The 55901-nt window shown below is 64.3% G+C and carries 52 protein-coding genes (1 of these 52 cut by a window edge); 25 read left to right on the forward strand and 27 right to left on the reverse strand.

Annotated features, from left to right (window positions below; genetic code table 11):
* Window positions 1-119: 119 nt before the first annotated feature.
* Window positions 120-296, reverse strand: coding sequence for a hypothetical protein (locus AB5Y53_RS01145; protein ID WP_080769963.1), 177 nt, complete (start codon window positions 294-296; stop codon window positions 120-122).
* Window positions 297-396: 100 nt separating this feature from the next.
* Here AB5Y53_RS01145 and sgrR point away from each other — a divergent pair, with 100 nt between their 5' ends.
* Genes sgrR through AB5Y53_RS01160 form a run of 3 tightly spaced genes read left to right on the forward strand, consistent with a single transcriptional unit; the run spans window position 397 to window position 3326 of the window.
* A complete protein-coding gene (sgrR, locus tag AB5Y53_RS01150; RefSeq protein WP_368180989.1) occupies window positions 397-2151 on the forward strand; it encodes an HTH-type transcriptional regulator SgrR in 1755 nt (584 codons plus the stop codon).
* 35 nt (window positions 2152-2186) lie between these two features.
* A complete protein-coding gene (locus AB5Y53_RS01155; protein ID WP_010672731.1) occupies window positions 2187-2582 on the forward strand; it encodes a thioesterase family protein in 396 nt (131 codons plus the stop codon).
* Window positions 2583-2612: 30 nt separating this feature from the next.
* On the forward strand, window positions 2613-3326 hold the full coding sequence (locus tag AB5Y53_RS01160; RefSeq protein WP_010672732.1) for a hypothetical protein: 714 nt from the start codon (window positions 2613-2615) through the stop codon (window positions 3324-3326).
* Between the two features lie 54 nt (window positions 3327-3380).
* On the opposite strand, the gene AB5Y53_RS01165 is transcribed toward AB5Y53_RS01160, so the two are convergent.
* Both AB5Y53_RS01165 and AB5Y53_RS01170 read right to left on the reverse strand, forming a co-directional pair.
* A complete protein-coding gene (locus AB5Y53_RS01165) occupies window positions 3381-4121 on the reverse strand; it encodes a lipase secretion chaperone (protein WP_368180990.1) in 741 nt (246 codons plus the stop codon).
* Window positions 4118-5029, reverse strand: coding sequence for a triacylglycerol lipase (locus AB5Y53_RS01170; protein ID WP_216987716.1), 912 nt, complete (start codon window positions 5027-5029; stop codon window positions 4118-4120). The genes AB5Y53_RS01165 and AB5Y53_RS01170 overlap by 4 nt, the downstream gene beginning before the upstream one ends.
* Window positions 5030-5334: 305 nt before the next feature.
* On the opposite strand from AB5Y53_RS01170, the gene AB5Y53_RS01175 reads away from it, so the two are divergent.
* Both AB5Y53_RS01175 and AB5Y53_RS01180 read left to right on the forward strand, forming a co-directional pair.
* Window positions 5335-5760 (forward strand): hypothetical protein, encoded by a 426-nt coding sequence (locus AB5Y53_RS01175; RefSeq protein ID WP_214005110.1) that lies wholly within the window; start codon window positions 5335-5337, stop codon window positions 5758-5760.
* Window positions 5761-5783: 23 nt separating this feature from the next.
* Window positions 5784-6398: a superoxide dismutase gene (locus tag AB5Y53_RS01180; protein ID WP_368181062.1), complete on the forward strand. Its 615-nt coding sequence runs from the start codon at window positions 5784-5786 to the stop codon at window positions 6396-6398.
* 64 nt (window positions 6399-6462) lie between these two features.
* On the opposite strand, the gene AB5Y53_RS01185 is transcribed toward AB5Y53_RS01180, so the two are convergent.
* The 8 genes from AB5Y53_RS01185 to AB5Y53_RS01220 all read right to left on the reverse strand — a co-directional run bounded on the left by AB5Y53_RS01185 (window position 6463) and on the right by AB5Y53_RS01220 (window position 17511).
* Complete coding sequence (locus AB5Y53_RS01185; RefSeq protein WP_368180991.1) at window positions 6463-7380, reverse strand: vancomycin high temperature exclusion protein; 918 nt, start codon at window positions 7378-7380, stop codon at window positions 6463-6465.
* Window positions 7381-7536: 156 nt separating this feature from the next.
* A complete protein-coding gene (locus AB5Y53_RS01190; protein ID WP_368180992.1) occupies window positions 7537-10284 on the reverse strand; it encodes a collagenase in 2748 nt (915 codons plus the stop codon).
* Between the two features lie 176 nt (window positions 10285-10460).
* Entirely contained in the window at window positions 10461-11861 is a 1401-nt protein-coding gene (menE, locus tag AB5Y53_RS01195; protein WP_368180993.1) for an o-succinylbenzoate--CoA ligase, read from the reverse strand.
* Window positions 11862-11864: 3 nt separating this feature from the next.
* A complete protein-coding gene (gene menC / locus AB5Y53_RS01200) occupies window positions 11865-12794 on the reverse strand; it encodes an o-succinylbenzoate synthase (protein WP_368180994.1) in 930 nt (309 codons plus the stop codon).
* Window positions 12794-13642, reverse strand: coding sequence for a 1,4-dihydroxy-2-naphthoyl-CoA synthase (gene menB, locus AB5Y53_RS01205; RefSeq protein WP_010672740.1), 849 nt, complete (start codon window positions 13640-13642; stop codon window positions 12794-12796). Before menB ends, menC begins: the two co-directional genes overlap by 1 nt.
* 4 nt (window positions 13643-13646) lie before the next feature.
* Window positions 13647-14411 (reverse strand): 2-succinyl-6-hydroxy-2,4-cyclohexadiene-1-carboxylate synthase, encoded by a 765-nt coding sequence (menH, locus tag AB5Y53_RS01210; protein WP_368180995.1) that lies wholly within the window; start codon window positions 14409-14411, stop codon window positions 13647-13649.
* Window positions 14401-16146 carry a 2-succinyl-5-enolpyruvyl-6-hydroxy-3-cyclohexene-1-carboxylic-acid synthase gene (gene menD, locus AB5Y53_RS01215; protein ID WP_368180996.1) on the reverse strand — a complete coding sequence of 582 codons (1746 nt, stop codon included), beginning with the start codon at window positions 16144-16146 and terminating at the stop codon, window positions 14401-14403. The genes menH and menD overlap by 11 nt, the downstream gene beginning before the upstream one ends.
* A gap of 33 nt (window positions 16147-16179) precedes the next feature.
* Window positions 16180-17511 (reverse strand): isochorismate synthase MenF, encoded by a 1332-nt coding sequence (locus AB5Y53_RS01220; protein ID WP_368180997.1) that lies wholly within the window; start codon window positions 17509-17511, stop codon window positions 16180-16182.
* Between the two features lie 210 nt (window positions 17512-17721).
* Between AB5Y53_RS01220 and AB5Y53_RS01225 the strand changes: the two genes are divergently transcribed.
* The gene (locus tag AB5Y53_RS01225; protein ID WP_029313608.1) at window positions 17722-18627 is read left to right on the forward strand and encodes a 1,4-dihydroxy-2-naphthoate polyprenyltransferase; all 906 of its coding nucleotides are present in this window, start codon (window positions 17722-17724) and stop codon (window positions 18625-18627) included.
* 203 nt (window positions 18628-18830) lie between these two features.
* Here AB5Y53_RS01225 and AB5Y53_RS01230 read toward each other — a convergent pair whose 3' ends face one another.
* Entirely contained in the window at window positions 18831-20225 is a 1395-nt protein-coding gene (locus tag AB5Y53_RS01230) for a PepSY domain-containing protein (protein ID WP_010672746.1), read from the reverse strand.
* A 255-nt stretch (window positions 20226-20480) separates the two neighbouring features.
* Here AB5Y53_RS01230 and AB5Y53_RS01235 point away from each other — a divergent pair, with 255 nt between their 5' ends.
* The gene (locus tag AB5Y53_RS01235; RefSeq protein WP_128345657.1) at window positions 20481-20903 is read left to right on the forward strand and encodes a hypothetical protein; all 423 of its coding nucleotides are present in this window, start codon (window positions 20481-20483) and stop codon (window positions 20901-20903) included.
* Window positions 20904-20912: 9 nt separating this feature from the next.
* Here the strand turns inward: AB5Y53_RS01235 and AB5Y53_RS01240 are convergent, their stop codons facing one another.
* Window positions 20913-21203, reverse strand: a complete 291-nt coding sequence (locus tag AB5Y53_RS01240) for a YkgJ family cysteine cluster protein (RefSeq protein ID WP_039039772.1) — start codon at window positions 21201-21203, stop codon at window positions 20913-20915.
* A gap of 85 nt (window positions 21204-21288) precedes the next feature.
* Window positions 21289-22668, reverse strand: coding sequence for an ATP-dependent RNA helicase DbpA (gene dbpA, locus AB5Y53_RS01245; RefSeq protein ID WP_039039771.1), 1380 nt, complete (start codon window positions 22666-22668; stop codon window positions 21289-21291).
* 527 nt (window positions 22669-23195) lie between these two features.
* On the opposite strand from dbpA, the gene AB5Y53_RS01250 reads away from it, so the two are divergent.
* Window positions 23196-24401 (forward strand): NupC/NupG family nucleoside CNT transporter, encoded by a 1206-nt coding sequence (locus AB5Y53_RS01250; protein WP_041214374.1) that lies wholly within the window; start codon window positions 23196-23198, stop codon window positions 24399-24401.
* A 106-nt stretch (window positions 24402-24507) separates the two neighbouring features.
* Here AB5Y53_RS01250 and AB5Y53_RS01255 read toward each other — a convergent pair whose 3' ends face one another.
* The 3 genes from AB5Y53_RS01255 to AB5Y53_RS01265 all read right to left on the reverse strand — a co-directional run bounded on the left by AB5Y53_RS01255 (window position 24508) and on the right by AB5Y53_RS01265 (window position 25957).
* On the reverse strand, window positions 24508-25065 hold the full coding sequence (locus tag AB5Y53_RS01255) for a cytochrome b/b6 domain-containing protein (protein WP_041214375.1): 558 nt from the start codon (window positions 25063-25065) through the stop codon (window positions 24508-24510).
* Between the two features lie 48 nt (window positions 25066-25113).
* Window positions 25114-25383 (reverse strand): PepSY domain-containing protein, encoded by a 270-nt coding sequence (locus AB5Y53_RS01260; RefSeq protein WP_010672753.1) that lies wholly within the window; start codon window positions 25381-25383, stop codon window positions 25114-25116.
* A gap of 121 nt (window positions 25384-25504) precedes the next feature.
* Window positions 25505-25957 (reverse strand): YaiI/YqxD family protein, encoded by a 453-nt coding sequence (locus AB5Y53_RS01265; protein WP_039039769.1) that lies wholly within the window; start codon window positions 25955-25957, stop codon window positions 25505-25507.
* Between the two features lie 131 nt (window positions 25958-26088).
* On the opposite strand from AB5Y53_RS01265, the gene zntB reads away from it, so the two are divergent.
* Window positions 26089-27054 carry a zinc transporter ZntB gene (gene zntB / locus AB5Y53_RS01270; protein ID WP_174213885.1) on the forward strand — a complete coding sequence of 322 codons (966 nt, stop codon included), beginning with the start codon at window positions 26089-26091 and terminating at the stop codon, window positions 27052-27054.
* A gap of 9 nt (window positions 27055-27063) precedes the next feature.
* Entirely contained in the window at window positions 27064-27582 is a 519-nt protein-coding gene (locus AB5Y53_RS01275; RefSeq protein ID WP_039039767.1) for a mechanosensitive ion channel domain-containing protein, read from the forward strand.
* A gap of 36 nt (window positions 27583-27618) precedes the next feature.
* On the opposite strand, the gene AB5Y53_RS01280 is transcribed toward AB5Y53_RS01275, so the two are convergent.
* The 8 genes from AB5Y53_RS01280 to AB5Y53_RS01315 all read right to left on the reverse strand — a co-directional run bounded on the left by AB5Y53_RS01280 (window position 27619) and on the right by AB5Y53_RS01315 (window position 38067).
* On the reverse strand, window positions 27619-27867 hold the full coding sequence (locus AB5Y53_RS01280) for a hypothetical protein (protein ID WP_010672757.1): 249 nt from the start codon (window positions 27865-27867) through the stop codon (window positions 27619-27621).
* A 69-nt stretch (window positions 27868-27936) separates the two neighbouring features.
* Complete coding sequence (locus AB5Y53_RS01285) at window positions 27937-29727, reverse strand: sodium:proton antiporter (protein ID WP_041214376.1); 1791 nt, start codon at window positions 29725-29727, stop codon at window positions 27937-27939.
* A 94-nt stretch (window positions 29728-29821) separates the two neighbouring features.
* Window positions 29822-30343 carry an MltR family transcriptional regulator gene (locus AB5Y53_RS01290; protein WP_010672759.1) on the reverse strand — a complete coding sequence of 174 codons (522 nt, stop codon included), beginning with the start codon at window positions 30341-30343 and terminating at the stop codon, window positions 29822-29824.
* A 97-nt stretch (window positions 30344-30440) separates the two neighbouring features.
* Entirely contained in the window at window positions 30441-31586 is a 1146-nt protein-coding gene (locus tag AB5Y53_RS01295; RefSeq protein ID WP_042015428.1) for a mannitol-1-phosphate 5-dehydrogenase, read from the reverse strand.
* Between the two features lie 37 nt (window positions 31587-31623).
* On the reverse strand, window positions 31624-33552 hold the full coding sequence (locus tag AB5Y53_RS01300) for a PTS mannitol transporter subunit IICBA (protein WP_102983736.1): 1929 nt from the start codon (window positions 33550-33552) through the stop codon (window positions 31624-31626).
* Between the two features lie 644 nt (window positions 33553-34196).
* The gene (locus AB5Y53_RS01305) at window positions 34197-36218 is read right to left on the reverse strand and encodes an exoribonuclease II (protein WP_010672763.1); all 2022 of its coding nucleotides are present in this window, start codon (window positions 36216-36218) and stop codon (window positions 34197-34199) included.
* A gap of 86 nt (window positions 36219-36304) precedes the next feature.
* Entirely contained in the window at window positions 36305-37204 is a 900-nt protein-coding gene (locus AB5Y53_RS01310) for a LysR family transcriptional regulator ArgP (RefSeq protein ID WP_368180998.1), read from the reverse strand.
* A gap of 233 nt (window positions 37205-37437) precedes the next feature.
* The gene (locus AB5Y53_RS01315; protein WP_029313613.1) at window positions 37438-38067 is read right to left on the reverse strand and encodes an acyl-homoserine-lactone synthase; all 630 of its coding nucleotides are present in this window, start codon (window positions 38065-38067) and stop codon (window positions 37438-37440) included.
* A 64-nt stretch (window positions 38068-38131) separates the two neighbouring features.
* Here AB5Y53_RS01315 and AB5Y53_RS01320 point away from each other — a divergent pair, with 64 nt between their 5' ends.
* The 3 genes from AB5Y53_RS01320 (at window position 38132) to AB5Y53_RS01330 (ending at window position 41905) form a co-directional block, all read left to right on the forward strand.
* The gene (locus AB5Y53_RS01320) at window positions 38132-38914 is read left to right on the forward strand and encodes a LuxR family transcriptional regulator (protein ID WP_010672766.1); all 783 of its coding nucleotides are present in this window, start codon (window positions 38132-38134) and stop codon (window positions 38912-38914) included.
* A gap of 263 nt (window positions 38915-39177) precedes the next feature.
* The gene (lysE, locus tag AB5Y53_RS01325; protein ID WP_103243798.1) at window positions 39178-39798 is read left to right on the forward strand and encodes an L-lysine exporter; all 621 of its coding nucleotides are present in this window, start codon (window positions 39178-39180) and stop codon (window positions 39796-39798) included.
* 127 nt (window positions 39799-39925) lie between these two features.
* Window positions 39926-41905: a bifunctional 2',3'-cyclic-nucleotide 2'-phosphodiesterase/3'-nucleotidase gene (locus tag AB5Y53_RS01330; protein ID WP_346199420.1), complete on the forward strand. Its 1980-nt coding sequence runs from the start codon at window positions 39926-39928 to the stop codon at window positions 41903-41905.
* A gap of 114 nt (window positions 41906-42019) precedes the next feature.
* Here AB5Y53_RS01330 and lpxL read toward each other — a convergent pair whose 3' ends face one another.
* Window positions 42020-42943: an LpxL/LpxP family Kdo(2)-lipid IV(A) lauroyl/palmitoleoyl acyltransferase gene (gene lpxL / locus AB5Y53_RS01335; RefSeq protein WP_103243797.1), complete on the reverse strand. Its 924-nt coding sequence runs from the start codon at window positions 42941-42943 to the stop codon at window positions 42020-42022.
* Window positions 42944-43191: 248 nt separating this feature from the next.
* Here lpxL and hldE point away from each other — a divergent pair, with 248 nt between their 5' ends.
* Window positions 43192-44619 carry a bifunctional D-glycero-beta-D-manno-heptose-7-phosphate kinase/D-glycero-beta-D-manno-heptose 1-phosphate adenylyltransferase HldE gene (gene hldE / locus AB5Y53_RS01340; RefSeq protein ID WP_039039759.1) on the forward strand — a complete coding sequence of 476 codons (1428 nt, stop codon included), beginning with the start codon at window positions 43192-43194 and terminating at the stop codon, window positions 44617-44619.
* 154 nt (window positions 44620-44773) lie between these two features.
* Here hldE and tolC read toward each other — a convergent pair whose 3' ends face one another.
* A complete protein-coding gene (gene tolC / locus AB5Y53_RS01345) occupies window positions 44774-46099 on the reverse strand; it encodes an outer membrane channel protein TolC (RefSeq protein WP_029313618.1) in 1326 nt (441 codons plus the stop codon).
* A gap of 306 nt (window positions 46100-46405) precedes the next feature.
* Between tolC and nudF the strand changes: the two genes are divergently transcribed.
* The 11 genes from nudF to parC form a co-directional block, all read left to right on the forward strand.
* Complete coding sequence (gene nudF, locus AB5Y53_RS01350) at window positions 46406-47047, forward strand: ADP-ribose diphosphatase (RefSeq protein WP_010672772.1); 642 nt, start codon at window positions 46406-46408, stop codon at window positions 47045-47047.
* Window positions 47048-47146: 99 nt separating this feature from the next.
* Entirely contained in the window at window positions 47147-47593 is a 447-nt protein-coding gene (locus AB5Y53_RS01355; protein ID WP_039039758.1) for a DUF1249 domain-containing protein, read from the forward strand.
* Between the two features lie 27 nt (window positions 47594-47620).
* Complete coding sequence (gene cpdA, locus AB5Y53_RS01360) at window positions 47621-48439, forward strand: 3',5'-cyclic-AMP phosphodiesterase (RefSeq protein WP_041214382.1); 819 nt, start codon at window positions 47621-47623, stop codon at window positions 48437-48439.
* 9 nt (window positions 48440-48448) lie between these two features.
* The gene (locus tag AB5Y53_RS01365; RefSeq protein WP_069651986.1) at window positions 48449-49036 is read left to right on the forward strand and encodes a YqiA/YcfP family alpha/beta fold hydrolase; all 588 of its coding nucleotides are present in this window, start codon (window positions 48449-48451) and stop codon (window positions 49034-49036) included.
* Between the two features lie 2 nt (window positions 49037-49038).
* Window positions 49039-49662 (forward strand): NUDIX hydrolase, encoded by a 624-nt coding sequence (locus AB5Y53_RS01370; RefSeq protein ID WP_368180999.1) that lies wholly within the window; start codon window positions 49039-49041, stop codon window positions 49660-49662.
* Window positions 49663-49698: 36 nt separating this feature from the next.
* Entirely contained in the window at window positions 49699-50103 is a 405-nt protein-coding gene (locus AB5Y53_RS01375; protein WP_039039754.1) for a GFA family protein, read from the forward strand.
* A gap of 171 nt (window positions 50104-50274) precedes the next feature.
* Window positions 50275-50517, forward strand: a complete 243-nt coding sequence (locus AB5Y53_RS01380) for a DUF1656 domain-containing protein (protein WP_042865381.1) — start codon at window positions 50275-50277, stop codon at window positions 50515-50517.
* Window positions 50510-51376, forward strand: a complete 867-nt coding sequence (locus AB5Y53_RS01385; RefSeq protein WP_368181000.1) for an efflux RND transporter periplasmic adaptor subunit — start codon at window positions 50510-50512, stop codon at window positions 51374-51376. The genes AB5Y53_RS01380 and AB5Y53_RS01385 overlap by 8 nt, the downstream gene beginning before the upstream one ends.
* A gap of 1 nt (window position 51377) precedes the next feature.
* Window positions 51378-53381: an FUSC family protein gene (locus tag AB5Y53_RS01390; RefSeq protein WP_368181001.1), complete on the forward strand. Its 2004-nt coding sequence runs from the start codon at window positions 51378-51380 to the stop codon at window positions 53379-53381.
* A 113-nt stretch (window positions 53382-53494) separates the two neighbouring features.
* Window positions 53495-55405, forward strand: coding sequence for a DNA topoisomerase IV subunit B (parE, locus tag AB5Y53_RS01395; protein WP_042015440.1), 1911 nt, complete (start codon window positions 53495-53497; stop codon window positions 55403-55405).
* Window positions 55406-55659: 254 nt separating this feature from the next.
* On the forward strand, window positions 55660-55901 hold the start of the coding sequence (parC, locus tag AB5Y53_RS01400; protein ID WP_368181002.1) for a DNA topoisomerase IV subunit A. The gene runs 2050 nt beyond the window's last position; the window shows 242 of its 2292 coding nt (coding positions 1-242); it begins with the start codon at window positions 55660-55662; the stop codon falls past the right edge of the window.

The following is a 55901-nucleotide window of genomic DNA, read 5'->3' on the forward strand; positions in this document are numbered from 1 at the left end:
TCACCATTATGGATGGATAGACGTCCAATCTATCAGGCCCAGCGCCGATGTAAACCACCCATTCCGGCAAAGCAATGCCGGGGGATGGCGGTGACCGGATGGCGTTTGTGACGGCGACCTCAGAGACGGCGGCGATACTCCCTGTCGTCTATCTGGTGCATATCCCACTGCATCAGGCGGTTGAGCTGCGCCATGGGATCTTCGACCAGCGTCAGAGGGCGGGGCAGGATCCTCAGGAAGTAGCGACGGAGGGTTTGCTGGATCCGGTTCGGTTTGAGGGGGTTGGCGTGGCTCATGATGGTGCTCCTGTGCAGTGGTTCTCACGTTCGCCAGCAGTATTGAGCTAAAATGCGGAAGTAAAAACTGATGACTTTCAGCCAATGGATTTCCTCTTTTATGCCTACTAGCCGCCTTTATCAGCAATTTCAACGGCTCGCCCAGCAGCTTGGCTGCGACGAGCGGGAAATCAGCCTCGCCGAGGTGGCGGACCTGCTCTGCTGCACCACGCGCAATGCACGCCTGCTGCTGCGCCGCATGGAAGGGCAGGGCTGGCTTTGCTGGACGGCAGAGGCAGGGCGGGGGCGGCGCTCCCGCCTCACCCTGCTCGACAACCAGGAGAGCCTGACCCGGCGCCGATTGCGGGATCTGCTGAGTCAGGGCCAGCTGGCGCAGGCGGTGCGGCTGGCCGAAGATCGCCTGGATCTGCTCACCCCGCTGCTTATCGAGCAGCTCGGCCAGGCCACCCGGGAGGGGCGCCAGATCCTGCGGGTGCCCTACTACCGGCCCCTGCCCGGTCTGTTGCCCACCGCGCCCTTGCGCCGCTCCGAAATTCACCTGAGCCGCCAGATCTTCAACGGTCTGACCCGGCGAAACGAGGAAAATGGGGAAATCGAGGGGGATCTCGCCCATCACTGGGAGTGTCTGGCCCCCTGTCACTGGCGCTTCTATCTGCGCCCCGTGGTGCGCTTTCACCATGGCCGCGAACTGGTGGTGGAGGATGTGATGGAGAGCCTGCAGGCCTTGCGGGATCGCCCGCTGTTCGCTCATCTGGCACGGCTGGAGAGCCGCTGGCCGCGTACCCTGGACATCCATCTCGACAGCCCGGACCCTCTGCTGCCGCACCTGCTGGCCGAGCCGGTGGCGGCCATCCTGCCGCGGGAGCTCAAGGGGGAGGCGAATTTCGCCCTGGAGCCGGTGGGCACCGGCCCCTATCGGGTGAGTGCCAACGATCCCCTGCACCTGTGCCTCGAAGCATTCGACGACTACTTCGGGCTGCGGGCCCTGCTCGACGAGATCGACATCTGGATGCTGCCGGAGCTGGCGGAACGGCTGGAGAGCCACGTCAGGCTGGGCAGCGACACCCCGGAGCTTGGCTCCATGCGCGGGGAGTCAGAACTGGAATCCGGCTGCTACTTCCTGCTGCAGGACGACAGATCGGCCCCCCTGCAGGACCCGGCCCTGCGCCAGTGGCTGACCCGGCTGCTCAACCCCATCGCCCTGATGGCCCGGGTGGCCCCCGAGCTGCAGCGGGGCTGGACCAGCGCACTGGGCCTCCTGCCCCACTGGCGCGAGAGCCTGCCTCTTCCCGAGCCCGGCCCGGTCAGCCTGCCAGCGCGGCTGGTACTGGCCTGCTTCAACCAGCATCTGGAGTTCAACGAGTGTGCCAGCGCCATGAGCAGCCTGCTGGCAGAGCAGGGGATCCAGCTCGAGGTGCGTACCCTGGACTACGGGCGCTGGGTGAGCGGGGAGGATGAAGATGTGGATCTCTGGTTCGGCACCCTCAACCTGGAGCATGAGCACGCCTTCGCCCCTTACGCCTGGCTTCAGGGCACCCCCTTGCTGCGCCGGGTGTGGGGCGGCCAGCAGGCCCTGTGGCAGGGATTGACGCAGTGGCGCGCCCATGGTGAAGAGCCCGGCCCCCGCGCCCTGCTGGCCGAGGTGCAGCGCCAGAGCTGGTTCGTGCCGCTGTTTCACCACTGGCTGGAGCTGGAGAGCCGGGTCGGCGTGCACGGTGTGCGCATGACGGCCCTTGGCTGGTTCGATTTTCGCAGCGCCTGGTTAAAGCCCGAGCAGGTGGCGCAGGAGCCGGAAACCGGCGGTGGCTCTCACCCCCAGGCAGGGACGCTTGAGTCGGACGGGTTGGCGCGCTAGCCTGTGCGCGGTCCTACGACAAGGAGTCGACATCCATGCTGGAAATGCAGATCCAACCCCGTTTTCAAGAGACGGACGCCCTCGGCCACATCAACAACACGGTGCCGGCGGTCTGGTTTGAATCGGCCCGTGATCCCCTGTTTCGCCTCTTCTCGCCCGAGCTGGATGTGCATGACTGGCATCTGATCATCGCGGGCTACACGGTGCAATTCAAACGGGAGCTGTTCTATGGCCAGATGGTGTCGATCAAGACCGGCGTGCGGCGTATCGGTACCAGCTCCTTCACGCTCTGGCAGGAAGCCTGGCAGGGCGGCGAGCTGGCGGTGACCGCCGAGACGACCCTGATCCATTTTGACTACCGGACCCGGCAGTCCATCCCTTTGAGCGAGGCTCACCGGGAGGGACTGAGGGTCTGGCTGGTAGAGAGTTAATCCGGCCTTCGGGCCCACCACAGGACACTTATGCGCACAACCGCGATCGCCCTGAGCCTCGGCTTGGGACTGGGACTCTGCTCCCTGCCTTCATTTGCCGCCTCCCTGGCCGAGCAGTTCACCCTGATGGAGAAGGGGGCCGACAGCGCCCTCGATACCCGCTTGTTCAGCCACGATGGCGTTGACATCAAGGCCTGGGTCGACGGCACGCCTGTCATCATCGCCGTGCCCATCCTGAACGAGCAGGGCAAACAGGAAGGGGAGAGCCGTTACTACTTCAAGGGCGGCAAGCTGTTCGGGGTGAAGGAGCCCGCCGCCCAGTTCGCCTTCGATGACAGTGGCAAGCTGACCCAATGGCTGGACGACAAGGGGCAGCCTGCGGAGTTTGTCAGCAAGATGAGCATGCAGCAGCGGGAAGCCTGGCTGACCAGACGGGCGGCCGAGCTGGGCGGGTTGTTTGCACCGAGCACCGCCGAGGAGAAGGCTGACAAGGGGGGCGTCAAGCTCAAGGGGGCGGAGCTCGCCCAGTGGCTCTGCAATGGCAAGCTGATGGCGCTCGCCGGAGGTGACAAGGTGACCTTCGAGCCGGCCAAACTCAAGAGGAGTGCAGAGGGCATCAAGGGAGAGGTCTCCCTGCGCCAGGAGAAGGGGTGGCAGGATCTCTGCCTCACCTGCGAGGTGCAGGGCAACCGGGTGACTCGCCTCACCTGGCAGCCGCTGCCGGGTGCCAACAAGCCGCAGTAAGGGCGGCAGCGTCAAAGAATGGGGGCCCACTTGCGGGCCCCTTTTTCATGCCGGTTACTGCTCGCCCAGGGTGAGCCGGGTGAGGGCCTCCACCCGTCGCCACTGACCGGGCTCGAACCAGCGTGCCAGGATCTCCGGCTGCTGGCTGGCACGGGCCTCGGCAGGCAGGGGCCTGATCTCGGCCAGATAGCCGGCCAGCTGCTGCGCGAACCCCTGCTGGCTCTCTGCCAGCTGGTGCAATCGGTCTGCCGCCTCCGGTCCCAACTGTTCGCGCAGTGCGGCGTCACGCCCGGCTGCGGGGAGTTGTTCCAGATCCTGCAGATCGCCGAGCAGGCGGCTGTTGGCCTCCGCCTCCCGAAACCACTGGGGCTGCTCCGCCAGCCAGAGTTCCAGCTCGCTCGCCAGCAGCGGCTTGTCGGCATCGCTGGCCTCCGCCAGCGCCTTGCGGCGCAGGGTCCACTGCTCCATCAGCCTGTCCTCGGCAAACAGCTGCTCCTGCTCGGCCGGGGTGAAGCGCTGCCTGCGCAACTGCTCGCGCTCGTCGAACAGCTTCTGCAAGCTGGCGAGGCCCGGATCCGCCGGCACAGTCAGGCTGCCCTCAGCCGCGAGAAAGGCTTCATGGCGGGCCTGCAGCGAGGACTTATCCGACGGCGGTGCGGCCTGCCTGACCAGAGGGGAAGCGGGCCCGGCATGTTGCGGCGAAGGGGCGGTTGCGTCAGCGGAGGGCCAATACTGCCAGCCCCCCAGCAGCAGGGCCGCCGCCAGCGGAGCAGCCATCAGCCATGCCCTGTTCATAGTCCCAGCCTCTGCAGGCGGTTGGCGTGCTGGCGATAGAGGTTGACCGGGTCGGTCTCGAACAGGTGGCGAATGCCGAACGACTGGTTCACCTCGTCCAGATGGTTCATGCGGTAGTGGGTGCCGATCACCTTGCCGAGGTGGCTGCTGCACACCCCGACCAGGCCGTCACTGGGCTCCTTGAAGAAGCTGCCGGTCAGCGCCAGTGCCGGATCCACCGGATCCAGGATGTTGGTCATGGTGCCGCGTCCGCTCCAGGAGAAGTAGTAGACCCCGTTGGCGGCCTGCATGGGCCCTTCACCGCAATGCTGGCTAGGCAGCCCTTCCGGATAGCGCTGGTTGAAGCGCTGGGCGCCGGTGCTGGTGAGGGCGTCGAGGGCGGCGAGGGGATCCTGCGGCAGCTGGCTGCCCCCGGAGAGCAGCGAGATGACCCCGGACAGGGCCGAGGCGGCGGCCACCGCCAGACCTTCGGCCGCCGAGCCCGGCGTCACCTTGGCCCGCACCAGGTCGGCAATCTCAGAGCCATGGTTGACCCCGCCCACGCTGGTGGCGGAGGCGACCAGCTCGGGGGCGACCGAAGCGACGTAGCGAATGGTGGGGCCACCGTGAGAGTGGCCGATGAGGTTCACCTTCTCCGCCCCCGTGATGGCGAGCACCTGCTGCACCTGCTTGAGCAGCTGTTCACCGCGCAGCTCCGAGCTCTGGGTGGCGGAGACCTGGGCCACGTAAACCTTGGCGCCATCCCGGGTCAGGGCCTGGGGGATGCCGTAGAAGTAATCGACTCCGAGCAGCTTGTCGAAACCGAACAGACCGTGCACCAGCACTATGGGGTAGCGGGTCTGGGCATAACCGGCCCCCTGACCCAGCATGGGCAGGGCGCACAACAGCATCAATAGCCATCTTTTCATCTTCACCGTCCTTGTGAAAAAACCGGCTGCACTCTGGTCGTCACCGGGGGTCGTCACCGGGCAGCCACCGGCCTCATGCCAGTACCGGCAGCATGGTGGCTGAACTCAAATGTATCTGTGGGTGGGATCACTAAACCGGGGATTGCAGAAAAACCCTACCCATATGGGCAAAAAAGGCTGCACCAACTATTCCTTGTGTCTGCCCATCAAATAAGTTAAATAATAACTATTATCATTTGAGTGGTCGAGTCATGACGGGAACCTGGGTGAAAGGGTGGATCGGTACCACCGGAGCGGACAGCAGCATGGCGCACTGGAAGGCGCAGACCCTGAGTGGCAACCGCCATTTCGATGCGGGGGAGTACGCCAGGGCGCTCGACTGCTATCAGCAGGCGCTGTGGCTTGCCCGCCAGCAGTTTGCCGACTGGCACGATGCCGACGAAGCGGTGGCGGCCCTGGTGGTGGCCCATCACAACCTGGCGGATCTGCTGGTGGCCATGACCCTGCCGGATCGGGCCGCCGACCTGCTGTGTCACATCCATGATTGCCTGCTGGCCACCAGCCAGTCCCCCACCAGTTCCGCTGCCCTGCGGGAGGCGGCTGTTCGCCACGTCCGCAGCACCCGTACCGAGCTGCTCGCCTTTCTGGGCAAACACGGTCATCACGACGGCATCCAGCGCAGCCTGGGTCAATGTCTGTGTCAGACCGGCTCTGCCCATCAACTGCATTGAGCCCAACAGGAGAGACAATGAACATGAGCCATACCCTGCCAGCCCTTCCTTACGCCTATGACGCGCTGGAACCCCATATCGATGCAAAGACCATGGAGATCCATCACAGCCGTCACCATCAGACCTATGTCACCAACCTCAATGCCGCCCTGGCCGATCTGCCGGAGCTGGCTGCCCTGCCGCTGGAGGCATTGCTTGCCCGTATCGACAGCCTGCCGGCCCAGGTTCAGGGGGCGGTGCGCAATCACGGCGGCGGTCACGCCAACCACAGCCTGTTCTGGCAGGTGATGAGCCCAGCAGGGGGTGGTGAGCCGGGCGGCGAGCTGGCCGCAGCGATGGAGCGGGATCTGGGTGGGCTGGAATCCTTCAGACAGGCCTTTACCCAGGCGGCGCTGAGCCGTTTTGGCAGCGGCTGGGCCTGGCTGGTGGTCGATGGGCGCGGCAAGTTGCAGGTGGTGAGCAGCGCGAACCAGGACAGCCCCCTGATGGAGGGGCTCACCCCCATACTCGGGCTGGATGTGTGGGAGCACGCCTACTACCTCAAGTACCAGAACAAGCGTCCCGACTACATAGCCGCGTTTTACAACGTGATCGACTGGGATGAGGTGGCACGGCGTTACGTGGCGGCAAGGGCCTGATCGCCGGAAATACCGAGCCCAATAAAAGAGACCCGCCTGTTGGCGGGTCTCTTTTATTGAGGAGTCAGTGTGCTGCCGCTGCGCTGGTGATGGCTGGTTTGTCCGAAGCGGCAACCTCGTTCGGCACGGCTGCGCTGGTGGCCAAGGCACTGCTGGTTGCAGCCGCTGCACTGGTGGCGATTGCCGCGCTCACGGCCGCTGCCTGCTTGGCTTTCGGCTGATGAGGGGGCGGTGCAATGGGCAGGCAGGGCTGGCTCGCCCCTATGGTGCTCAACGCCTGGCAGGGGACCGGGCCGCCGATGACGATGGGCTCGCCGAGGAACTTGGGCCCCTTGTCCAGCACGTAGAGGTCCAGCAGCCCCATCAGGCGGGCGAACACCTCGCGCACCCGGGTCTTGATGCCCTGATAGGCGCTGGGATCCACGGCGTTGAAGCCGACCGCCTCGATGCCGAAATGGCGGGCGATGAAGATGGCGCGCTCGTTGTGAAAGGCCTGGGAGACCACGGTGAAGTGGGCCTGACCGAACACCTCCTTGGCACGCACGATGGAATCCAGGGTCCGAAACCCTGCGTAGTCGCTGTAGATGGCGCTGGCCGGAATGCCGGCCTGGATCAGGGCCCGCCGCATCTGGCGCGGTTCGTTGTACTGCACGGTGGCGTTGTCGCCGGAGACCAGGATGTAGTCCACCTTGCCGTTGTTGTAGAGCTCGGCGGCGGCCTTTATCCGGTATTTGAAGTAGTGGTTCGGGCTGCCGCCAATCAGGTATTTGGAGGTGCCGAGCACCAGGGCGACCCGGTTGTAGGGCACCGCGTTGACGTCGTCATAGGTGTAGTGACGGGCGTCCGAGACGGTCCACTCGCTGTAGCCAAGCAGGGCGGCGATGGAGGCCAGCAACAGGCAGAGGCAGGCGAGCAGGATCTTGGCAAACTTCTTCATGCGCGGTGCGGTTCGGGTCTGAAGTAAGAGAAGACAGGGGGCCATTCTATTACAAGTTGTTGTGGCGCGTCAGGTTTGATGGCGGCGCAGGGGCTCACTCGGGCAGAGGTTGTCGCAGCGCGCGCCAGGATCCCGGGCTTATCAAACGGCGCCATAAACAAGGGGCGGCCATGGCCGCCCCTTGTCATAGCCGTCTCGTTCTCAGTGGGAAGAGTCGTTGGCCTTGCACTCGTCGGAGTCCTTGTTGGCTTCCCACCAGGGCAGCAGCTCGCGGCCGAGCCACTGCTGGTAGGCCTCGCTGTCATTGGCAATCAGCTGGTCCAGCTCTGCTTCGAAGGCGCTCATGGCCTGCTCTCGATCCGGGCCTCGCAGGGCCCGGGCCATGGCCAGCCAGCTGGCGCTGCGACCGGTCTCGTTCAGGAAGCGGTGCACGGTGTAGGACCAGGAGTAGACCATCTCGCCGCCCTTGTCGTAATCCAGATGCAGGATGTCGGCCAGGGCCGGACGATCGCTGGCCGGGCGGCCGGCGACGTTGTCCAGACCACGGGTGAAGCACTGGCCGTGGGCGATGAATTCCGCCAGCCCTTCCGACCACCAGGTGGTGCGGTTGAGCGGGTAGTGGCCGAAGCTGCCGTACTGGTTGAAGCGGCCGTCCAGGTAGTGCACGTACTCGTGGCGCAGGTTCCACACCTGGAACGCTGGGCGCTTCCACTCCGCCTCGTAGGCGAAGAAGCGGGCCTGGTTGCCGGGGCGCGCCGGATCCCCTTCGAGGTAGATGCCGCCGTTGTCGGTGGAGACGCCGCCGAACAGAGCACTGCCGTAGCGTTTCCAGTCGGCAGAGGAGTTGAAGAGCACCAGTTCCAGCGCCTCGTTGTGATCATCCGCCACCGGCTGCCAGCCGGTCTCCATCTGCTGGTGGAACTGCTGCTCTTTGGCACCCAGCTCACGACAGATGCCCTCGGCCTGGCTCATGGTCAGGTCCTGGGCCCGCAGGCGCAGGGTCGGCGAGCAGGTGTGCTCGAAGGGCAGCACGTCCTCCACCAGGACAGGGGTGCAGAGCCCGGCGAAGTCACCGCTGATGCAGGCTTCGCTGGTGCGGTCCGTGTAGGTCAGGTAGTAGGTGGAGAGGGTCAGCGACATGTCTTCCAGCAGGTCCTGGCTCTGCTGGCCACCGGGGATCAGGTCGTGGTGGCGAACCAGTGCGATGACGGAGTCATCCAGCAGGGTGCGATAGCCGTCGAGCTCGTCCTGTCGGGTGTAGCGGGCGACCCGGTAGAGGCGGGTGTAGGCATCCAGCACGTTGTTGAGCAGGAACAGATCGGCGCCATCCCTTCCTTGCCACAACGCGAGCTCGCTCATGGCGAGGGCGTGCAGCTGCTTGCGCAGCTCGCCATCCTGCTGGCGGAAGTCGTTGGCGAAGGGGTCGCTGTAGTCGCTGGCGAAGTCGAGGAAGTTGAGCAGATCGAACAGACCGGTCGCCCAGGCGTGCTGGCCGTTGATCTCGCTGGCATGGCGGGTGCTGTAGGCCAGCATCTGGTTGAATTCGCCGAGCAGGGTGCCAAAGCGGCTCTGCACTGCCGGGCTCTTGAACTGACCGTGCAGGGCGATGCTCCAGGCACCCATGACGGCACCTACCTCGTCGCTGGCCTGCTCCGGGAAGAGCAGCGGATGGGCGCCCAGCGCGGTCAATGCCTCGGCCAGCGCCTCGGCGGCAGCCGGGCCGTCTTCCTTGTGCTTGCCGTAGTTGTGGTAGTTGTGGGCTCGCACGTATTCCAGCAGCAGCTTCATGGCCGGATGGGCCGGCTGATTGGCCGCCAGCAGGCTCTGGATGCCGCGCGACACGGCCAGCAGCTTGGTGTCATCGTGACCATAGTTCTCCTGCCAGACCGGCGCAGGCTGGCCACTGGCATCCTTTACTATCTTGGCCGCTTCGGCGTCCAGCAGCTCGGTGCCCGGCAGATCCGGCTCGGAACAGGCGCGGCCGTCGGTACGGCGACAGTCGAGCTGCTCCTCCTTGCTGGCCAGCACGATGGGGCGGTTGAGCACCCGGCTCTCCTGCCACTCGGTTGTTTCCGGCAGGGTCTGCCATTCGCTGCCCCCCACCGGGTATTGATAGCCGGTGTCCTTCAAGACCACCTGCACTTCGCTGCCGGCGGGCAGGGTTTGACGGCACACCCGGTAGCTGATGGTCTTGTCCCCTTCCTGACGGGTCTGGGGTTCATCGCACTCCTGCTGGGCCTTGATCTCGTCCAGTTGCCAGCTGTACTGGCGCCAGACGTGCAGCTCGCTCACCTGACGGGCGGCCTGGCTGCCCGCGATGGGCTGCAGGCGGAAGAAGATCTGCTCGAGGCGACCATCCCGTTCGTTGGGGGTCTCTTCCAGCACCTTCAATTGCTGCCAGTTTTGCGGCTGGTACTGCCATGCCTGCTCGGCGCAGCGACCTTCGGCGTTGAGCTCACAGCGATCCAGCTCCTGCTCGCTGTGACCCAGGATGACCCGCTCCGCCAGCGGCAGACGATCCTGACGGGGCGCGGTCGGGGTGCCCGCCAGCGGCTCCCAGCGGCCCTGCTTCATGCCGTAGCCATAGTCATAGCTGCTGGCCGGGACGGCCTTGCCGGCCGGTACCACCTCTTCACAGCTGAGGTAGCGGATCTGCCAGCCCTGCTCGATCTTGAGTTGCGGCTCGCCGCACTGCTGCTCTGCCAGCGCGGCCAGGTTGGCATCGCGCCAGTCGAAGCGGCGATACACCCTCAACTGCTGATAAGGGGCGTCGCCACTGCGGGCGCTCAGTTCAAAGGTCACTTCGGTGAGACGATCCCCCAGCTGACGGCTGGATTCGCCTTTGAGTTGATACTGTTGCCAGTCGGAGGGGGAGTAGTCAGCCAGCGCCGAGGTGTCGAGCAGGCAGGAGGCTGCCAGGAGCAGCAGCCGGGTAGAGAGGTGCTTCATCATGATCCCTTTGGTGGATGGAGAGGCGTGGGGACCAGAGAGGCTATTGGGCTCCAAAGGAATATCAATTGGCCAGATGGCGCAGTGAAATGATGCATTCGGGAGCAAACAACATAAAAACAGCCCCAAAGGGGGCTGTGTTGATAGCAAGGACTCCGCCCCATATGGGGGAGGCGTCACTCCTCTTGTCGCAAACTGCGGGCGAGCAGGGTGCGGGAGGGTTTCAGATTGCCGCCGAGATCCGGCCAGGGATGCCACTGGTCCGGCACCATGAAGCCGGGTAACGACAGCCTGATCCAGGCGGCCAGCTCGGCAGGGGGGGCCGGTTCGCCGTGCCAGTCGATGAAGGCGGCGGGCCTATGCCCCCACTCGTCGCTTGGCACCGGCACCACCAGGGCCTGGGCCACGGCGGGGTGATCCACCAGCCGCTGCTCTATGGTCTCGGGCTGGATGTTCTCCCCTCCCGAGATGAAGAGGTTGTCGAGCCGCCCCTCCACCACCAGATCGCCCCCCGGAGTGAGGCGGCCCTTGTCCCGGGTGTGGAACCAGCCCTCTTCATCGAGGGGGCGCACCAGCTCGCCCTCCCTGAAATAGCCGGCAAACAGGGTCTCACCGCGCACGCAGATCTCCCCCTGGCGGATGCAGACCTCCCGCCCCGGCAGCGGGCGACCCACCACGCCGGCGGCGCAGGGTTGCCCGGTACAGACCTGGCTGCCCATCTCGGAGAGGCCATAGCTCACCTTGGGCTCCAGCCCCAGAGCGGTCAGCCGGTTGACCAGGGGCGCCGGGATGGCGGTGCCCCCGAGCAGCAGCTCTCGCACCCGGGTGCGGGATGGGTCGAAGCCCTGTGCCAGCAGGCGCCAGAGCTGGGTCGGCACCAGCGAGAGGTGGGTGATGGGCTGATCCTCGAGCCGCGCCTTGAGGGGCCGGGTGCGATCGTCCAGCACCAGGGCGGCTCCCACCAGGAAGACCCGGAACAGGATGGCGTAACCGCCGACGTGAAATAGTGGCAGGGAGAGCAGCCAGCCGCAGGCTTCGTCCAGGGGGATCAGGGTGGCGGAACCCCGGGCCGAGGCGAGGTGGTTGGCGAGGCGGTGGACCACCGCCTTGGGGGTACCGCTGGATCCCGAGGTGAGGATCATGTTGTTCGGCTGGTCGGGTACCAGCGGGGACTCCCCATCTGCGGCCAGCTCGCCCGTGAAGTCGAGGCTGAGGGCTTGCCAGTCGCCCGCCGGGATCTCGCCTGCCGACCAGAATGCCCGGGCCTCGAGCTGGCTCGCCAGTTCGCGGTGTCTGGTTGCCGGAAAGGCGGGATTGAGGGGGCAGAAGACGATGCCGCTGCGCACGCAGGCCCAGGCCAGCAACACATCCTCCAGGGCGCCGCGCACCACGGCGGCGAGATGATCTCCCCGTTCCAGCCCGGCCCGGGCGAGCTGATTGCACAGGCTGTTGAGGCGCAGGTCGAGGCGCTGGTAGCTAAGAGGCTCCCCGCTGTGGATGGCAATGCGATGAGGGGCCAGTGTCGCCCAGCGTCGTACCGGGCAGGTTTCCTGCCGTGGGATCTGACGGGTCACCATGGATCAGTCACGGTGAAACAGGGGGTCCATCCTGCCCGGATCGGGTTGCCCCTGCTTGTCCAGCAGATCCCTGGCCAGCCAGCGGCGGGTATCGAGGCCAGGGGCCTGATCCGGCGCCCACTCCCCCGCGAGGCGGGCGAGCTGACCGAGGCCGAGACCGGACTCGAAACAGGAGGAGACGATCACCTTGAGCTTTAGTTCGCGAGCGCGGGCTACCAGGGCCTCGCTGTTGGCCAGAGCGCCGAGCAGGGTCGGCTTGAGCACCAGGGCACGCAGTTGCGGGATGGGCTCCCAGGGCTTGCCCTGGGCCAGCAGTTCGTCCAGCGCCACCGGCATGCCGGTGCGGCTGGCGACGAAGGCGATGTCCTCGAAGTCGGCGCACAGATCTTCGAGGTATTCGATGCGATTCGGATCCAGGTGGCCGCAGAAGGCCCAGGCCTCCTCGCGGGTCCAGCCCTGGTTGGCGTCCAGGACCAGCTTGAGGTTGGGGCGCCGATCGAGCAGCAGCCGGATCAGCGCCAGCTCGTCGCGCATGGGGTAGCGGGCTACCTTCAGCTTGGCCTTGAGGGGGGTCTCGTGCAGCCACTGTTTCCAGTTCTTGAGCAGCTCCTGGGGGGAGCCCTGGATCAGCGGATAGGGCTCGGGCAGGGGGGCACCCTGCTCGGGCCAGCTACGACGGGCGCAGTCGAGCCCGAACTGCACCGAGGGCAGCTGTGGTGTCGGGGTCTGTCCCCGCGCCAGTTGCGCCAGACAGTCGAGGGCCTCGGCCTGGGCGTCGGCCAGGGTCTCTTTGGAAAATCCTGGCAGGGGGGCTATCTCCCCCCAGCCATCATCGATGCGTACCAGCAGGCCCTCGCGCGCTACCTGCAACTGACGATGAAAGGCCAGGGGCTGGGTAAAGGGCAGTTGGTAGCGGTAGAGGGCGAGTGTCATCAGGGATTCCGCTTGTATTTGGAGAAGTCGGGACGGCGTTTCTCGTTGAATGCGTTGCGCCCTTCCTGACCCTCTTCGGTCATGTAGAACAGCATGGTGGCATTGCCTGCCAGCTCCTGCAAACCGGCCTGGCCGTCGCAGTCGGCGTTGAGGGCCGCCTTCAGGCAGCGCAGGGCCATGGGGCTGTGTTGCAGCATCTCGCGGCACCAGCGCACGGTTTCACGCTCCAGCTCGGCCAGGGGCACGACGGTGTTGACCAGCCCCATGTCGAGGGCCTGTTTGGCGTCGTAGAGGCGGCAGAGGAACCAGATCTCCCGAGCCTTCTTCTGACCGACGATGCGGGCCATGTAGGAGGCGCCCCAGCCGCCGTCGAAGGAGCCCACCTTGGGGCCGGTCTGGCCGAACTGGGCGTTGTCGGCGGCGATGGTCAGGTCGCACATCATGTGCAGCACGTGGCCGCCACCGACGGCGTAGCCAGCCACCATGGCCACCACGGGTTTGGGGCAGGTACGGATGTCACGTTGGAAGTCGAGCACGTTGAGGTGATGGGTGCCTTCATCGTCCTTGTAGCCACCGTAGTCGCCGCGGATCTTCTGGTCGCCGCCGGCGCAGAAGGCCTTCTCGCCGAAGCCGGTGAGGATGATGGAGCCGACCTTGTCGTCGTAGCGGGCATCGGCCAGGGCTTGCAGCATCTCTTTCACGGTACGGGGGCGGAAGGCGTTGCGCACCTGGGGACGGTTGATGGTGATCTTGGCAATGCCCTCTGGGGACTTGTGATAGAGGATGTCCTCGTAACCGGCGGAGCAGTCGTGCCACTCGACAGGGGCATAGAGCTCGGCTTCCGTCATTGCTTCAATCATGGATCTTCTCTTCTGGTTGATGAGCCCACTCCCGCAGGAGCCGGGCAAAGGTATCGGGCTGGCTTGTGTGCAGATTGTGTCCGCCATCCAGAGCCAAGTGTTTGATATTGCAGCCTTGCTTTACCAACTGGCAAGCGAGGGCATGGAATTTGTGATCCCGGTTGCCGGAGATCCACTGCACCGGCAGCCGGGTATCCCGAAGCCAGGGGGCGAGATCCGGCTGCCGTCCCAGGGACGTGGCCCTCAGCATGGCGGCCACGGCCTTGCCGTCGTTGCCAAGGCGGCGTGCGGCCTGGCGGGTGCGGGCATCGTCGTCCAGGTCGGCGAAGACGCCTTGGCGGTACCAGTCGGCAAGCACCCGGGCCAGGGGCTCGCACTCGAAACGCCGGGCCCAGGCTTCATCGTGAGCGATGCGGGCCGGACGTTCACCGGCAGGCAGCCCGGGGTGGCAGTTCTCCAGCAGCAGGGCCTGCAACCCCGCCGGGGAGTGGCTGGCGTGATGAAGCGCGAGCCGCCCCCCCAGCGAATACCCCACCAGCCGGTAGTGGGCGATATCCCGTGCGGCCAGCTCGTCGCAGAGCCAGCGATGGGCCTCGTCAAAGCCGCTCACCCGCAGTGTCCGGTTGCGGCCGTGGCCCGGCAGATCCAGGGCATGGCACGGGACGCCGGGCAGGGCCTGGATGACAGGTCGCCAGTCGTCGGCGTCCCCCAGCAGGCCGTGCAGCAGCACCAGCGGCACGGCGGGATCAGAGACCACGGATAGCGGCTCCCAGTGCCTTGAGATCCTCGGCGACTTCACTGCTCGGTACCTTGATTTCAATCAGGGTTACCCCGTTTTTCAGGGCTGCGGTATAGTCCCGCTCAAATGCGTCGAGGGTGGTGGGGGCCCGGTAGTGCAGGCCGAACATGGCGGCGGCGTGCTCGAAGTGCAGGCCGTGGGGCAGGCAGTAGTAGGTCTCCAGCAGGGCGTCCTGGGTGGGCACAGGCAGCATGCGAAAGATGCTGCCGCCGTCGTTGTTGAGCAGGATCACCACCAGGGGGCGGCTCCCCTTGCCGAGCAGCGCCAGGCTGTTGAGATCGTGCAGGGCGCTGAGATCCCCGAGCAGCAGGGTGGTGGGCTCGCGACTGTCAGGCGGGACCGACTGTGCGAAGCCGTATGCGGTGGCGATAAGGCCATCGATGCCGGAGGCGCCGCGGTTGGTCATCACCCGGCTGGGGCCCTTGCCCACCTCGCCCAGCATGTCCATCAGCCGGGCCGGCATGCTGTTGCCGACGAACAACTGACCCTGGATGAGCTGATTCAGGCGGTGGCACACCCCGAGCTCCGAGAAGCGATCACAGGCGGTGCGGATCTGCTGGCTGATGGCCTGCTGGCGCGCGGCCAACTGGTGCCAGGGCTGCTGCGAATGGGGGATTGGATGGGCAGCCGCAAAGGCGGCGGGGTCGCACACCAGGCGACGGCGCAGCCGGTAGTCGGGGTCGAGGCGTGCCGGCTGCGGGTCCACCAGCCAGTAATCCTGCCAGGGGTGTTGTTTGATGAACTGGCCGAGGCGCTTGGAGATGAGGCGGGCGCCGAATTGCAGCAGTACCTCGGCGCGGGCCAGCTCGGCCACGAAGTCGCTGTGTTGCAGGGCGAGATCCGTGTGGACGAGGTTGCGATCATCAAAGCGGATCTGGCTTTGCAGATCCGCCAGCAGGGGCCAGCCGAGGCTGTCTGCCAGCTCGGCCACCGCCTTGCCTTGCACCGGATCCTGGATGCGCCCGGCGACGATGACACCGCGCTTGCCCTTCAGCTCCTCCCAGTCCGGCTGGGCGGGGCAGCCCGGCTCGCCCACCAGCCAGGGGCTCCAGGGCTTGGCCGAGTGCAGCCAGTCGCCGAGGGGCGCCAGGTAATCGGAAAAGTCCAGATAGTGGTCGCCGGGGTAGAGGGGCTCAGGGTACATGCAGTTGAAGTGCACCGGCCCCGGGGTGTGCGCCTGTCGTGCCAGGGCCTGATCCACCGAGCTCAACACGAAGGCCGCCGGAATGGTGGGAGTGGGGCTCGGCAGATTTTGCTGATAGACGGGGTAGCGACCGAAGATCCCCGGCTGATCGATGGCCTGGTTGGCCCCGTTGTCGATGAGCTCGGGTGGCCTGTCGGCAGAGAGAATGATGAGCGGGACCCCGGTGAGCTGGGCTTCCGCCACCGCGGGCCAGAGGTTGGCCACCGCGGTGCCCGAGGTCATGATCACCGCCACCGGGCGGCCGCTCCCCTTGGCCAGCCCCAACGCCATGAAGCCCAGACCCCGCTCGTCGAAGTGCAGATGGCGGCGAAAGCCCGGGTGGGCTGCGGCGGCCATGGTGAGCGGCGCCGAGCGGGAGCCGGAGGCCAGGGCGATGTCGCGCACGCCGAGGCGAAAGAGCTCTTCCAGCAAGAGGGAGGACCAGACATGGTTGAAGGTGGCGTGATGGCTGGCAAAGGCGTGATGCGCGGACACGTGGCTGGCGGACATGAAGCTCTCGCAGTGAGGAGTCGGTGAGAAACGCTATCCCAGCAGGGAGAGCACGTTGGCGATCTTGTTGTCGAGTTCAGCCCACTCGGCGGCGGGCTCCGATCCCGCCACTATGCCGGCACCGGCGAACAGGCTGATGCGCTGGCCCCTGATCCGGGCGCTGCGAATGGCGACGGAGAACTCCGAGGTCTCCCGGCTCAGCATGCCGCAGGCACCGGCATACCAGCCGCGATCATGGGGCTCGCATTCACGGATGAAGGCGAGCGCAGCCTCGCGGGGGGCGCCCCCCACGGCGGGAGTGGGGTGCAGGGCAGCCAGCAGTTGCCAGTCGCAGACGCCGGGTTTGAGCTCGGCCTCGATGTCGCATTTGAGGTGTTGCAGCAGCCGCAATTTCAGAATGCGCGGCTCGGTCAGGGTGGCATCGGTCGTGAGGGGGGCCAGGCGGCTGAGAATGTCGGCGTGAACCAGCCGGTTCTCCAGCCGGTTCTTGCTGTCGGCCAGCAGCTCGGCGGCCAGGGCCGCGTCGGTCGCCTCATCCCCGGAACGGCGAATGGTGCCTGCCAGCGCCTCGGTAAAGAGGTGGCCCTTCTCCCGGCGGTAGAGGCGCTCGGGGGAGCAGGAGATGAAGCTCTGCTCGGGGGAGAACTGGAAGCCGAAGTGGAAGCACTCCTGGGCGTGGCGAGCCCACTGTGTCAGCAGGGACCAGGGGCAGAGTGGCGCATCGTGCGCCTCGCTCTGGAGCAGGCTCTCCCGCGACAGCACCACCTTGGGGGTGCGGGCCTGGAAGTCGGGGGCCGTGACCTGCTCCACCAGGGTCTGCCACTGGGCAGGGCCCGGCAGGTCCTGGCGCTGCCATGGCCGCTTTTGCAGGACGGGCAGGGGGGCCTCGGGTTGCAGGGCATCGAGCGCCGCCTCGGCGGCGCAGAGTTCGGCTTCGAATGCGTGACCCTCTTCCCGGGCAGGCAGCCAGAGATTGAGGCAGAGGCTGGTGCACTCCCCCCGGCGTACCAGCTCGATACGGGGCAGCACGAAGCGGCAGGGGCCAAACCCCTGCCAGCCGGGCAGATCCGGGTCGAACGCCAGGCCACCGTAGTAGCGAGGGCTGTCTTCACTGGCCGTGCCGGCAAGGTCGCAGACCCGCTGGATATCCTCCGGCCGCGTCAGCTCGTGGATGGCGCCAAGCGCCACGTACTCCGGGCTCTGTTGCCCTCTGGCGTGCCAATAGATGCGGGGGTAGAGCGTCTGGGCCGCCAACCAGCCGGGAAAGACGTCGACGTGAGCGGCCACGCGCAGTCGCACGAAACCGCTGACAGTGCTGTGACGCAGGGCGTCCAGTTGTTGCTTGAGGTGGGTCTGAGCCAACATGGATGTCTAGTCTGAGCCGGATAATCGCGATCGCTCCGGGGGAGGATGGCGCAGGTTGATGCCAAAGGGCGACGATTTCCTATATATTATGTGCCCATTCGTCCATGTAAATTGCCCGGGGGAGCCGACGCCCCCGCGCAGCCAAGTATACCTAAATCCGGTTCGATAACCCTTAACACGATCAATATCTGATTGTTTGGCCATCACAATATGACAAATACCTTCTCTGTTTGGTTGCTGGCGGCGCGTTTGCGAACTCTGCCCCTGGCGTGCTCCTCCATCTTGCTGGGCTCGGGGCTGGCAGCCAGCCGGGGAGCGTTCGACGGCACCATCATGGGGCTCTCCCTGCTGACCGCCATCCTGCTGCAAATTCTCTCCAATCTGGCCAACGACTATGGCGATGCGGTCTCCGGTGCCGACAACGGGGAGCGGATCGGTCCCCAGCGCGCCGTGGTTTCCGGCCTCATCACCCGGCACCAGATGTGTGTGGCCATGGGGCTGACCGCCCTGGCGGCCGTGGTGAGCGGCCTCTCCCTGCTGGTCTGCGCCTTCGGTGAGGCGTGGCAGCAGATCCTGACATTCATCCTGCTGGGGGGAGCGGCCATTGTCGCGGCCATCACCTACACGGTGGGCAAGAGCCCCTACGGCTATCGCGGCTTCGGGGACATCTCGGTGTTCCTGTTCTTCGGCCTGCTGGGGGTGCTCGGCTCCTACTACCTCTTCACCCATAGCCTGGAGTGGGACCTGTTGCTGCCCGCCACCGCCTGCGGCCTGCTGGCGACTGCCGTGCTCAACATCAACAACGTGCGGGACATCGAGACCGATGCCGCCAGCGGCAAGATCACCCTGGCGGTGCGCCTTGGCCGCAACCGGGCCATCGCCTATCACTGGGTCTTGCTGGGGGCGGCGCTGCTGGCGACCATCGCCTTCCTGCTGACTCAGCCTGCGAGCCTCTGGCCCTGGATCTTCCTGCCCGCCATGAAGCCCCTCACCGATGCCGCCCGCACCCTGCGAGAGAGTTTCGATGGCGAGGTGCTGACCGGCGCCCTCAAGAAGACCGCCATCAGCGCATTTCTGTTCAGCCTGCTGCTCTCTGCCGGGCTGGCGCTCACCTGAGGCCGACGCGTTTGGCAATGAAAAGGGCTCCCGAACGGGAGCCCTTTTTGCTGATGTGTCGATGCGTTGTTGTTTCATCAGACCGATGTGATGATCGCCAGGGGAGGAGCATGCCGCCAGGCGAAGGATGGTGCCAGGTGATGCAGACGACGAGGGCCCCCGACAGGGAGCCCTCGTGTGCATGAGGCGTGCTTGCCCCTGGATCAACTTGCCTGGGCCACGGCCGTGCGGCGAGAGAAGAAGAGACTGTCCAGCAGCCAGATGGCAACCATGGAGGCCCCCACCAGCGGGAAGCAGATCCCGAGCACGACCAGCACCGCGATGGCACCGCCCATGGGAGGCAGCTTGGCGGGCAGGGGCGGGGCGGCGAGGCGACCACTGGGACGGCGGCTCCACCAGATCCAGAGCCCGCTCACCGAGCTTGCCAGAATCATCAGGCAGATGAGCAGCATGACGAGCTGGTGCGGCCAGCCGTAGAGCTTGCCCATGTGCAGCATGACGCCGGTTTCCACCGTCTTGGCGACCGGGCCGTAATCCTGCCAACGCACGTCGACCAGCACCTTGCCGCTGTATTGGTCGATGTGCAGGGTGGCGTCGTTGCGGGGATCATCGGCAAAGATGGCGATGGTATAGACGCCGGTTTCACCGACCGGGGGGGTGATGCTGTAACCCGGGCTGACCCCCCGCTCGTTGGCGATGTCGACCACCTGTTGCAGCGGAATGCGATGGCTGGCCATGACCATGCCCTCGTGTCCGCCGCCATGGGTCATGGCGCTGTGATCATGGCTCTCTGCCGTGGGTTGGGAGCTCGGCATGGGCAGGGTCTCGGCCCCCCAGGAGACGGTCTGTTCGTGAGCCTGGTTGAGGCTGCGGGTGAGGGGAGCCGACTTGGGCACCTCGTTCCACATGGCCGCAGGGAAGCGGTTCCAGACATCGGCGAACTGGCCGCCCCAGAAACCGGTCCAGGTCATGCCCGTCAGCAGCAGCAGCAGCAGGAAACCTGCGCCCCAGAAGCCGACCACGGCGTGCAGATCACGCCACCAGAGACGGCCGCGCTGGTGCATTCTCGGCCAGAGGATGCCCCCCACACCCGGTCCCTTGCGGGGCCACCAGAGATAGAGTCCGCTGACGAGGAGCACGATTCCCCAGCCTGCGGCCAGCTCGATCAGGCGATCTCCCGTGGTGCCAAGCATCAGCTCCGCATGGAGAGCGCGCGCCACCGCCTGCAGGTTCCACTTGTTGTCCATGGTACCGAGCAGGGCGCCGTTCGCGGGATCCATGAAGAGGGTCAGCTCCTGCCCTTCACGCATCACGACTATCTGGGCGCTCGCGTCCGCTGCCACCGGGGGCAGGTATTTGCGCAGGCTGGCGTCCGGCATGGCGATGGTTGCCTTGGCCAGCAGCTGGTCAGCACTCAGGGTCTGGGTGGCGGGCGTCACCTTCATCAGCTGGGGGTAGAGCAGGTTGTCCAGCTGCGGCTTGAACAGATAGACGATGCCGGTGAGGGAGAGCAGGATCAGGAAGGGGGCGACGAAGAGACCGGCATAGAAATGCCAGCGCCAGATCCGTTGGTAATAACTTGCGTCTTGTTGCTTCATCGTTGATCCCTGGGTGAACGCCAAAAGGTTTCAGTAGGTGGAATGTTTTGAGTGGCGCGGATAATAGCAGCAACGTTTTGTTAACTGCAACAGAACATGTCGAAGAAATGTACATTCCGCCATCGGGGTAAAAACGGGGGGTGAATGGCGCTTTCCGTTCACAATGCGGGGAGCTTCATGGACTTTTCGGGGATAAATTCTTACTTTGTGGCAACACAGGGCATATCAGCCGCAGCGAAGGACTCAAGGCAGGAGGTGAACGTGCAAGCACACGGCCATTTTGAGATGCAGCGACAAGGGCAACTGCTGATCTGTCGGCCGAGCGGCCCTTTCAACCTGGCAGGCGCCATGGCCTATGAGGGCAAGTTCAGCCAGCAGATAAGCCGTTTGCAGGGAGCCCCCTGGGGCATCGTCGAGGTCGCGACCGAGTTCGAGGCCGCCGGCCCCGAGGTGCTGGCCCGTTTTCGTCGCCAGTTCAACTGGTGCGCCACCCATGGCTGCGCCTTTCTGGCGGTGGTCATGATCGGGGATTTCAAACGTTATCTGGCGGATCACGTCTTCAGCGAGCTTCCCTTTCAGGAGGTGCGCTATTTCGAGGAGGAAGCACAGGCCATCCACTGGCTGACACAGCGCCTCGAGGGGCTGCAAGGCAAGGAGATCCACGTCAGCGCGGGTTGAACCTCCCGTTTATTCCAGCCTGATGAACCACTTGTCCCGTTCGTCGAGGCAGTCGGGCTCCCCCATCTCGAATTCACGGCAGATAAGCGGCCGTACCTCGTAGATGCGACACATCATGGTGTTGCGGTCGAGGGCGGCGCACCAGCCATCTTCCAGTCTGTGCATCACGGGCACTTCTCCTTCCCGTTCCTCGATATAGCGGTCCGGCACGCCGGTGTCGGTGAAGAGCATCACCTCGAGGCGGCAGCAGCAGGCTTCGCAGTTCTGGCAGCTCACATCGCTCTGGATTGCTTGGGTCATGTCACCTGTCTTGCCGCATGGCGGCGAATGATATGAAACAGGCGCCTGTCAGGCGCCTGTGGTCTGGCCGGGCGTGTGAAATACCTTAGCCCAGTTTGCGGGCACGGTAGCTGCGCCCCTTGATCTTGCCTTCCTGCAACCGCTTGAGGGCGGCGCTCGCCACCTGGCGCTTCACCGCCACGTAGGAGTACTGCTCGGAAATCTGGATCTTGCCCACATCGGCCCCGGCAATGCCGCCTTCGCCAGTCAGGGCGCCGAGGATGTCACCGGCACGCACCTTGCTCTTGCGGCCCGCATCGATGGAGAGGGTCACCATCTGCGGCGCGATCGGCTTGATGTCGCGGCCGATCCCGGCCAGGTCGCCCTGGGGAATGGGGGCCTGCTGGTACTCCTCGATGAAGTTGACGCGCTGGGCCTCGTTCGGCTGGTAGAGGCTCAGGGCCAGGCCCTGCTGGCCGGCGCGGCCGGTACGGCCGATGCGGTGCACGTGCACCTCGGGGTCGTAGGTCAGCTCGTAGTTGATGACGGCCCCCAGCTCCTTGATGTCGAGGCCGCGGGCCGCCACGTCGGTGGCGACCAGTATGGTGGCGCTGCCGTTGGCGAAGCGCACCAGCACCTGATCCCGCTCACGTTGCTCCAGATCGCCGTTCAGCGCCAGCGCCGAGAAGCCCTTGGCAGCCAGGTGATCGGCCACGTCGTTGCAGGCGCGCTTGGTGTTGCAGAACACCACGCAGGAGCCCGGCTGGTAGTGGCTGAGCAGCCAGGTGAGGGCATCGAGGCGCTGGCCGGCCGGCACTTCATACAGCTTCTGTTCGATGGCGCTCTCTTCATGCAGGGACTCCACGCTCACCTCCACCGGGTTGCGTTGCACGCCGCGGCTCATCTGGGCGATCCCTTCCGGATAGGTGGCGGAGAACAGCAGGGTTTGCCGGTCCCGCGGGGCGTGGCTGATGACGCGGTTGATGTCTTCGCCAAAGCCCATGTCCAGCATGCGATCCGCTTCGTCCAGCACCAGCGTCTTGAGGTCGTCGAGCTCAAGGGTGCCCTGCTCCAGGTGCTTGAGGATCCGGCCCGGGGTGCCGACGGCGATGTGGGCGCCAAAGCCCAGGGTGGCGGATTGCGGTGCGGTCGGGGTGCCGCCGCACAGGGTCACCAGCTTGACGTTGGGCAGGGTGCGGGCGAGACGGCGGATCTCGGTGGCCACCTGATCCGCCAGCTCGCGGGTCGGACAGAGCACCAGCGCCTGCACGGCCAGCCGGTTGACGTCCAGCTTGGCCAGCAGACCCAGGCCGAAGGCCGCGGTCTTGCCGCTGCCGGTTTTCGCCTTGGCGATCAAATCTTTGCCGTCGAGCACCAGGGGCAGGCTCTGGGCCTGGATCGGGGTCATCTGCAGATAGCCCAGGCTGGCGAGGTTGTCCTGCAGGGCGGAGGAGAGGTTCAGGCTGCTAAATTCGCTGTTGTTCACAAAAGGACTCTATGTCGGAAAATCAGAAATGGGGGGGCGCGGTGCGCAAGGGGGCGCATCATACCAGAATGTGCCGCCGGATGCGGTGAATATTTGAACGGTTGGTGTCATGGGTTGCCGATGGAGGCTTCTGTCTGCGTTGGCGGGCTTGCGGTATGTAAAAAGAGCACAATGGAACAGGGTGGTCATGGCCAGATCATGATGAATGGCGAGAAAACGTTTTTAATTAAACATGTCCTGGTGATGATGAGTCATCGGAGGATGCCATATGGGATATGGCCGTTATGAAATATATATATGAATGAGGAATAAAATTAATGAAAGAGCATAACTTATTGTTTTTGATTTATTTTTAAGCTTTCTCAATGACGATTAATAATCATGTGTCTTGGCAATTAATTTAAAAACGTTTGTATTATTCCGCATGCATATTTTTACCGCGGATTGTGATGATTCTCTGATTTTTAAATATGCAGTTCTTTATGATGGCGCCGGTCAAAAATAACAATTCAATGGGTGCTACTGGTATGGAATACGTTCATTTCGTGCTCGGACTCGTGATGGTCCTGGCATTGGCGTTGCTGGCAAACCGCCGCAACTGGAAACAGATCAAGCTGCGTTACATCGGCCAGCTGCTGGTGGTCGAGCTGGCGCTCGCCTGGTTCATGCTCAACTCCGAAGTGGGTCTGGCGGTGGTGGGTGGCTTTGCAGCCGGCTTCACCAAGCTGATGGAGTTTGCCAAGCAGGGGACCGACTTCGTGTTCGGCGGTCTGGTCAACGAAGGGGCCTTCTCCTTCTTCCTGATGGTGCTGATGCCCATCGTCTTCATCTCCGTGTTGATCGGCATTTTGCAGTACATCCGTCTGCTGCCCATCGTCATTCGTGGCATCGGCACCGTGCTGGCCAGGATCAACGGCATGGGCAAGCTGGAGTCCTTCAACGCCATCAGCTCCATGATCGTCGGTCAGTCCGAGAACTTCATCGCCCTCAAGAACATACTGCCGCACCTGAACGAGAAGCAGATGTACACTCTGGCGGCGACGGCCATGTCCACCGTCTCCATGTCCATCGTCGGTGCCTACATGCAGCTGATCGAGCCGCGCTACGTGGTGGCCGCGCTGGTGCTCAACATGTTCAGCACCTTCGTGGTGCTCTCCCTCATCAACCCCTACGAGCCCGACAATACCGTGACCGATGCCAAGGCGCTGGCCGAGGGTGACGAGCACCACACGCCGAAGAAGGAGAACTTCTTCGAGATGCTGGGGGAATACATCATGGCCGGTTTCACCGTGGCGGTGATCGTCGGTGCCATGCTGGTGGGCTTCATTGCCCTGATCGCCCTCATCAACTACCTGTTCGAGGCGGCGTTCGGCGTCAACTTCCAGCACGTCATGGGCTACATCTTCTATCCCGTTGCCTGGATCCTGGGCATCCCGGGCAGTGAAGCGCTGCAGGCCGGCTCCATCATGGCGACCAAGCTGGTGACCAACGAGTTTGTGGCCATGATGGATCTGGGCAAGATTGCCGCCGAGCTCTCCCCGCGCACCGTCGGCATCCTCTCCATCTTCATGGTGTCGTTCGCCAACTTCAGCTCCATCGGCATCATTGCCGGTGCGGTGAAGGCGCTCAACGAAGAGAAGGGCAACATGGTTTCCCGCTTCGGTTTGAAGCTGGTCTATGGCTCCACCCTGGTGAGCCTGCTCTCCGCCGTCATCGCCGGTGTGATGATCTAGGTCCTCCCTCCGCGCTGCTCATGACGACCCCCTGCCTTGGCAGGGGGTCTTTTTTTGGGCAGATGAGCGGGTGAACAGAGGAGGGGACTGGTCGGCAGCCCGGCCATCAAGCGCGGGGGTCTTCCACCTTGATGTTGGCGGGGACCCGCTTTTTGCCCAGCACCATGGCGCGGACCAAATCGCTGCGGGTGAGGCGATCGGTCAGGAGTACCACGGCCGCATGGACGCCAACGGCGGCCATCAGGGTGTTGGCGATGATGCCGTGCAGCTCCTCCAGCCACTCCTCGCCCCAGAAGGCATCCCAGGTGGTGAGCCAGCCGGTGACGACGGTCCCGACCAGGGACAGCAGCAGCAACCAGATCATCAGGGAGCCGACCGGATTGTGGCCGAGGTAGTAGGGGTGGCGCCCCTGGGCGAGCTGACGCAGGTAGTAGCGGACCCGGGCAGGGGTTGGCCACCACTGGCCGAAGCGGGCGTAATAGGGGCCGACCAGCCCCCACAGCAGGCGGATGATGAGCAGGATGCCCACCGCGTAGCCAGCATATCTGTGGGGTTTGCTGCCCTCTTCCAGCACGAAGAAGTTGAGCAGGCAGAGGGTGACGGTCGCCCAGTGAAACACCCGGATGAGGGGATCCCAGACTTTCACTTCAGAGGCAGGTGTCATGGCAAGGCTCCATGGTGGGGGCCGGGGGAAGACCGGCCCGGGGCGGCGTTACTCGTCGATCTCTTCTTTCACCTTTTTCAGGTCAGTCGGGTCGAAGTAGATCTCGACCTTGCGCTTCTCCTTGTCCCAGCCGTAGATCTCGTAGCAGCCGGTCTTGGTGGCCTTGAACTTCTTGATGTCGTAGCCCATCGCCTTGATCTGCTGCTGGGCGTCGGCTTCGCTCATCCACTTGCTCTTGTCGGCCTGGGTGCATTGGGGGTCGGCCAGGGCTGCGCCGCTCAACAGGGGGATCAGTAACAACAGGGGGGTCAGTTTCATTGCTTGCTCCTTGCGGGTGGTTGGGTCAACAGTCGCAAGGCTAATCAAGGCGCATTAAGGAAGAATTAAGGGAAAAGGGAAATGAATGGCTCTCCCCGGCAGGGGGCCGGGGAGAGGGTGATCAGCTCAGCTTGCCCCTGACCAGCCACTTGTCCAGCGCATTGGCGAAGCGCTGCTTGTCGGCGGCGTTGAAGGGCGCAGGGCCACCGGTCTGGACGCCGGCAGAGCGCAGCTCCTCCATGAAGTTGCGCATCCCGAGCCGTGCCTGGATGGTCTCCCGGGTGTAGATCTCGCCCCGGGGATTGAGCGCCTCGCCCCCGGCGTCGATGACCCAGGAGGCGAGGGGAATGTCGCCGGTGATCACCAGGTCGCCGGGCTTGACCTGCTGGGCGATGACATGATCTGCCACATCGAAGCCCTTCTCCACCTGCTGGGTCTTGATGAAGGGGGAAGGGGGGACTCTGAGCCCCTGGTTGGCCACTAGCGTGGTCACCACCTGGGCGCGGTGGGCGGCGCGGTAGAGGATCTCCTTGACCGGGATGGGGCAGGCATCGGCATCAACCCAGATGGGCATGGCATGGCTTCCTGTGTCTGGAACGGGTGGCGCATCTTAGCATGGCTGGTGCGGGGCGGCTGCCCCGGGGCTGAGTCGTCCCCGCCTTTGGTGTAAGCTGGGGCCTGCACATGAAATGAGAAGGAGACGAGATGGATCGGGTGCCCGGTGACGTGATTTATGGCCTGACCCTGGACGGCAAGGGGGGCATGACCCCGCTGGCCGAAGGTAGCGAGATCCCCTGTGCCCAGCCCGGCTGGCTGCATTTGGACTACGGCAACCCGGAGTCGGCGCGCTGGCTGCTGCAGACGCCGCTGCTGGGGGAGGCGGCCCGTGAGGCCCTGCTCGGCCAGAGCAATCGTCCCAAGCTGGTGCGGATGGGGGAGACGGTGCTGCTGATCCTGCGCGGCATCAACCACAACAAGGATCACAGGCCTGAAGAGATGGTGGCCCTGCGGATCTTCATCACGCCGGATCTCATCATCAGCAGCCGACGTCGTCCGCTGCTCTCCGAGAAAGATGTGTTCGAGCAGCTGTCGTTGGGGGGCGGTGCCGACACACCCGCCGACTGGCTGGTGGAGATATGCGACGCCCTGACCGACCGGGCCGGGGAGTTCGTCGAGGAGCTGCACGACCAGATCCTGGATCTGGAAGAGATGGTGCTGATGCGCGACCTGCCCGCCAACGGTCGGCTTGCGCGCATCCGCAAGCAGCTCATCATGATCCGTCGCTACCTCTCCCCCCAGCGGGATCTGGTGGCGCGCCTGGCCAACGAGAAGATCAGCTGGCTGGACGAAGATGACAGGCGACGCCTGCTCGACATCGCCGACCGCTTGCGGCGCTGGCTCGACGATCTGGATGCTGGGGTGGCGCGCACCGCCGTGCTGGCGGACGAGATCAACAACCTGATGGCGGAGGCGACCAATCGCCGCGCCTACCAGATGTCGGTGATGGCGCTGCTGTTCCTGCCCGCCAGCTTCCTGACCGGCCTGTTCGGCATCAACCTGGGGGGGATCCCCGGGGCCGAGAGTCCGACCGCCTTCTGGGTGTTTTGTGGCTTCCTGCTGGTGCTGGCGACCGGACTGGCGGTCTGGCTCAAGCACAGGCGCTGGTGGTAAGGAGTGAACATGACGACATGGGAATCTTTTGGCGTGACCCTGCTGCTGTTGCTGGGGCACACCCTGGTGCGCGGCCTCATTCACAAGAGCCTGATGGCCCTTGGCCAGAGCCGGCAGGTGAGCGAGAACCGGGTACTCTACGTGGAGCACGTATTCCACTTCCTGCTGGGCTGCGCCACCCTGCTGATCCTGGCCGGGGTCTGGGGGCTCGACTTCTCCCGGCTGGTGGTGCTCGCCTCCTCCTTCTTCGCGGTACTGGGGGTCGCCATGGTGGCCCAGTGGTCGATCCTCTCCAACATCACCGCCAGCATCACCATCTTCTTCGCCTTCCCCTACAAGATTGGCGATCGCATCCGCATCCTCGACAAGGATGACTCCGTCACCGGCATCATCACCGAGATCGGCCTCTTCTACGTGCGGGTGCGGGATGACAACGGCGATCTGGTCACCTATCCGGCGAACCTTATTCTGCAAAAGCCGGTGAGGCGGCTGGAGGGAAAGGAGGCTGAGTCCACGCAGCCGGAATGAGAAAAGGCTCCCTCGGGAGCCTTTTTCGATGGCTGTTCAGCGTTCGAAGAAGCGGTAGAGGTGCTCGACCTGGACGGGGCAGTCGGCCACCAGGTGGATGTGGTCCCGTGCCTCCTCGGTGGACGAGAAGCTCATGGGGCACCCCAGGGTATCCGTCATCACGTAGAGGTGGCCGTCCTGCCCCCTGAACTCCACGATCCAGCCGGGGGAGACGATGTCGTGCATGATCTCCGCCTCCTTGAACCTGTGCTGCTGGTGAAGCGCGCGCAATTCACTGACTGTCATGACATCCTCCTATGACTCATGGCGCCACCCTCAAGTCTAGTTCTCCTTCCCGGTGGCGCCGTCATCGGATCAGGGCCCCGTCGCCCCCTCACGGGGCGGTTGCAGGGCGATCAGCAGCTCTCCGGGCAGCGGCGTGACAGGGCCGGTGACCACCCTGGGTCTGGCCTTGGCATCCAGCACGAACAGAGGAATGGCGCCGGGATTGGCCTCCTGATACTGGTCCCAGTCGAAGGTGTCGCTCAGGCGGGTCGCCTTGATCTGTCCGCCCCGGCTCAGCAGGCCGCTCAGCCTGGCGAAGTTGATGTCGGCGCCAAACAGGTTCTGGCGGGCACGGAAGGTGGCGCTCTCCCGGTTGGCCTTGCCGTGCTGTTCGCTGGAACGCAGGGAGTGGACCTTCTCCTCCCCGTAGAGGTGGGCGAAGTGCAGCACCCCGAGGGCGTTGTTGTGGCGGCTGGGAGAGAGCGCCAGCACGGTGCTGATGCTGGTGAGGGGCAGGTGCCGTTCGGCGTGCTCCGATTGGGGGTTGCCGAAGTAGCAGGGCAGGCCGCTCATGCGGGCCAGCTTGCAGTGCTCCCAGGCAGGATCGGAGAGCTGCACCGGGATCCCCTGATCCGCCAGCGCCTTGCCGATGGCCCGGGCCACCGAGTTGGCGCCGATGAGCAGCCAGACATTGGGGGCGCTCTGGCGCATGTCGAGCAATCTGGCCAATGGCGTGGCCGTCAGGCTCTGCAGCACCACGGTGAAGATGATGACCGCAAACACCAGGGGCACCAGCTTGTCGGCATCCTCGATGCCGGCCTCGTGCATGCTGATGGCGAAGGAGGCGCTGACCGCCGCCGCCACTATGCCCCGGGGGGCTATCCAGGCGAGCAGGGCGCGGGCGCGCCAGGGCAGGTCCGACCCCCGGGTCGAGACCAGGATGCAGAGCGGGCGGGCCACGAACTGCACCACGCACAGCAGGGCCAGCACCATGGGGCCGAGCTGCCAGAGCTGGGCCAGATCGAGGCGGGCCGCCAGCAGGATGAAGAGGGAGGAGATGAGAATGACGGCGAGATCCTCCTTGAAGGCCAGCACCTCCTCGAGATCCAGCCCCTCCTGGTTGGCGAGCCAGATGCCGAACACGGTCACCGCCAGCAGGCCGGATTCGTGACTGAGCCAGTCAGACAGGGTGAAGGTCACCAGCACCAGCGCCAGTACCCCGAACTTGTGCAGGCTGACCGGCAGCCAGTCCTTGCGGATGAGCAGGGTGGTGAGCCAGCCGGCACCGACCCCGATGAGCGACCCCACTCCCACCGTCTTGGCCAGGGCCAGCAGGGTATGACCGACCAGATCCCCCTGGCTGCCAAGGCGCACCGCCTCGAATACCAGTACCGCGAACAGGGCGCCGATGGGGTCGATGACGATCCCCTCCCAGCGCAGGATCTTGTCTACCTCCCGGACCGGGCGGATCACGTTGAGCATGGGGGCGATCACCGTGGGGCCGGTCACTACCAGCACGGCGCCGAGCACCATGGCGACCCGCCAGTCCAGCCCAAGCAGGAAGTAGCTGGCGGCGCCGATGACGGCAAAGCTGGTCACCATGCCGGTGGAGCAGAGGTTGCGTACCACCTTGCCGATCCCCTTGAGTTCGGTCAGGTGCAGGGTCAGCGCTCCTTCAAACAGGATGATGGCGACCGAGAGGGAGACCAGGGGAAACAGCAGATCCCCCAGCAACTGATCGGGATCGAGCAGACCGGTCACCGGGCCGAGCAAGAGGCCGCTCAGCAGCAGGAACAAAATGGCGGGAACGCGCACGGACCAGGCAAGCCATTGGGCGAGCAGGGAGATGAGGGCTATTCCGGCGAGGGAGAGAGCAATCATGCCAACCTCGTACAGGTGATGGGGTTGGACCTAGTGTAGCGGGGAAGGGGGGCAAGATGACACCCGCCAGGCGTGCAGGGGAGAGCCGCTCAGATCAGATGGGGCTCTCTTTGTGGAGTTCGGTGACGCAATCGGTCACCGCCAGCACCAGGGCGGAGCGCACCATCTGATCGAGCCGGTTGAGCTGCATCTGGTAGAGGGGCCAGTCCTCCTCGTTGGCCGGGGGATCCTGCGGCATCATGCTGCCCTGCTGGATGGCATTCAGGCGTTCGAGCAGATCGCGGACCGGCTTGTCGCTGAAGCGGTAATCCTTGGGGTCGCGTACCAGAAAGTCGCGGATCTTCAGGTATGCCTCGAGATCCTGATAGCGCTCGAGGGAGATGAGGCCGAGGGCGAAGATGAGCTTGAGGCGCACCTCCAGCTGGCCGAGGGGGCCGCTCTGGTTGAGCAGGGGTTCGATGGCGTATTTGACGGCATACTCCTCCTGACGAAAGGCTCGCCGCATCAGGGAGTCGACCGCCTCTTCCAGGATGGTCACGACCTCGAGAAAGAAGCCGCGGGGGCCATCCTGCTCGTTCAGTCGCTCCAGTACTTCATCTTCCTGGTGTGTGGTCATAAGTGCTTCGGGTCCGGCTGACAGGGGGAGAGCAGGCCCTCCCCCGGTTTGTATCGTATGGGGTCCGTCACGGGCGGTGTGACGCCACCCCATCAGGTCACTTCAAGTTGTTGTAACGGGCGACGATGGTGCGTACCACATCGCTGTGCTCATCCAGGCCGGTGACGCGGGCCAGGGTCCGTGCCGGACCGAGTTCCGCCAGCATGGCCTGCAGCTCCACCGCCTGGGGATCGTCCTCATTGCGGTAATGCAGTGCGGCGGCGATGCCCTCCTGCAGGTGATCGCTCGGCAGGCCGTACTCCAGGGTGCCGAGCAGCGGCTTCACCAGCCTGTCCCCCGCCGCCAACTTGCGCAGCGGCTGGCGACCGACCCGGTCAATCTCGTCCACCAGATAGGGGTTGGCGAAGCGGGAGAGGATCTTCTCGATGTAGGCGGCGTGCAGGCGCGGGTCGAAGCCGTAACGTTTCACCAGCACGGCCCCGCTCTCCTCCATGGCGCGGCGCACCTTGCTGCGGATCAGCGGATCCTCGATCGCCTCGCGCACGGTGTGATAGCCCCTGAGCTTGCCGAGGTAGGCGGTGACGATGTGGCCGGTGTTGAGGGTGAACAGCTTGCGCTCGACGAAGGCCATCAGGTTGTCGGTGGGTTCCATGCCCGCCACCTGGGGCAGCTCCCCCTTGAACTGGGTCCGATCGACGATCCACTCGCTGAAGCTCTCCACCGTCACCTCCAGAGGATCGTCGTTCGCCGCGGCGGGCGGAACGATGCGATCCACCGCCGAGTCGACGAAGCCGACGCACTGCTCGAGGGTGGCATGATACGCGACCGGCAGGTACTTGAGTACCTCCTCCTTGAGGTGGCTGGTGCCGCGCACCATGTTCTCGCAGGCAATGACGTTGAGGGGAGTCAGGTTGCCGGCATCGAAGCGGGCCTGCAGCCCCTTGGCCAGGGTGCTGGCAATCTTGTCCAGGATGTTGGGGCCGACCGCCGTGGTGACCAGATCGGCGGTGATGATACGGGCGATCACCTCGTGTCCGGCCGAGCTGACGGCGGCAACGTTGCGCACCACGTCCAGCTTCTGATCCGTGCCCACCACGTGCACCTTGTACTCCTGGCGGTGGTTGAGCTGATCGATCAGGGTCTCGTTGACGTCGGCGAAGGTGACCTGATGGCTGGCGTCAGCCAGCAGTTTGCCGATGAAGCCCCGACCGATGTTGCCGGCACCAAAATGCAATGTTTTCATGATATTAACCTCTACAACCAAAGACGATGACGGATGATTACGCGGCCTGCTCGGCCCCCAGCAGATCCAGGAACTCCTGGGGATCCTGGGTGCTGGCCAGACGGTCGACGAGACCGGGCTCATCCAGTGCATTGGTCAGGCGGGTTATGACCTGTATGTGTTCATCGTTGCGGGCGGCAATGCCGATGACCAGGCGCGCCACTTCATCGGCGCCCTCGCCGAAGGCGACTCCGGCCGGGTACTGGCAGATGACGATGCCGGTACGCTTCACGTGCTCCTTGGCGGCGATGGTGCCGTGGGGCACGGCGATGGATTCGCCGAGGTAGGTGGAGACCAGCTGTTCGCGCTCCAGCATGGCGTCGACGTAGTCCGGTGCCACATAGCCTCGCTCGGCCAGCAGCTTGCCGGCGGTCACGATGGCCGCTTCCTTGCTCTCGGCCTTGAGGCCCAGGTGCACGTCCTGCAGGCTCAGGGTGAAGACTTCCGGCTCCTGCGGCTCGTAGCTGTCGTCGTTGGCCGCAACCAGCAGTTGCGGGTTGGCGACGTCATCGTTGGCCGCGTTGGCCAGGCTGAGGTTCTGCACCAGCTCCTGATAGAGGGCGTTGTCGAGGAAGTTGGTCAGCGAAATGTGCTGTGCATGCGGCGCATGGCGACGGGCACGGTCGGTGAGATCCTTGTGGGTGATGACCAGATCCACCTGATCGTCCAGGTTGTTGATGGCACGGTTGGTGACGCTGATGTCGAGACCGGCGGCCTGCACCCGCTTGCGCAGCATGCCGGCGCCCATGGCGCTGGAGCCCATGCCCGCATCGCAGGCGACGACGATGTTGCGCACTGCGGTCAGCTCGGTTTCCGGCTTCTTGGCGGCGGTGGTCTCGGGCTTGGCACCCTTCATGGCCTTCATCTTGCGGGTGGCTTCACCCAGGGCATCGGCCTCGTCGGCTTCCGGCTGCTGGGCACGGACGAACACGGCGGCGACCAGGAAGGAGACGGTGGCGGAGGCGACGATGGAGAGCAGCACCCCGATGAGGGAGGCTTTCGGCGTCATCAGCAGCACGGCGAAGATGGAGCCCGGGGAGGCGGGGGAGACCAGACCGGCGTTGAACAGGGTCAGGGTGAAGACCCCGGTCATGCCGCCTGCGATCACCGCCAGGATGAGGCGCGGGTTCATCAGCACGTACGGGAAGTAGATCTCGTGGATGCCGCCGAAGAAGTGGATGATGGACGCACCGGCAGCGGACTGCTTGGCGGCGCCACGGCCGAACACCATGTAGGCCAGCAGCACGCCCATGCCCGGGCCCGGGTTCGCTTCGATCAGGAAGAAGATGGAGCGGCCTTGTTCGGTGGCTTGCTGGATCCCGAGCGGCGAGAAGATGCCGTGGTTGATGGCGTTGTTCAGGAACAGGATCTTGGCCGGCTCGACGAAGATGGAGGTCAGCGGCAGCAGGCTGTGGGCGACCAGGAAGTCGACACCACCGGCCAGGGCGCCGGAGAGCACCTTGACGAAGGGACCGATGACGAAGAAGGCGAGAATGGCGAGCAACATGCCGATGATGCCGGCGGAGAAGTTGTTCACCAGCATCTCGAAACCGCTCTTGACGCGACCTTCCATCGCCTTGTCGAAGCGCTTGATGGCCCAGCCACCCAGCGGGCCGACCATCATGGCGCCCATGAACATGGGGATGTCGGTCCCCACGATGACGCCCATGGTGGTGATGGCACCGACCACGGCACCCCGGTCACCCCCGATCAGCTTGCCGCCGGTATAGCCGATGAGCAGCGGCAGCAGGTAGGTGATCATGGGACCGACCAGCTTGGCCAAGGTTTCATTGGGCAGCCAGCCAGTGGGGATGAAGAGGGCGGTGATGAAGCCCCAGGCGATGAAGGCGCCTATGTTGGGCATGACCATATTGGACAGGAAGCGTCCAAAATTCTGTATCTTGACTTTGGTATCCGGTGATAACATGTCGGGACCCCGTTTTAAGCCTGTGTGATTAAAAGTGGTAGTCGGGATGACGAGTTTTGCCGAACTCCCATCCCAGTCGTCTAAGCAACTTCAATCTACCAGCTTGTGATCAAATTAGGCTGAAAACGGGGTGTCTTGTGACCTGGATCTCAAATACCCCGACCTCCCCCCTCCCGACATAGTGATGACGATCACAGTCAGTCGCTGTATTTCGGCTACATTTCGATCTTCTCGCTTCTGGGTGTCATTTTTTTGTGATTGATGTCTCGTTTTGTGGTTTGCGCAAATACGGTGTTAATGTGACTATCGTCACAAAACCAAATTTTGCACTCAAATGAGTCATGGTTTGTCGCCTCGTATTCGCAAGTAATGACGATGGATATGCCTCAGTTCATCGTTAATCACCAATGAATCATTTATTTTGTAACCCACTTTCAGTTTTTCCCCCGAGAGGATCGGTTCCGACAAGGCCTCTTGTGACGCCCGGGTGGCGGATCCTGATCCGCTCCCGTCTCGCTCCTCCCTGCCGGTCGCGACGCAGGCAGGAGCTTGCGAGCGGGTCTCCCATCCCGTCTGCCCGCGGAGCGCAGCCATAAAAAAAGCCCGCAGGATGCGGGCTTTTGCAGGGCAGACAAACAGGGGGATCACTGCGCCTTGGGGGCCTCGTCGGCAGGCGCGGCATCGGCCTCGCTGGCAGGGGCGACCGGCGCCGGACCCGGCACCAGATCCACCGCCGGCTTGGCGATGAGGGAGCGGGTCTCTTCCACCGCCTCGGTCAGCTTCACCTCGATGATCTGGCCGAGCTCGTAGACCACCTCGGTCTTGTCCAGATAGACGCGGCCGTTGTCCCAGTTGCACTCCAGCCGATCCTTGTTGTCCAGGATATGGCGGGCGGGCATGAACACCACGGCGCCGTTCTCCTGCAGGCGCAGCTTGAGGCCGGCGCGCATCACGTCGATGATCTCGGCGTTGAACACCTTGTCGGTGCCCGCATCGGCCTTGAGGTAGCGCACATAGAGCCAGTCGCCGATGTCGCGCTCCACCATGCGGTGCAGGCGGCGGCAGGCGGTCAGGTGCTCGGTCAGCTCCAGGCTGGGGCGCTCACCCGGGGTCTTGCCGGCGATGACCGCCTTGAGCAGGCGATGGTTGACCATGTCGCCGTATTTGCGGATGGGGGAGGTCCAGGTGGCGTAGGCATCCAGACCCAGGCCGTAGTGGGCACCCGGTTCGGCGGACATCAGGGCATAGCTCTGGAAGCGGCGGATCTTGCCGTCCAGCCAGCGGGTGTCCAGGTTGTCTATCCAGCGGCGCAGGGCACAGAAGCCGGACAGGCTGGCGATCTCTTCCTTCTCGAACGGGGCCTCGGCGGTCTTGAGCAGCTCGATGGCGCCGTCCAGGGACTCCTCGTCAAAGCCGGTGTGGACGTTGAAGATGCCGTAGCCGACCTCTTTGCCCAGCACGCGGCCGGCGCAGATGTTGGCGGCGATCATCGACTCTTCCACCATGCGGTTGGCGATGCGGCGCGGCTCCACGTGGATGGCCAGCACTTCGCCGTCTTCACCCAGCTCGAAGTCGTAGTCGGGTCTGTCCGGGAACACCAGGGCGTGCTCGGTGCGCCACTTGATGCGGGCCTCCGTCATCGCCTTCATCAGGGGCAGCTGGGCCAGCACGCCGGCGTCGATATCCAGCGCTTTGCCGTGCTCGGCCCAGTCGGAGACGTCGTCATAGCTGAGACGGGCATGGGAATTGATGCGGGCGGCGAAGAACTCGGTCTCCTCCAGCAGCAGGCCATCCTCGGCGATGAGCAGACGGGCGCACAGGGTGTTGCGCTCCTCGCCCTCTTTCAGGGAGCAGAGCTCGTCGGAGAGGGTGCGCGGGATCATCGGCACGTTGCGTCCCGGCATGTAGACGGTGAAGGCGCGCTGGGCGGCCTCCTTGTCCAGCTCGCTCCCCTCGGCCACATAGGCGGTCGGGTCGGCGATGGCCACCAGCAGCTCCCAGCCGTTCTCCAGCTTGGTGATGGCCAGGGCATCGTCCATATCCTTGGTCTTGGCACCGTCGATGGTGAAGAAGGGAACCTGGGTCAGATCCCGGCGGGGCAGCTCTTCCTCTTCGATCACCTTCCACTCCGGCAGGTCCGCCGGTTCAATCTGGGCCAGGTTGTGGCGCGCCAGCACCACCCACCAGGGCACGTTGTGATCTTCCTGGGTGGCGATGAGCTGGGTGATCTCGGCGGAGAAGTTGCCGTCCACCAGGGCATGGCGCTTGAGGGTGGCAACCACCCAGTCCCCTTCCTTGAAGGACTTCTCGTCCAGACCCTTCTTGGCGCGGGCCTTGATGGCGTCCTTGATGAGGGGGTGGTCGGGCACCACGTTGAGGCGGTCGCGGAACATCTTGACGCGGCCGACGAAGCGGGTGACGGCCTGCTCCAGCAGGGCATCCGGCTCGGCCACCTCTTTCTCTTTTTCAGTGCGGATCAGGGCGCTCACCCGGTCACCGTGCATCACCTTCTTCATGTAGGGAGGCGGCACGAAATAGCTGGTCTTCTCATCGACCTCCAGGAAGCCGAAGCCCCGATCGGAGGCGCGGATCACACCCTCTTTCTTGGGGATGTTTTCGCGGATTTGTTGCTTGAGCTGGGCCAGCAGCGGATTGTCTTGGAACATAAATGGGGAACCTGAGTGGAGACCTGATGGTTAATCGCCCAGCACTATACGTTTTTACCCCCCCAAAGCCAAGGTGAATGGCCCCCTCAACGGGGTTGCAGTGCCCGTCGCCCCTGCTGGATCAGGCGCTGGGATATCTGCTTGTGCAGCCCCCGCTCCAGCACCCAGCGGTGCCAGTAGAGCAGCTCGACCAGGTGGTGATCCGGGTTGAGATCGAGCAGGCGCCCCTCTTCCAGTTGCTGGCGGATCTGCAATTCCGGGATGAGGCAGCAGGCCAGCCCCTGCTCCGCCATGGCGACGAAGGCCTCGGAGGATCGCACCGTGTGGCAGGGGTAGCCACCGGGGGGGAGGGCGAAATGACGGGCCATGTAGCTGATGTGCATGTCGTCGCGCTGATCGAAGGCCACCGCCGGCGCCTTGGCCAGGGCCGCCGCCGTGAGGCCGTTCGGGAAGTGGCGGGCGACGAAGGCGGGGCTGGCGGTGAGCAGATAGCGCATCTCGCCGAGTTCGTCGACGCAGCAGCCCGCCAGCGGCTGGGGTTGCAGGCTGACGGCGCCGAACGCCTGCCCCTCGCGCACCCGGTCCAGGGTGCGGCTCTCGTCATCCACCAGCAGGTTCAGCTCGATGGGGTATTGCTCCAGCAGCGGCGCCAAGGCGGGCAGGAACCAGGTGGCCAGGCTGTCGGCATTGACGGCGATGCTGACCCGGATGGGGGCCCTGGGCTCGTCGGGGGAGAGCTCGTCGGCCAGCTCCAGCTCCAGCTGGCGCACCTGGCGATAGTGGGCCAGCAGCTTCTGGCCGAGCCCAGTGGCCTGCAGCGGCTGGCTGCGGATGATGAGCGGCTCCGCAAACTGCTGCTCCAGCTGCTTGATGCGCTGGGAGATGGCGGACTGGGTGATGTGCAGGCGCTGGGCGGCACGCTCGAAGTTTTGCTCCCGGATCACCGCGTCCAGGGCCAGCAGCAGCTTGTAGTCCAGCGTTTTCATCAGCATTCCTTATGAAAAAAGGGAGTTCAGCAAGAATGCTACTCAAGGGAGCGTCAGAGGACAACCCGACCGCCCCCATGGAGGGGGCCAGTGCCCGGGGCCGCCCCTGTGAGATGTGACAGTAGTTCTGAAATGAGATTCATAAGATACTCACCCGGTCCGTTTTTGCATGGGGTGGAAACGGACCATAGCGAGCGTCTTGAATCCCGGGCCGGTCCCGGGACTTTTTTTGCTCAGATGACGGCGAGCAGAGCATCCCCCGCCGGCCGGTAATGGCCCTGCAGGGGGCGATGGACGGCGCGGTCGAAGCGCTCGTCCAGGTGGAAGCGGATACCGACCCCGCGCACGGCCCCCAGATCCACCGCCTGGCGATGGCCGAGGCGCTCGATGGGCAGGCCGAGGCGACGGAAGATGCGCTCCACCGGCAGGCTGACCACGGCCACCAGCTCGCGGATCCCCTGCTCCCTGGCGAAGGCCAGCACCTCGCGGAAGATGACGCAGGTGAGTTCGCTGATGCCGTTCTCCAGGCGAGGGGCCCGGTCGGCGTCGATGGCGAGGCGGGTCAGCTCCCACACGTCGTTGCCGCGCGGGGGGGCTTCGCCAGCGAGGGCGGTGGGGAAGATGCTGGGCAGCATGTAATCCTGGGCGCAGCTGAGCAGGCGGATGCAGCCGCACAGCCCCTGCTTGTCTTCAATCAGCACCCAGTGGGTGTCGGGCTTGTCGAAGTTGTCCCGCTCCAGGCCACGGCGGGATTCCACGTCCCAACCGAGTCGATCGGAGAAGACGCGGTTGCGAAATCGGTAGAGCTCGTTTTCGACCTCCCATCTGGGGTGTTCTTTCAATTTTCCTTTGAAAACAAGCATTCATGTCTCTCCATTTCATGGTTAGGCGCTATAATCCAAGGCCTTGGCCAGGGGAGGCTTGCCTATGACACGCGACCAACTGCTTGAGTACCTGGAACATTTCACGCTGGTGACCGATGGCAACCGGTTGTCCGAGCTCATCGGCCGCTTCACCCTGGGAATGGGCTACGACTACTACCGCTTCGCCCTCATCCTGCCCATGTCGATGCAAAGGCCCAAGGTGGTGCTGTTCAACCAGTGCCCCGACTCCTGGGTACAGGCCTACACCCTGAACAACATGCTGGCCTGCGATCCCATCATCCAGCTCGCCCGCAGGCAGACCCTGCCCATCTACTGGAACCGGCTGGACGAGAAGGCGCGCTTCCTGCAAGAGGGGAGCATGGATGTGATGGGGCTGGCGGCGGAATTCGGGTTGCGCAACGGCATCTCGTTCCCGCTGCACGGGGCGGCGGGGGAGAACGGCATACTCTCTTTCATCACCCGGGAGCGGGCATCGAGCGATCTGATGCTGGAGTCCTCGCCCATCCTCTCCTGGATGTCCAACTACATCTTCGAGGCGGCGATCCGGATCGTGCGCCAGAGCATGAGGGAGGACGATCCCCAGGAGCCCCTGACGGAGCGGGAGACCGAGTGCCTGTTCTGGGCCAGCGAAGGGAAGACATCGGGGGAGATCGCCTGCATCCTCGGCATCACGGAGCGCACCGTGAACTACCACCTCAATCAGGTCACCCGCAAGACGGGGTCGATGAACCGCTACCAGGCCATCGCCAAGGGGGTGAGCAGCGGCATCCTGCTGCCGAACCTGGAGCAGGTGGTGGTCACCAACTTCCCCTCCCTGCTGCAGTGAATACAGGCCCGGCGGCACCGGCTCGTCGCCTGGCATCCCCTCTGTCGCCATCACCGCTGTCCTGCGCCGTCCCATCCTGCCGCCGATTCTCGGGGCGGGGCTGTGACCCCACAATTGTCAGATCCTGCAATTGACAACCTTCTTTGTGTGGTTTCGGCCCGGTTTTCATCAGTTTTATGAATGCATCAGAAAATGAATGAATTTCTCTGATTGCCCGCGCCCCCCTTATAGTGCGTTTCTCTCTTTCACAGGAACGCATCCCCATGTTCGCCACCACCCTGCAAGGCTTTACCCTCGGCCTTGCCATGATCATCCCCATCGGGGCCCAGAATGCCTTCGTGCTGAGCCGGGGCATTCACCGCAACCACCACCTGCTGACGGCGACCCTCTGCTGCCTGTGCGATCTCGTGCTGATCGGCATCGGGGTGTTCGGCGGGGCCAACCTGCTGGCGGCCAGCCCGATCGGCCTGGCCCTGCTGACCTGGGGCGGCGTGCTCTTCCTCGGCTGGTTCGGTATCCGTTCCTTGCGCAGTGCCTGGCGCGGCCAGGAGGCGGCCCTGGCGGACTCGCCCCGGTTGATGGGGGTCAAGAGCGTGCTGGCCATGACCCTCGGAGTGACCCTGCTCAATCCCCACGTCTACCTGGATACCCTGATGCTGCTTGGTTCCTTCGGCAGCCAGTTTGCCGAGGAGCTCAGACCCGCCTTCGCGGCGGGGGCCATGCTGGCTTCTCTGGTCTGGTTCTACGGACTGGCGTTCGGGGCGGCGGCACTCTCCCCCTGGCTTGCCCGGGGCCGGGTGCAGCAAGCCATTGATCTTGTTGTAGGTCTCATCATGCTGGTGCTGGCGGCCAAGCTAGCATTAGGTGCCATACCGGCCTCATGAGGCTATTTTTGTGCCGGGCTTCATAAAAATGAGTCCCGGTGCCATCTGCTGACATATTCGTCTGTTAAATTCCCGGCGCTGGTAAAGCGTTACTCATAATAAAAGGGAAAAAACAGTGAATAACACCATGAAGCTGGGGGCTATTGCCGCCATCGTGCTGCTGTCTGCCTGCAGCAACGAGAATGACAGCAAGGCGCAGCCGGGAACCGTCTCCCTGCGCCTGATCCAGACCTCTGATATCCACTCCAACGTGCTGGGCTACGACTACTACCAGAACAAGGAGGATCGCAAGTTCGGCCTCTCCCGCACCGCCCTGCTGATCCGCGCCGCCCGCGCCGAGAACCCCAACAACCTGCTGCTCGACAATGGCGACCTCATTCAGGGCACGCCGCTGGCGGACTACATCTTCGAGCAGTCCGGTGCCGGCTACCTCGAGAAGCAGGCGCACCCGGTGTTCAAGGCGATGAACGAGCTGGGCTACGACGCGGGCAACCTGGGCAACCACGAGTTCAACTACGGCCTGGACTACCTTGGCAAGGTGCTGGCGGGAGCCGACTTCCCCTATGTGAACGCCAACGTGTTCGAGGCGGGGGCCTTCAAGCGCGATGCCAAGGGACAGATTGACTGGAGCGGCAACAAGTTCACCCCCTATCTGCTGCTGGAGCGCGAGGTGACCGATGACAAGGGTCAGCGCCAGCGCGTCAAGGTGGGCATCCTGGGTCTGACCCCGCCCCAGGTGCTGCAGTGGGACAAGCGACATCTGGAGGGCAAGGTGGTGGTGGCCGACATGGTCGAGACCGCCAATCACTATGTGCCCGAGCTGCGCGCCAAGGGCGCCGACATCGTGGTGGTGGTGGCTCACACCGGCATCAATGCCAGCAGCTACGAGGCCATGATGGAGAACTCCGCCTGGCATCTGGCCAAGGTGAAGGGGGTGGACGCCCTGATGCTGGGCCACGCCCACAAGAACTTCCCCGGGGACTTCCCGGATCTGCCGGAGGTGGACAATAAGGCCGGTACCCTGAGCGGCATTCCCACCGTGATGCCCGGTTACTGGGGCAACCACCTCGGCATCATCGACCTCAAGCTGGAACAGGTGGACGGCAAGTGGCAGGTGAAGCAGAGCCAGGCCAGCCTGCGCAAGATAGACGCCAGCGAGGGCAGTGCGGTGGATCAGCGGGTGGTGGACCTGGTGCAGGCGGATCACGACGCCACCAACCAGTGGCTGGACGAGCCGCTCGGCAAGATCACCTCCCCCATCCACAGCTTCTTCGCCCTGGTGCAGGACGACCCCTCGGTGCAGCTGGTGAGCGATGCCCAGCGCCGCCACGCGGAGCAGTTGCAACAAGACGGCCTGCTCAAGGAGTCCTACCCCATCCTGTCGGTGGCGGCCCCCTTCCGTGGCGGTCGCAACGGCATCAACGACTTCACCTACGTGGCCCAGGGTGACATCTCCCTGCGCAACGTCTCCGACCTTTATATCTATCCGAACACCCTGCAGGTGGTCGAGGTGAACGGGGCCACCGTCAAGGAGTGGCTGGAGATGAGCGCCGGCCAGTTCAACCAGATCGACACCGGCAAGACCGGGGTGCAGTGGCTGGTGAACGAGAGCTTCCCCACCTACAACTTCGATGTGATTGACGGGGTCAACTACGAGGTGGACATCACCCAGCCGGCCCGCTACAGCAAGGACGGGGTCAAGGTGAGCGACGGCCAGCGCATCAGCGGCCTCACCTTCAACGGCCAGCCCGTGGACCCGGCCCAGAAGTTCTACGTGGTGACCAACAACTACCGCGCCAGCGGCGGCGGCCACTTCCCGGGCATCGACGGCAGCAACATCGTCCATGAAGATCCCTTCGAGACGCGGGAGATCATCGCCCAGTACCTGAAGGCCCAGTCTGCGGACAACCCGGCTGGCTTCAGCCCGGCGGCCAACAACAACTGGCACATGAAGGCCCTGCCCGCCAACGTGGACGTGCGCCTCTACTCCTCGCCGACCGACGAGGCCAAGGCCCTGGCGGGGGTGGATCTGTCGTACCAGTCCACCCTGCCGATGGATGACGCCAAGCACCCCGGCTACGCCATCTACCGCCTGATCCGCCAGTAAGGCAGACGCTGGCAGCCAACAAAAAAGCCCTCGCAGTGCGAGGGCTTTTTCATGGGGCGCGGTGCCATCCTGCCCTGTCGTCTGGACTTGCCCGGTCGACGGGGCGGGAGGGCATCAGTAGTAGCCGGGATCGTCCGGATTGGGGCGGGTCTTGAAGCGGCGGTGCAGCCACATGTACTGCTCCGGCGCCTTGCGCACGGCGGCTTCAATTTCGCGGTTGGCGCGGCTGGCATCCGCCAGGTCGTCACCGCTCGGGTAGTCCGCGAGCGGGGCCCCGATATGCAGGGTGTAGCCCTCCCGGGTGCGGATGTTGTAGCAGGGCAGGGTGACGGTGTTCTTCACCCGGGCCAGGGTGGCGGTACCCGTGATGGTGGCGGCCTGCTCCACCGCGAAGTAGGGCACGAAGACGCTGGCATGGCTGCCGTAGTCGTGATCCGGTGCATACCAGAGGGCGTCGCCGTTGCGCAGCGCCTTGATCATCCCCTTCACGTCCATCCGGTCCACCAGGTATTTGTTGGAGGCGCAGCGACCGTGGTACTGGGCGTACTCCAGCACCGGATTGGTGTTGGGGCGATAGACGCCGACCCCTGGGCGCACCAGGCCGAAGCAGCGGGCATTGAGCTCCAGCGTCAGGAAGTGGCAGGAGAGCAGCAGCATCCCCTGGCCCTTCTCCATGGCGTTGATGACGTGCTCTTCCCCTTCCACCTTCATCAGGCGGCGCATCCGCCAGTCTGGCCAGAACCAGGCCATGCCCACCTCGAAGATGGCGCAACCCACGCTCTCGAAGTTCTGCACCAGGAGGGCTTCGCGCTCATCCCGGCTGAGCTCGGGCATCGCCAGCTCCAGGTTGCGGCGGGCAATCTTGACGCGGGATTTCAGCAGCTTGCGGGCCAGGGTGCCGAGCTGGCGGCCCAGCCACATCTGGCTGCGCCAGGGCAGCAACACCAGCAGCCAGAGCAGGGAGAGGCCCAGCCAGCTCCCCCAGTAACGGGGATGGAACAGACGGGGTTCGAGGCGGGGAGCGTGTTCTTGGGCCATGAAGAGTCTCTTGTTCGCAAAGGCAAAGGGGGGAGTCCGACCGAACCGGGGGGCCTGTGTGGGGTGGCCCGGCGCGGATGCGGTCACTCGCATGTCGAGGATTCTATCCGAAAAGCGGGGGCGGGCGCGAATCGCCGTCATCTGGTCAGAGGGGGCGTCAGGGGGCAGGGCCGTGCTTTTTTCACGCCCCGGAAAAGAGTGTGATAAAATCGGCCGCTGAATTTTTCAGGTTTTGAGAGCCGATACAGATGAAAATCACCCTGCCCGAGTTTGAAAAAGCCCGCATCCTGGTCGTTGGCGATGTCATGTTGGATCGCTACTGGCATGGCCCTACCGGCCGGATCTCCCCCGAGGCGCCGGTCCCCGTGGTCAAGGTCGAGCACATCGAGGAGCGTCCGGGCGGCGCCGCCAACGTGGCGCTCAACTCCGCCGCCCTCGGCGCCCAGGCCGTGCTGCTGGGCCTGACCGGTCAGGATGAAGCCGCCGATGCCCTCGCCAGCCAGATGGCCGGGGTCAAGGTGGCCTGTGATTTCGTGCGCCTGACCGACTATCCGACCATCACCAAGCTGCGGGTGCTGTCCCGCAACCAGCAGCTGCTGCGCCTCGACTTCGAAGAGGCCTTCCACGACGTGGATGCCAGCCTGCTGATGGGCAAGGTGGAGCAGGCGCTGCCCCAGGCGGACGTGATGATCCTCTCCGACTACGGCAAGGGCGCCCTCAACGATGTGCCCGGCATGATCCGGCGTGCCCGCGCCGCCGGTATCCCCGTGCTGGTCGACCCCAAGGGGACCGATTTCGAGAAGTACCGCGGTGCCACCCTGCTGACCCCCAACATGTCCGAGTTCGAGGCCGTGGTGGGCAAGGTGAAGGGGGAAGAAGACCTGGTCGCCAGGGGGCTGGAGTTGGTCAAGCGCTTCGAGCTGGATGCCCTGCTGGTCACCCGTTCCGAGAACGGCATGACCCTGATCCGCGAAGGGCAGCCCGAGCTGCACCTGCCGGCCCAGGCCCACGAGGTCTATGACGTCACCGGTGCCGGTGACACCGTCATCTCCACCCTGGCGACTTCCCTTGCCGCAGGCAAGAGTCTGGATGAGGCCTGCGCCCTGGCCAACACCGCCGCCGGCATCGTGGTCGGCAAGCTGGGGACCTCCACCGTGAGCCCGGTGGAGCTGGCCAACGCCCTCTACACCGAGCAGGAGACCGGCTTTGGCGTCATGTCCGAGGCCCAGCTCAAGGTGGCCGTCCAGGCCGCCCGTCTGCGCGGCGAGAAGGTGGTGATGACCAACGGCTGCTTCGACATTCTGCACGCGGGTCATGTCTCCTATCTGGCCAATGCGGGCAAGCTGGGGGATCGCCTGATCGTGGCGGTGAACACCGACGAGTCCGTACGTCGCCTCAAGGGGCCGGGTCGCCCGGTCAACCCGACCGAGCGCCGCATGACGGTGCTGGCGGCCCTGGGTGCCGTGGACTGGGTGGTACCCTTCAGCGAAGACACTCCCCAGCGTCTGATCGCCGAGATCCTGCCAGACCTCCTGGTCAAGGGGGGCGACTACAAGCCTGAAGAGATCGCCGGTTACGCCGAGGTGACCGCCAATGGCGGCGAGGTGCGGGTGTTGAACTTCGAGGACGGCTGCTCCACCACCGACATCATCAAGACCATCCGCGAGCGCGGATAAGCGTAAAACCCGGCCAAGGCCGGGTTTTTTGATGGGGCTGCCGGGTCGGTGACATGGCCGCTGCTTGGCAGGCCCCGACCAACGCACTTCCAGCGGCGAACAGAGATGAAAAAGGCGACCCCGGGGTCGCCTTTTCTCATGGTGTGCGCCTGGCTCAGGACTTCTTGGTGACCTGGGCGGCGGGCATCAGACCCTGGTTCACCTCTTCCAGATCCTTCTGCTCCAGGATGCCGGCGGCCTGCTTGAGGGAGAGGATGCTGAGGATGTAGTTGTAGCGTGCCTCGGAGAGCTTCTGCTTGGCCTGATACAGCTTGCGGGTGGAGTCCAGCACGTCGACGATGGTGCGGGTACCCACCTCGTAACCGGCCTCGGTCGCCTTCAGGGCGCTGTCGGCGGAGATGACGGACTGGCTGTAGGCGCGGACCGAGCCGATGCTGGCGTTCACGTTGTTGTAGGAAGAGCGGACCGTGCTCTGCACCGAGCGGAAGCTGCGCTCGAGCTGTTCGCTGGCGGCCACGTAGTTGAACTGTGCCTGCTTGACCTGGGAGGTGGTGGCCCCGCCGGTGTAGATGGGCAGCTTGAAGTTCAGGCCGATGTTGCCCTGATTGCTGTTGCTCTCGGGGTTACGGATCTCGTCCTTGTAATCGTTGTAACCGGCGTTCAGGCCGGCGCCCAGATCCAGGGTCGGTTCATGACCGGTCTTGGCCAGATCGATCTGCTCCTTGGCGATGTCCTTGCCGATGCGGGCGCTGTGCAGCTCCAGGTTCTTGTCCAGGGCCAGTTCCAGCCACTTGTCGGAGTTGAACGCGGTCTTCTGCGGGCTGAAGCGATCGGTGTTGAGCACGTCCAGTTGACGGTGGTCGATACCGGTCAGCTCGCGCAGGCTCTCGTAGCTGTTGTCCAGGGTGTTCTCGGCATTGATCTCGTCCGCCAGCGCCTGATCGCGCTCGGCCTCGGCCTCGTGCACGTCGGTGATGGCGGTCAGGCCCACTTCGAAGCGCTGCTGAGTCTGTTCAAGCTGACGCTCGACCGCGGTCTTGTTGGCACGCACGAATTCCAGGGTATCCATGGCCTTGAGCACGTCGAAGTAGGCCTGGGCGGTACGCAGCATCAGGTTCTGGTACTCGAGGTTGTAGGCCACGTCGGACTGGGTGGCGCTCTTCTCGGTCAGATCCAGGTTGACCCAGTTGCTGCGACGGTAGATGGATTGATCCAGGGTCACGGAGCCGGTAGCGCCCGTGTTGGTCATGGTGTCGTTCTTGTTTTGCAGATAGTTCAGGCCGGCGCCCAGGTTGATCTGGGGCAGCAGGGCTGCACGGGATTCGTTGATCTTCTCGAAGGCCTGGTCCCGCTTGGCCTTGGATTCCAGCAGCTGGGTGTCCTTGATCTGGGCCTGTTGGTAAATATCGAGCAGGTTTTCGGCATGAGCGGCGCCGCTCACACCCAGCATCACCATGACTGACAAGAGTGTTCTTTTCATATGATAGTTTTAACCTTTTGTATCAACCCAAAGCTGTCCGCTGGATGAAGGGGGGATTGTCACCGACCAAGCTTGATTTCAGCTTAACCACTCTACTATAAGCAGATTTCATTGCGAACTGTCTCTTTTCCAGCTGCGGAAACGTCAAGGTCCGGGGCGAGTTTTCTCGGCAACGCGCCTAGCCAAATGCCCTGTGGCTGCTAAAATCCTTCCCTCATCGTCGGCGAGAGCGAGTGAATGAATGTTCATTCATGCCCCCGAATATTATGGTCAAACCAAGCCAAGTCAAGCTGGCAGGAGTCTCGAATGTCACAGCAAGCCTTGCCTCAAACCTGCCACTACTCCAGCGATGATGTGAAAATCATTGAAAAATCAGCTGGATATAATGGCTTCTTCAAGGTGAATGTCTACCGCCTGCAACACAGGCTGTTTGCCGGTGGTTGGAACGCCCCCATCGTCCGGGAACTGTTCGAACGTGGCCATGCCGCCGCCCTGCTGCCTTATGATCCGGTGCGAGACGAGATCGTGCTGGTGGAGCAGTTTCGCATCGGCGCCATGGAGACCAGCGCCACCCCCTGGCTGCTGGAGCTGGTGGCCGGCATCATCGATGAAGGGGAGACCGCCGAGGCAGTGGTGCGGCGCGAAGCGGTGGAAGAGGCTGGGATCGAGGTGGGACGCTGCGAACACGCCATCAGCTATCTGGTGAGCCCGGGTGGCAGCACCGAGCGCATCGAGGTGTTCGTGGGCGAGGTGGATGCCAGTCAGGCCAAGGGGATCCACGGTCTGGCTGAAGAGGGGGAAGACATCCGGGTCCACGTGGTGAGCCGCGAGCAGGCCTATGCCTGGCTCAAAGAGGGGCGCATCGACAATGCCGCCTCCGTCATCGCCCTGCAGTGGCTGGCCCTGAATCACGGCGAGCTGCGGGCACGCTGGCTGGCGGGGCGCTGAGGTGACGCTCGTTCAGACCCGGGTCAGGTGCCCTGTGTCCGACTGGAACACTGTGCAGTGGGTCCACCCTTCATGGACCCTGATTGAGGGAGCCGCGACATGTCATTAGTCCAGAGCCCGATGAAGCGCTATGTGCCTGATTTGATGTCCTTGCAGCGTACCTGCGAGGTCAATTACATGGCGCTGATGAAACTGTTGCCGCCTGGCGGCAGCGTGGGTGCCGAGCGCCGCTATCAGGTCGGCAACGGCCTGCAGTTCCAGCTCACGGTGACCGAGGAGAGCCGCTTCACCAGCCAGGTGATCCTGGCCCAGCACAACCCCGAATTGCCGAGCTACTTGCAAGCCCGGATAGAGATTCGTTTGTATCATGATGTGCGAATGGCGGAAGTGTGTGCGGCGCAACAGATTTCAATGTTGCAACCACGTTATGATTATCCCAATCAAAAAATGCATCACAGGGATGAAAAGGAGCAGGTAAATCTATTCTTGGCCGATTGGTTGAGATTTTGTCTCAAACACGGCACCAGCCTGATTAACATCCTCTAGTCGAACCCATAAAAAAGAAGCGTGATTTTGGAAACAGAGCTACCTCAGGCGCCGGACGGCAGTGTGCGCCTGTTACAGATTACCGATACCCATCTCTTCGCCAGTGCCGAGGGGCGGCTGCTGGCCGTGCCCACGGCGCAGAGTCTGGCCGCCGTGCTGGAGCGGGTGCAGGCCAACGAGCACCCGTTCGATCTCATCCTCGCCACCGGGGATCTTTCCCAGGATCACAGCCCGGAGTCCTACCAGCGCTTCGCCTCCATGATGGCGCCCCTGGCTCGCCCCATCTACTGGTTGCCCGGCAACCACGACGACGGCCCCCTGATGACCGAATACCTCCATGCGGCCGGCATCAGCGAGGCCAAGCAGCTGGTAGGCGAGCACTGGCAGGTGATCCTGCTGGATACCCAGGTGCGCGGCAAACCCCACGGGGTGCTGGGGGATCACCAGCTGGCGGCCCTGGATCAGGCCCTGCGCCAGCATCCCGAGCGCCATGCCCTCATCGCCCTGCACCATCAGGCGGTGCCGGTGGGCTGCGCCTGGCTGGATCAGCACAACCTCAAGAATGCCGACGACCTGTTCGCCGTGCTGGCCCGCCACCCGCAGCAGAAGACCATACTGTTCGGCCACGTCCATCAGGAGTTTGATGAGGTGCACCACGGAGTGCGGCTCATCGCCAGCCCCTCTACCTGCATCCAGTTCAAGCCGCTCTCCGACGGTTTCGCACTGGACGAATCCGGCCCGGGCTGGCGCTATCTCACCCTGCACCCGGATGGCCGGGTGGCGAGTCAGGTGTGGCGCCTGCCGCTGGGACAGTTCGTGCCCGACCCCAATGCCACCGGTTACTGAGGCGTTGCCATGAAGCCCGTACTCCTCTACCTGCACGGTTTCAATTCATCCCCCGGCTCGGCCAAGGCGCAGCAGATGGCGGCCTGGGTGGCAGAGAACAGGCCCGATATCGAGGTGGTGATCCCGGCCCAGCCCAACACCCCGGCGGCCGCCTGGGCGGCCATCGAGCAGGCCATCGCCGACCTGAAGGCCCGCCACGGCAGCGCCCTGCGACTGGGCGCCGTGGGCAGCTCCCTCGGTGGCTTCATGGCCACGAGAGTGAGCGAGATGTACGGTTGCCACGCCGCCCTCATCAACCCGGCGGTGCGCCCCCACGAGCTGCTCTGCGACTACCTCGGCCCCCAGACCAACCCCTACAGCGGCGAACGCTATGAACTGTTGCCCGGACACATGGACGAGCTGAGAGCGCTGGCGGTGCCGGTGACTGCTCCCGAGCGGCTCTGGGTGCTGCAACAGCAGGAGGACGAGGTGCTCGACTATCGCAAGGCGCTGGACGAATACCGCTTTGCCCGTCTCTCCCTGGAGTGTGGCGGCGATCACGCCTTCACAGGCTTCGAGCGCTACCCCGCCCAGATCGTCCGTTTCCTCGGGCTCTAGCCATGCAACTGCCGTTGGCCGCCTTCCTCGAACAGGTGCTGGCCACGGCCCAGGCGGGGCTCACCTACTCCCGGGATCCCTTCGACATCGCCCGCTTCGAGGCGCTGCGAGCGGCCACGGTGACGCTCATCGCCAGCCAGAGCGAGCTGGCTCCCGATGCCATCGGCGACTGGATTGCCCTCGATAGCGGCTATCCCACCCCCAAGCTCGATGTGCGGGCCTTCATTCAGAACGACGCGGGCCATGTCCTGCTGGTGCAGGAGCGCAGTGACGGTTGCTGGACCCTGCCGGGGGGCTGGTGCGACATCGGCGATTCGCCTGCGGACGCCGTGGTGCGGGAAGTGAGCGAGGAGACCGGCCTCGCCTGTCGGGCGGTGCAACTGCTGGCCCTGTTCGACAAGCTCAAGCACCCCCATCCCCCGCAGCTGCCCCACGCCCACAAGGCGTTCTTCCTGTGCGAGGTGACGGGGGGCGTTCTGCTTACCGACACCGATGAAACCAAAGGGGCGGGGTACTTCCCCATCGACGCCTTGCCCGAACTCTCCCGCCACCGGGTGGTGGCGTCCCAGTTGCGCACCCTGCATGACCATCTGTCGCAGGGGCGGGGGGATACCCTGTTCGATTAACCGGTTCGCAGCCTGACACTGCGGCAAGGAGGCAGCATGATCACACGCATCGGCAATACCCCCATCCAGAAGAAACACAAGGCGAGCTGCCACTGCGGCGCCGTGGTGCTGGAGCTGACCCTGCCGGATGGCGTGGTGGATCCGCGCCGCTGCGACTGCTCCTTCTGTCGGCGGCGAGGGGCCATCGTCGCCTCGGTGCCGCTGTCCGGCATCCGCATCCTGCAAGGGGAGGCGGCGCTTCGCTGCTACCAGTTCAACACCCGCACCGCGAAACACTACTTCTGCAGCGTCTGCGGCATCTACACCCATCACCAGCGCCGATCCAATCCGGCGGAATATGGCTACAACCTCGCCTGTCTGGAGGGGGTCAACCCGTTCGATCTGGGAGAGGTGCCGACCCGCGACGGGGTGCATCACCCGGCAGATACCGTAGCCGATTGAACGCGAGGTGACTGCCCCGACGGGTGGCGGGGAGGACGGGCGAGGTGTTGTCGTGCCACTCCCGTGACGACACCTCAGGGGGTCATCTGCTTGTGTAGCCCCCGCCATGGCTGTGTTAACCTTGCCCTGTCCGTCTCCCGGCGGACCCCGGCCTCTCTCTTCATTCCATCTCTGCCAACAGGGGGCACACCCGTGACGACTGCTTCAGCGCTGCCGGACCTGATCCTCGGGGCCTCGCTCTACTTTCCGCCCCTGTTCAAGGCCGTGCTGCTCGGCCTGCTGGGCTGGCTGCCGCTGCACCATCTGCTGCGGGACTGGCTCTACGGTGGGGACGTCTGGCACCCCCTGCTGATGGATCTTTCCCTCTTCATCCTCGCCGTCAGCGGCGCCCTATGGATATTGCTACATGGCTAAATCACCCCTTGCGACCCTCAAATACTTCTCCACCCTGCTGGTCTTTGCCCTGGCGCTGGTGTCGCTCTGGTGGCTGTGGAACGACTACATGCAGGGTCCCTGGACCCGGGATGGCAAGGTGCGGGCCGAGCTGGTCAGCATCACGCCCCAGGTGTCGGGCAAGATCGTCAGGATAGGGGTCAAGGACAACCAGCTGGTGAAGGCGGGGGACCTGCTCTTCACTCTGGATCCCGAGCCCTATCGCATCGCGCTGGACAACGCCAGCGCGGCCCTGGCCAAGGCCAGGTCGGATCTCGACAAGGCGGAGCACGAGGCGAACCGTCGCCAGAGTCTCTCCCGCACCGTCATCTCCGCCGAGGCGGTGGATGAATCCAGGCTCAATGCCCAGGCGATGAAGGCGGCTTATGAGGTGGCCCAGGCCAATCTGGAGCAGGCCAGATGGTCCCTTGCCCGGACCGAGGTCCATGCTGCGAGCGACGGCTACATCACCAACCTGCAGGCCAGGGTCGGCAACTACGCCACCGCCGGGGTGCCCCTGGTGGCCCTGATAGACACCCACTCCTTCTATGTGCAGGGCTATTTCGAAGAGACCAAGCTCAGGCACATCGCCCCCGGCAAACCGGCCGAGGTGGTGCTCTACAGCGGGGATCGGGTACTCAGGGGGGAGGTGGAAAGCATAGAGCGCGCCATTCACGATCAGAGCCTGGAAGGCAGCGAGGGGCTGCTGCTCGACGTCAAGCCGAACGTGCCCTGGGTGCGCCTGGCCCAGCGGGTGCCGGTGCGGATCAGGCTGCTGGCGATTCCCCCGGATCTGGTCTTGATCGCGGGCACGACCTGTACCATCACCATAGGGGACTAGAGTGATCCCCTCGCTCTGGCGCCAGACCCCCTGGGGCAAGGCCAACGGCGGACAGTGGCGCTACGCCCTGCGCAATGCTCTGGCCATGTGCCTGTCGCTCTGGCTGGCGTTCGTGCTGCAACTCGACTCTCCCTACTGGGCCATGACCTCCGCCGCAGTGGTGAGCTTTCCCACCGTGGGGGGCGTCATCAGCAAGAGCTTGGGGCGGGTGGTGGGCAGCCTCATCGGCGCCATGGCGGCGGTGATGATCACCGGCCTTGGCATCGGTGATCCCTGGCTCTTCAGCCTGCTTATCGCCCTCTGGCTGGGGGGTTGCACCTACATCTCCAACCACCATCAGAACAACGTCTCCTACGGTTTCGCCCTGGCGGGCTATACCGCCGCCATCATCGCCTTCTCCTGCGTCAACCTGACCGACCCGCAGCATATCTTCGACATCGCCCAGGCCCGGGTGAGCGAGGTGATCGTCGGCATCCTCTGCGGCGGCCTGATGATGATGATCCTGCCGAGTTTCTCCGATGGCGAGACCCTGCTGGGCTCCCTTGGCAAGAGCCAGACCCGGCTGCTGGAACATGCCCAGCTGCTCTGGCTCGGGGAGACGGGCGCCGATGTGCGCACCGCCCACGAGGGGGTGATCGGTCAGATCCTCACCCTGAACGTGCTGCGCATCCAGGCAGTCTGGAGCCACCACCGCCTGCGCCGCCACAACCAGTTGCTGAACTATCTGCTCCATCGCCAGCTGAGGATGGTCAGCCTCATCTCGGGGCTGCGCCGCATGCTGCAACACTGGCCAGAGGACGCCGTCGACCCGGCCCCCATGCTGGCCGCCGTGCTGCGGGAGCTGGGACAGGGGGGCTGCGACAAGCTGCGCATCGCCCGCCTGATGGCGCCCTTCGTGGCCCGTTCGGGGGACGATTATCGCTGCCAGGCCTTCTGGCTGCGGCTGCGCCACTTCTGCTGGAGCTACCTGGAGTGTCAGCGCTGGCTGGAAAGGCTGGCCCGCCACGATGGCCAGGAGTGGCCGGCGCCGCCGCGCCACAGCTCTCTGACCAGCCACACCGACGGCCTGGAGGCGGCCTACAACGGGGGGCGTACCTTCCTCTGCGTGATGCTGGGCTGCACCTTCTGGATCCACAGCCAGTGGGATGCGGGCGCTGCGGCCCTGACCCTGCTCGCCATCTGCTGCGTGCTCTATTCCGCCACCCCGGCCCCGGCCAAGGGGGCCCAGACCATGCTCAAGGCCATCGTGCTGCTCAGCTTTATCTGCTTCGGGGTCAAGTTCGGGCTGATGATCCGCATCGACGACTTCTGGATCTTCTGCGCCCTGCTGTTCCCCGCTCTCATCACCCTGCAACTGCTGAAATTGCAGCGACCCCAGGGGGCGGCGCTCTGGGGCCAGCTCATCGTGCTGCTCGGCTCCTTCCTCGCCATCACCAATCCGCCGAGCTACGACTACCTCGCCTTCGTCAACAGCAGCCTCGCGCAGGCACTGGGGGTGATGAGCGCAGGGCTGGCGTTCCAGCTCCTGAGGCCCAGCTCGGATCGGCGCAAGAGCCGCCGCCTGATGCATCGTCTGCGGCGGGATTTCGTGGACCAGCTGGCCCCGGCCCCACATCAGAGCGAGGGGGAATTTGAATCCCGGGTCTATCACGCGGTGAGCCAGCTCAGCCAGAGTCAGGATCAGGGGGCCCGGCTCTGGGTGCTGCGCTGGGGCGTGGTGCTGCTCAATTGCAGCCACATCGTCTGGCAGCTCAGGCTCTGGCGCAGCCGGGATCCGGCCCTCTATCTGGTGCGGGACGGCTGTCTGCGCTGCCTGAAAGGCATTCTGACCGAAGGGGGCGTGCAGCACGAGACCCTGGGGCGCACCCTGGCGGAGCTGGACCGCATCAGCCAGGGGCTGGGGGAACATGCAGACCCGGCGGCCCGGGCACTGGCGGGGCTGGTGTGGCGACTCCACTGCTCCCTCTCCCAGCTTGTGCAGGCCCTGCCCGGGGAACCCGCCTGATCCCGGGCGGGGAGGCCGGAGCCCCTCTGGATCACCCTTTGCGAGCGCCCCATTTGTCCCGGGCCCTCCCAGCGAGTAAGATTCCCCCCAAACGTCAATTCGCAAGGCCCTCCATGTCCACTCAATACAATGCGGATGCCATTGAGGTCCTCAATGGCCTTGAACCGGTGCGTCGCCGCCCCGGCATGTACACCGACACCACCCGGCCCAATCACCTCGGCCAGGAGGTCATCGACAACAGCGTCGACGAGGCGCTGGCGGGTCACGCCCGCAATCTGGAGGTGATCCTGCACGAGGATCAGTCCCTCGAGGTGATCGACGACGGTCGCGGCATGCCGGTGGACATCCACCCGGAGGAAGGGGTCTCCGGCGTGGAGCTGATCCTCTGCAAGCTGCACGCGGGGGGCAAGTTCTCCAACAAGAACTATCAGTTCTCCGGCGGCTTGCACGGGGTGGGGATCTCCGTGGTGAACGCCCTCTCCGATCGGGTCGAGGTGACGGTGCGCCGGGACGGCCAGGTCTATGACATCGCCTTCGAGCGGGGCGACAAGGTGTCTGATCTGACCATCACCGGCACCTGCGGACGCCGCAACACCGGTACCCGGGTGCGCTTCTGGCCAGAGGCGCGCTACTTCGATTCGCCGCGCTTCTCGGTCTCCAAGCTCGAGCACCTGCTCAAAGCCAAGGCCGTGCTCTGCCCGGGCCTCACCATCAAGTTCCTCGACAAGAACACCGGCATCAAGTTGGAGTGGTGCTACGAAGACGGCCTCAAGGATTACCTCATCGATGCGGTCAAGCAGTTCACCTGCCTGCCGGAGCAGCCCTTCGTCGGCTCTTTCAGCTCCGAGCAGTCGGCGGTGGACTGGGCCCTGTGCTGGTTGCCGGAAGGGGGCGAATGCCTCGCCGAATCCTATGTGAACCTCATTCCCACCGCGCTCGGTGGCACCCATGTCAACGGCCTGCGCCAGGGGCTGCTCGACGCCATGCGTGAGTTCTGCGAGTTCCGCAACCTCTTGCCCCGCGGGGTCAAGCTGACCCCGGAAGACATCTGGGATCGCTGCGCCTACATCCTCTCCATCAAGATGCAGGACCCGCAGTTTGCCGGCCAGACCAAGGAGCGACTGTCGTCCCGCCAGAGCTCGGCCTTCGTGTCGGGCGTGGTGAAGGATGCCTTCAGCCTTTACTTGAACAGCAACACCGAGCTGGCCGAACAGCTGGCGGAGCTCTGCATCTCCAGCGCCCAGCGCCGGATGCGCGCCGCCAAGACGGTGGTGCGCAAGAAGATAACGCAGGGCCCGGCCCTGCCCGGCAAACTGACCGACTGCGGCTGCGCCGATCCCATGCAGGGGGAGCTCTTCCTGGTGGAGGGTGACTCCGCGGGCGGCAGTGCCAAGCAGGCGCGCGACCGCGAATTCCAGGCCATCATGCCCCTGCGCGGCAAGATCCTGAACACCTGGGAGGTGGAGGCCGGTCAGGTGCTCGCCTCGCAAGAAGTACACGACATCTCGGTGGCCATCGGGCTCGACCCGGATTCCGACGATCTCTCCGGCCTGCGCTACGGCAAGGTGTGCATCCTGGCGGATGCGGACTCGGACGGTCTGCACATCGCCACCCTGCTCTGCGCCCTCTTTGTGAAGCACTTCCGCACGCTGGTGGAAAAGGGCCATGTCTATGTGGCCATGCCGCCCCTCTACCGGATCGACATCGGCAAGGAGGTCTTCTACGCCCTCGACGAGGACGAGAAGAACGGCGTGCTGCAACGGGTCGAAGCCGAGAAGAAGAAGGGCAAGGTGATGGTGACCCGATTCAAGGGGCTGGGTGAGATGAACCCCAAACAGTTGCGGGAAACCACCATGGATCCTAACACCCGCCGCCTGGTGCAGCTCACCATGGGCGCGGAAGGGGGGGCAGAAGGGGAAGATGGGGACGAGACCCTGCAACTGATGGACATGCTGCTGGCCAAGAAGCGCGCCGGTGATCGCCGTGAATGGCTGGAAGAGAAGGGCAACCTCGCCATCATCTAAAGCGAGTCGCAAGTACCCCACCCCGGCCCTCCCCTTCGCAAGGGGAGGGGGCCAAGCCTCTCCTCCCCCTCATGGAGGGGGAGGTTGGGAGGGGGGCTTGTGATTCACCGTCGGCCCCCTGCCGACCCGCATTTCCGGCGTGCCCTCCAGGGGCGCGCCATAGCAAGAGAAAAACATATGAGTGATGCTATCGAGCTCAGTCTGTTGGATGAAGTAGAGCGCCAACCAGCTCCCGAACCGAAAGAGATAATCACATGAGTGATGCCATCGAGCTCAGTCTGGACGGGGTAGAGCGCCAGCCAATGCGCACCTTTACCGAACAGGCTTACTTGAACTACTCCATGTACGTCATCATGGATCGGGCCTTGCCGCACATCGGGGACGGCCTCAAACCGGTGCAGCGGCGCATCATCTACGCCATGAGCGAGCTGGGTCTGTCGGCGCTGTCCAAGCACAAGAAGTCCGCCCGTACCGTGGGTGACGTGCTGGGTAAATA

The organism is Aeromonas sp. R7-5, from assembly GCF_040908015.1.
In the GTDB taxonomy this organism is placed as follows: Bacteria; Pseudomonadota; Gammaproteobacteria; order Enterobacterales; family Aeromonadaceae; genus Aeromonas; species Aeromonas caviae.

Excerpts from the sequence above, each read along its gene's own strand:
- AB5Y53_RS01145 (WP_080769963.1), bottom strand. The coding sequence starts at position 296 with ATGAGCCACGCCAACCCCCTCAAACCGAACCGGATCCAGCAAACCCTC.
- sgrR (WP_368180989.1), top strand. The coding sequence starts at position 397 with ATGCCTACTAGCCGCCTTTATCAGCAATTTCAACGGCTCGCCCAGCAG.
- AB5Y53_RS01155 (WP_010672731.1), top strand. The coding sequence starts at position 2,187 with ATGCTGGAAATGCAGATCCAACCCCGTTTTCAAGAGACGGACGCCCTC.
- AB5Y53_RS01160 (WP_010672732.1), top strand. The coding sequence starts at position 2,613 with ATGCGCACAACCGCGATCGCCCTGAGCCTCGGCTTGGGACTGGGACTC.
- AB5Y53_RS01165 (WP_368180990.1), bottom strand. The coding sequence starts at position 4,121 with ATGAACAGGGCATGGCTGATGGCTGCTCCGCTGGCGGCGGCCCTGCTG.
- AB5Y53_RS01170 (WP_216987716.1), bottom strand. The coding sequence starts at position 5,029 with ATGAAAAGATGGCTATTGATGCTGTTGTGCGCCCTGCCCATGCTGGGT.
- AB5Y53_RS01175 (WP_214005110.1), top strand. The coding sequence starts at position 5,335 with ATGGCGCACTGGAAGGCGCAGACCCTGAGTGGCAACCGCCATTTCGAT.
- AB5Y53_RS01180 (WP_368181062.1), top strand. The coding sequence starts at position 5,784 with ATGAGCCATACCCTGCCAGCCCTTCCTTACGCCTATGACGCGCTGGAA.
- AB5Y53_RS01185 (WP_368180991.1), bottom strand. The coding sequence starts at position 7,380 with ATGGCCCCCTGTCTTCTCTTACTTCAGACCCGAACCGCACCGCGCATG.
- AB5Y53_RS01190 (WP_368180992.1), bottom strand. The coding sequence starts at position 10,284 with ATGAAGCACCTCTCTACCCGGCTGCTGCTCCTGGCAGCCTCCTGCCTG.
- menE (WP_368180993.1), bottom strand. The coding sequence starts at position 11,861 with ATGGTGACCCGTCAGATCCCACGGCAGGAAACCTGCCCGGTACGACGC.
- menC (WP_368180994.1), bottom strand. The coding sequence starts at position 12,794 with ATGACACTCGCCCTCTACCGCTACCAACTGCCCTTTACCCAGCCCCTG.
- menB (WP_010672740.1), bottom strand. The coding sequence starts at position 13,642 with ATGACGGAAGCCGAGCTCTATGCCCCTGTCGAGTGGCACGACTGCTCC.
- menD (WP_368180996.1), bottom strand. The coding sequence starts at position 16,146 with ATGTCCGCCAGCCACGTGTCCGCGCATCACGCCTTTGCCAGCCATCAC.
- AB5Y53_RS01220 (WP_368180997.1), bottom strand. The coding sequence starts at position 17,511 with ATGTTGGCTCAGACCCACCTCAAGCAACAACTGGACGCCCTGCGTCAC.
- AB5Y53_RS01225 (WP_029313608.1), top strand. The coding sequence starts at position 17,722 with ATGACAAATACCTTCTCTGTTTGGTTGCTGGCGGCGCGTTTGCGAACT.
- AB5Y53_RS01230 (WP_010672746.1), bottom strand. The coding sequence starts at position 20,225 with ATGAAGCAACAAGACGCAAGTTATTACCAACGGATCTGGCGCTGGCAT.
- AB5Y53_RS01240 (WP_039039772.1), bottom strand. The coding sequence starts at position 21,203 with ATGACCCAAGCAATCCAGAGCGATGTGAGCTGCCAGAACTGCGAAGCC.
- AB5Y53_RS01250 (WP_041214374.1), top strand. The coding sequence starts at position 23,196 with ATGGAATACGTTCATTTCGTGCTCGGACTCGTGATGGTCCTGGCATTG.
- AB5Y53_RS01255 (WP_041214375.1), bottom strand. The coding sequence starts at position 25,065 with ATGACACCTGCCTCTGAAGTGAAAGTCTGGGATCCCCTCATCCGGGTG.
- AB5Y53_RS01260 (WP_010672753.1), bottom strand. The coding sequence starts at position 25,383 with ATGAAACTGACCCCCCTGTTGTTACTGATCCCCCTGTTGAGCGGCGCA.
- AB5Y53_RS01265 (WP_039039769.1), bottom strand. The coding sequence starts at position 25,957 with ATGCCCATCTGGGTTGATGCCGATGCCTGCCCCATCCCGGTCAAGGAG.
- zntB (WP_174213885.1), top strand. The coding sequence starts at position 26,089 with ATGGATCGGGTGCCCGGTGACGTGATTTATGGCCTGACCCTGGACGGC.
- AB5Y53_RS01275 (WP_039039767.1), top strand. The coding sequence starts at position 27,064 with ATGACGACATGGGAATCTTTTGGCGTGACCCTGCTGCTGTTGCTGGGG.
- AB5Y53_RS01280 (WP_010672757.1), bottom strand. The coding sequence starts at position 27,867 with ATGACAGTCAGTGAATTGCGCGCGCTTCACCAGCAGCACAGGTTCAAG.
- AB5Y53_RS01285 (WP_041214376.1), bottom strand. The coding sequence starts at position 29,727 with ATGATTGCTCTCTCCCTCGCCGGAATAGCCCTCATCTCCCTGCTCGCC.
- AB5Y53_RS01290 (WP_010672759.1), bottom strand. The coding sequence starts at position 30,343 with ATGACCACACACCAGGAAGATGAAGTACTGGAGCGACTGAACGAGCAG.
- AB5Y53_RS01295 (WP_042015428.1), bottom strand. The coding sequence starts at position 31,586 with ATGAAAACATTGCATTTTGGTGCCGGCAACATCGGTCGGGGCTTCATC.
- AB5Y53_RS01300 (WP_102983736.1), bottom strand. The coding sequence starts at position 33,552 with ATGTTATCACCGGATACCAAAGTCAAGATACAGAATTTTGGACGCTTC.
- AB5Y53_RS01305 (WP_010672763.1), bottom strand. The coding sequence starts at position 36,218 with ATGTTCCAAGACAATCCGCTGCTGGCCCAGCTCAAGCAACAAATCCGC.
- AB5Y53_RS01310 (WP_368180998.1), bottom strand. The coding sequence starts at position 37,204 with ATGAAAACGCTGGACTACAAGCTGCTGCTGGCCCTGGACGCGGTGATC.
- AB5Y53_RS01315 (WP_029313613.1), bottom strand. The coding sequence starts at position 38,067 with ATGCTTGTTTTCAAAGGAAAATTGAAAGAACACCCCAGATGGGAGGTC.
- AB5Y53_RS01320 (WP_010672766.1), top strand. The coding sequence starts at position 38,132 with ATGACACGCGACCAACTGCTTGAGTACCTGGAACATTTCACGCTGGTG.
- lysE (WP_103243798.1), top strand. The coding sequence starts at position 39,178 with ATGTTCGCCACCACCCTGCAAGGCTTTACCCTCGGCCTTGCCATGATC.
- AB5Y53_RS01330 (WP_346199420.1), top strand. The coding sequence starts at position 39,926 with ATGAAGCTGGGGGCTATTGCCGCCATCGTGCTGCTGTCTGCCTGCAGC.
- lpxL (WP_103243797.1), bottom strand. The coding sequence starts at position 42,943 with ATGGCCCAAGAACACGCTCCCCGCCTCGAACCCCGTCTGTTCCATCCC.
- hldE (WP_039039759.1), top strand. The coding sequence starts at position 43,192 with ATGAAAATCACCCTGCCCGAGTTTGAAAAAGCCCGCATCCTGGTCGTT.
- tolC (WP_029313618.1), bottom strand. The coding sequence starts at position 46,099 with ATGAAAAGAACACTCTTGTCAGTCATGGTGATGCTGGGTGTGAGCGGC.
- nudF (WP_010672772.1), top strand. The coding sequence starts at position 46,406 with ATGTCACAGCAAGCCTTGCCTCAAACCTGCCACTACTCCAGCGATGAT.
- AB5Y53_RS01355 (WP_039039758.1), top strand. The coding sequence starts at position 47,147 with ATGTCATTAGTCCAGAGCCCGATGAAGCGCTATGTGCCTGATTTGATG.
- AB5Y53_RS01365 (WP_069651986.1), top strand. The coding sequence starts at position 48,449 with ATGAAGCCCGTACTCCTCTACCTGCACGGTTTCAATTCATCCCCCGGC.
- AB5Y53_RS01370 (WP_368180999.1), top strand. The coding sequence starts at position 49,039 with ATGCAACTGCCGTTGGCCGCCTTCCTCGAACAGGTGCTGGCCACGGCC.
- AB5Y53_RS01375 (WP_039039754.1), top strand. The coding sequence starts at position 49,699 with ATGATCACACGCATCGGCAATACCCCCATCCAGAAGAAACACAAGGCG.
- AB5Y53_RS01385 (WP_368181000.1), top strand. The coding sequence starts at position 50,510 with ATGGCTAAATCACCCCTTGCGACCCTCAAATACTTCTCCACCCTGCTG.
- parE (WP_042015440.1), top strand. The coding sequence starts at position 53,495 with ATGTCCACTCAATACAATGCGGATGCCATTGAGGTCCTCAATGGCCTT.